This is a genomic window from Aquabacterium sp., from assembly GCF_049274795.1.
Lineage (GTDB): Bacteria > Pseudomonadota > Gammaproteobacteria > Burkholderiales > Burkholderiaceae_C > Aquabacterium.
Window position 1 is genome coordinate 1 of the sequence record NZ_JBASTH010000099.1, and the last position, 56,456, is coordinate 56,456.

General features: G+C 65.3%; 52 protein-coding genes and 1 tRNA gene (1 of these 53 running past the window's edge). 15 read left to right on the top strand and 38 right to left on the bottom strand.

Annotated features, from left to right (window positions below; genetic code table 11):
- On the top strand, positions 1-220 hold a 220-nt coding region (locus WAQ08_RS16485; protein WP_422193011.1), incomplete at its 5' end, for a transposase.
- A gap of 252 nt (positions 221-472) precedes the next feature.
- On the opposite strand, the gene WAQ08_RS16490 is transcribed toward WAQ08_RS16485, so the two are convergent.
- From WAQ08_RS16490 to tsaD, 22 genes are all read right to left on the bottom strand, one after another.
- Positions 473-1,087, bottom strand: a complete 615-nt coding sequence (locus WAQ08_RS16490; RefSeq protein WP_422193012.1) for an NUDIX domain-containing protein — start codon at positions 1,085-1,087, stop codon at positions 473-475.
- On the bottom strand, positions 1,084-1,398 hold the full coding sequence (locus WAQ08_RS16495; protein WP_422193014.1) for a DUF2818 family protein: 315 nt from the start codon (positions 1,396-1,398) through the stop codon (positions 1,084-1,086). Before WAQ08_RS16495 ends, WAQ08_RS16490 begins: the two co-directional genes overlap by 4 nt.
- A 27-nt stretch (positions 1,399-1,425) precedes the next feature.
- Positions 1,426-2,907 carry an NADH-quinone oxidoreductase subunit NuoN gene (gene nuoN / locus WAQ08_RS16500; RefSeq protein ID WP_422193015.1) on the bottom strand — a complete coding sequence of 494 codons (1,482 nt, stop codon included), beginning with the start codon at positions 2,905-2,907 and terminating at the stop codon, positions 1,426-1,428.
- A 19-nt stretch (positions 2,908-2,926) separates the two neighbouring features.
- Entirely contained in the window at positions 2,927-4,405 is a 1,479-nt protein-coding gene (locus tag WAQ08_RS16505) for an NADH-quinone oxidoreductase subunit M (protein WP_422193096.1), read from the bottom strand.
- A gap of 24 nt (positions 4,406-4,429) precedes the next feature.
- Entirely contained in the window at positions 4,430-6,454 is a 2,025-nt protein-coding gene (nuoL, locus tag WAQ08_RS16510) for an NADH-quinone oxidoreductase subunit L (protein WP_422193017.1), read from the bottom strand.
- 27 nt (positions 6,455-6,481) lie between these two features.
- On the bottom strand, positions 6,482-6,793 hold the full coding sequence (gene nuoK, locus WAQ08_RS16515; protein WP_125241785.1) for an NADH-quinone oxidoreductase subunit NuoK: 312 nt from the start codon (positions 6,791-6,793) through the stop codon (positions 6,482-6,484).
- Complete coding sequence (locus WAQ08_RS16520; protein WP_422193018.1) at positions 6,790-7,455, bottom strand: NADH-quinone oxidoreductase subunit J; 666 nt, start codon at positions 7,453-7,455, stop codon at positions 6,790-6,792. Before WAQ08_RS16520 ends, nuoK begins: the two co-directional genes overlap by 4 nt.
- A 12-nt stretch (positions 7,456-7,467) precedes the next feature.
- Entirely contained in the window at positions 7,468-7,968 is a 501-nt protein-coding gene (gene nuoI, locus WAQ08_RS16525; protein ID WP_422193020.1) for an NADH-quinone oxidoreductase subunit NuoI, read from the bottom strand.
- Between the two features lie 14 nt (positions 7,969-7,982).
- A complete protein-coding gene (gene nuoH, locus WAQ08_RS16530; protein WP_422193022.1) occupies positions 7,983-9,080 on the bottom strand; it encodes an NADH-quinone oxidoreductase subunit NuoH in 1,098 nt (365 codons plus the stop codon).
- Between the two features lie 19 nt (positions 9,081-9,099).
- Positions 9,100-11,424 carry an NADH-quinone oxidoreductase subunit NuoG gene (nuoG, locus tag WAQ08_RS16535; RefSeq protein ID WP_422193024.1) on the bottom strand — a complete coding sequence of 775 codons (2,325 nt, stop codon included), beginning with the start codon at positions 11,422-11,424 and terminating at the stop codon, positions 9,100-9,102.
- 90 nt (positions 11,425-11,514) lie between these two features.
- Positions 11,515-12,858: an NADH-quinone oxidoreductase subunit NuoF gene (gene nuoF, locus WAQ08_RS16540; RefSeq protein WP_422193025.1), complete on the bottom strand. Its 1,344-nt coding sequence runs from the start codon at positions 12,856-12,858 to the stop codon at positions 11,515-11,517.
- A 25-nt stretch (positions 12,859-12,883) separates the two neighbouring features.
- Entirely contained in the window at positions 12,884-13,369 is a 486-nt protein-coding gene (gene nuoE, locus WAQ08_RS16545) for an NADH-quinone oxidoreductase subunit NuoE (RefSeq protein WP_422193026.1), read from the bottom strand.
- A gap of 36 nt (positions 13,370-13,405) precedes the next feature.
- Entirely contained in the window at positions 13,406-14,659 is a 1,254-nt protein-coding gene (locus WAQ08_RS16550) for an NADH-quinone oxidoreductase subunit D (protein ID WP_422193028.1), read from the bottom strand.
- A gap of 2 nt (positions 14,660-14,661) precedes the next feature.
- Positions 14,662-15,273 carry an NADH-quinone oxidoreductase subunit C gene (locus WAQ08_RS16555; protein ID WP_422193030.1) on the bottom strand — a complete coding sequence of 204 codons (612 nt, stop codon included), beginning with the start codon at positions 15,271-15,273 and terminating at the stop codon, positions 14,662-14,664.
- A gap of 35 nt (positions 15,274-15,308) precedes the next feature.
- Entirely contained in the window at positions 15,309-15,785 is a 477-nt protein-coding gene (locus WAQ08_RS16560) for a NuoB/complex I 20 kDa subunit family protein (RefSeq protein ID WP_422193032.1), read from the bottom strand.
- Between the two features lie 53 nt (positions 15,786-15,838).
- Positions 15,839-16,201 (bottom strand): NADH-quinone oxidoreductase subunit A, encoded by a 363-nt coding sequence (locus WAQ08_RS16565; RefSeq protein WP_422193034.1) that lies wholly within the window; start codon positions 16,199-16,201, stop codon positions 15,839-15,841.
- 283 nt (positions 16,202-16,484) lie between these two features.
- Positions 16,485-16,569, bottom strand: a tRNA-Leu gene (locus WAQ08_RS16570).
- Between the two features lie 164 nt (positions 16,570-16,733).
- Positions 16,734-17,099, bottom strand: coding sequence for a preprotein translocase subunit SecG (secG, locus tag WAQ08_RS16575; protein ID WP_422193036.1), 366 nt, complete (start codon positions 17,097-17,099; stop codon positions 16,734-16,736).
- A gap of 35 nt (positions 17,100-17,134) precedes the next feature.
- A complete protein-coding gene (tpiA, locus tag WAQ08_RS16580) occupies positions 17,135-17,890 on the bottom strand; it encodes a triose-phosphate isomerase (RefSeq protein ID WP_422193037.1) in 756 nt (251 codons plus the stop codon).
- Entirely contained in the window at positions 17,890-20,178 is a 2,289-nt protein-coding gene (pnp, locus tag WAQ08_RS16585; RefSeq protein WP_422193039.1) for a polyribonucleotide nucleotidyltransferase, read from the bottom strand. The genes tpiA and pnp overlap by 1 nt, the downstream gene beginning before the upstream one ends.
- Before the next feature lie 190 nt (positions 20,179-20,368).
- Positions 20,369-20,638, bottom strand: coding sequence for a 30S ribosomal protein S15 (gene rpsO, locus WAQ08_RS16590; RefSeq protein ID WP_422193041.1), 270 nt, complete (start codon positions 20,636-20,638; stop codon positions 20,369-20,371).
- A gap of 905 nt (positions 20,639-21,543) precedes the next feature.
- Entirely contained in the window at positions 21,544-22,653 is a 1,110-nt protein-coding gene (gene tsaD, locus WAQ08_RS16595; protein ID WP_422193042.1) for a tRNA (adenosine(37)-N6)-threonylcarbamoyltransferase complex transferase subunit TsaD, read from the bottom strand.
- A gap of 55 nt (positions 22,654-22,708) precedes the next feature.
- Here tsaD and WAQ08_RS16600 point away from each other — a divergent pair, with 55 nt between their 5' ends.
- From WAQ08_RS16600 to WAQ08_RS16615, 4 genes are all read left to right on the top strand, one after another.
- Positions 22,709-23,338: an ANTAR domain-containing response regulator gene (locus WAQ08_RS16600; RefSeq protein WP_422193044.1), complete on the top strand. Its 630-nt coding sequence runs from the start codon at positions 22,709-22,711 to the stop codon at positions 23,336-23,338.
- A gap of 307 nt (positions 23,339-23,645) precedes the next feature.
- Complete coding sequence (locus tag WAQ08_RS16605) at positions 23,646-24,869, top strand: CmpA/NrtA family ABC transporter substrate-binding protein (protein WP_422193046.1); 1,224 nt, start codon at positions 23,646-23,648, stop codon at positions 24,867-24,869.
- Positions 24,870-25,094: 225 nt separating this feature from the next.
- The gene (gene ntrB / locus WAQ08_RS16610; protein ID WP_422193048.1) at positions 25,095-26,036 is read left to right on the top strand and encodes a nitrate ABC transporter permease; all 942 of its coding nucleotides are present in this window, start codon (positions 25,095-25,097) and stop codon (positions 26,034-26,036) included.
- Between the two features lie 23 nt (positions 26,037-26,059).
- Positions 26,060-26,860, top strand: coding sequence for an ABC transporter ATP-binding protein (locus tag WAQ08_RS16615; protein ID WP_422193049.1), 801 nt, complete (start codon positions 26,060-26,062; stop codon positions 26,858-26,860).
- Between the two features lie 180 nt (positions 26,861-27,040).
- Here WAQ08_RS16615 and lgt read toward each other — a convergent pair whose 3' ends face one another.
- Positions 27,041-27,874, bottom strand: coding sequence for a prolipoprotein diacylglyceryl transferase (gene lgt, locus WAQ08_RS16620; RefSeq protein ID WP_422193051.1), 834 nt, complete (start codon positions 27,872-27,874; stop codon positions 27,041-27,043).
- Positions 27,875-27,924: 50 nt separating this feature from the next.
- On the opposite strand from lgt, the gene WAQ08_RS16625 reads away from it, so the two are divergent.
- On the top strand, positions 27,925-29,193 hold the full coding sequence (locus WAQ08_RS16625; protein ID WP_422193053.1) for a putative Na+/H+ antiporter: 1,269 nt from the start codon (positions 27,925-27,927) through the stop codon (positions 29,191-29,193).
- Between the two features lie 149 nt (positions 29,194-29,342).
- Here the strand turns inward: WAQ08_RS16625 and WAQ08_RS16630 are convergent, their stop codons facing one another.
- Positions 29,343-29,852, bottom strand: coding sequence for a MarR family winged helix-turn-helix transcriptional regulator (locus WAQ08_RS16630; protein ID WP_422193054.1), 510 nt, complete (start codon positions 29,850-29,852; stop codon positions 29,343-29,345).
- A 62-nt stretch (positions 29,853-29,914) separates the two neighbouring features.
- Here WAQ08_RS16630 and WAQ08_RS16635 point away from each other — a divergent pair, with 62 nt between their 5' ends.
- Positions 29,915-31,348 (top strand): chloride channel protein, encoded by a 1,434-nt coding sequence (locus tag WAQ08_RS16635; protein WP_422193056.1) that lies wholly within the window; start codon positions 29,915-29,917, stop codon positions 31,346-31,348.
- Entirely contained in the window at positions 31,345-33,072 is a 1,728-nt protein-coding gene (gene ilvD, locus WAQ08_RS16640; protein ID WP_422193058.1) for a dihydroxy-acid dehydratase, read from the top strand. The genes WAQ08_RS16635 and ilvD overlap by 4 nt, the downstream gene beginning before the upstream one ends.
- Before the next feature lie 75 nt (positions 33,073-33,147).
- Here ilvD and WAQ08_RS16645 read toward each other — a convergent pair whose 3' ends face one another.
- Entirely contained in the window at positions 33,148-33,411 is a 264-nt protein-coding gene (locus tag WAQ08_RS16645) for a TIGR04438 family Trp-rich protein (RefSeq protein WP_422193060.1), read from the bottom strand.
- A 133-nt stretch (positions 33,412-33,544) separates the two neighbouring features.
- Here WAQ08_RS16645 and WAQ08_RS16650 point away from each other — a divergent pair, with 133 nt between their 5' ends.
- Positions 33,545-33,862 carry a c-type cytochrome gene (locus tag WAQ08_RS16650; protein WP_422193062.1) on the top strand — a complete coding sequence of 106 codons (318 nt, stop codon included), beginning with the start codon at positions 33,545-33,547 and terminating at the stop codon, positions 33,860-33,862.
- A 102-nt stretch (positions 33,863-33,964) separates the two neighbouring features.
- On the opposite strand, the gene WAQ08_RS16655 is transcribed toward WAQ08_RS16650, so the two are convergent.
- Positions 33,965-35,617, bottom strand: coding sequence for an MFS transporter (locus tag WAQ08_RS16655; protein WP_422193063.1), 1,653 nt, complete (start codon positions 35,615-35,617; stop codon positions 33,965-33,967).
- Between the two features lie 219 nt (positions 35,618-35,836).
- Positions 35,837-37,828 carry an acetate--CoA ligase gene (gene acs, locus WAQ08_RS16660; RefSeq protein ID WP_422193065.1) on the bottom strand — a complete coding sequence of 664 codons (1,992 nt, stop codon included), beginning with the start codon at positions 37,826-37,828 and terminating at the stop codon, positions 35,837-35,839.
- 150 nt (positions 37,829-37,978) lie between these two features.
- On the opposite strand from acs, the gene WAQ08_RS16665 reads away from it, so the two are divergent.
- The 4 genes from WAQ08_RS16665 to WAQ08_RS16680 all read left to right on the top strand — a co-directional run bounded on the left by WAQ08_RS16665 (position 37,979) and on the right by WAQ08_RS16680 (position 42,701).
- Complete coding sequence (locus WAQ08_RS16665) at positions 37,979-38,578, top strand: TIGR00645 family protein (protein WP_422193067.1); 600 nt, start codon at positions 37,979-37,981, stop codon at positions 38,576-38,578.
- A gap of 13 nt (positions 38,579-38,591) precedes the next feature.
- The gene (locus WAQ08_RS16670; RefSeq protein WP_422193068.1) at positions 38,592-39,110 is read left to right on the top strand and encodes a DUF2062 domain-containing protein; all 519 of its coding nucleotides are present in this window, start codon (positions 38,592-38,594) and stop codon (positions 39,108-39,110) included.
- A gap of 181 nt (positions 39,111-39,291) precedes the next feature.
- Positions 39,292-41,013: a GGDEF domain-containing protein gene (locus WAQ08_RS16675; protein WP_422193069.1), complete on the top strand. Its 1,722-nt coding sequence runs from the start codon at positions 39,292-39,294 to the stop codon at positions 41,011-41,013.
- A gap of 161 nt (positions 41,014-41,174) precedes the next feature.
- On the top strand, positions 41,175-42,701 hold the full coding sequence (locus WAQ08_RS16680) for a fumarate hydratase (RefSeq protein WP_422193070.1): 1,527 nt from the start codon (positions 41,175-41,177) through the stop codon (positions 42,699-42,701).
- Between the two features lie 82 nt (positions 42,702-42,783).
- On the opposite strand, the gene WAQ08_RS16685 is transcribed toward WAQ08_RS16680, so the two are convergent.
- Positions 42,784-43,203, bottom strand: coding sequence for a host attachment protein (locus WAQ08_RS16685; protein WP_422193071.1), 420 nt, complete (start codon positions 43,201-43,203; stop codon positions 42,784-42,786).
- A 98-nt stretch (positions 43,204-43,301) separates the two neighbouring features.
- Here WAQ08_RS16685 and WAQ08_RS16690 point away from each other — a divergent pair, with 98 nt between their 5' ends.
- Entirely contained in the window at positions 43,302-44,366 is a 1,065-nt protein-coding gene (locus tag WAQ08_RS16690) for an MBL fold metallo-hydrolase (protein ID WP_422193073.1), read from the top strand.
- A gap of 51 nt (positions 44,367-44,417) precedes the next feature.
- Here WAQ08_RS16690 and WAQ08_RS16695 read toward each other — a convergent pair whose 3' ends face one another.
- Positions 44,418-45,422, bottom strand: coding sequence for a PEP-CTERM sorting domain-containing protein (locus WAQ08_RS16695; RefSeq protein ID WP_422193075.1), 1,005 nt, complete (start codon positions 45,420-45,422; stop codon positions 44,418-44,420).
- Between the two features lie 373 nt (positions 45,423-45,795).
- Here WAQ08_RS16695 and WAQ08_RS16700 point away from each other — a divergent pair, with 373 nt between their 5' ends.
- Positions 45,796-46,140 carry a PEP-CTERM sorting domain-containing protein gene (locus WAQ08_RS16700; RefSeq protein ID WP_422193077.1) on the top strand — a complete coding sequence of 115 codons (345 nt, stop codon included), beginning with the start codon at positions 45,796-45,798 and terminating at the stop codon, positions 46,138-46,140.
- Between the two features lie 87 nt (positions 46,141-46,227).
- Here the strand turns inward: WAQ08_RS16700 and clpB are convergent, their stop codons facing one another.
- The 9 genes from clpB to WAQ08_RS16745 all read right to left on the bottom strand — a co-directional run.
- Positions 46,228-48,822: an ATP-dependent chaperone ClpB gene (clpB, locus tag WAQ08_RS16705; RefSeq protein WP_422193079.1), complete on the bottom strand. Its 2,595-nt coding sequence runs from the start codon at positions 48,820-48,822 to the stop codon at positions 46,228-46,230.
- A gap of 816 nt (positions 48,823-49,638) precedes the next feature.
- Positions 49,639-50,805 (bottom strand): GGDEF domain-containing protein, encoded by a 1,167-nt coding sequence (locus tag WAQ08_RS16710; protein ID WP_422193081.1) that lies wholly within the window; start codon positions 50,803-50,805, stop codon positions 49,639-49,641.
- Between the two features lie 134 nt (positions 50,806-50,939).
- Complete coding sequence (crcB, locus tag WAQ08_RS16715; RefSeq protein ID WP_422193083.1) at positions 50,940-51,320, bottom strand: fluoride efflux transporter CrcB; 381 nt, start codon at positions 51,318-51,320, stop codon at positions 50,940-50,942.
- A complete protein-coding gene (locus WAQ08_RS16720) occupies positions 51,317-51,940 on the bottom strand; it encodes a molybdenum cofactor biosynthesis protein MoaE (protein ID WP_422193085.1) in 624 nt (207 codons plus the stop codon). The genes crcB and WAQ08_RS16720 overlap by 4 nt, the downstream gene beginning before the upstream one ends.
- 2 nt (positions 51,941-51,942) lie before the next feature.
- The gene (locus WAQ08_RS16725) at positions 51,943-52,200 is read right to left on the bottom strand and encodes a MoaD/ThiS family protein (protein ID WP_422193087.1); all 258 of its coding nucleotides are present in this window, start codon (positions 52,198-52,200) and stop codon (positions 51,943-51,945) included.
- A 13-nt stretch (positions 52,201-52,213) separates the two neighbouring features.
- Positions 52,214-53,479 (bottom strand): gephyrin-like molybdotransferase Glp, encoded by a 1,266-nt coding sequence (gene glp / locus WAQ08_RS16730; protein ID WP_422193088.1) that lies wholly within the window; start codon positions 53,477-53,479, stop codon positions 52,214-52,216.
- 48 nt (positions 53,480-53,527) lie between these two features.
- Complete coding sequence (gene thrC, locus WAQ08_RS16735) at positions 53,528-54,949, bottom strand: threonine synthase (RefSeq protein ID WP_422193090.1); 1,422 nt, start codon at positions 54,947-54,949, stop codon at positions 53,528-53,530.
- A gap of 50 nt (positions 54,950-54,999) precedes the next feature.
- Positions 55,000-56,319, bottom strand: a complete 1,320-nt coding sequence (locus WAQ08_RS16740) for a homoserine dehydrogenase (protein ID WP_422193098.1) — start codon at positions 56,317-56,319, stop codon at positions 55,000-55,002.
- A 106-nt stretch (positions 56,320-56,425) separates the two neighbouring features.
- On the bottom strand, positions 56,426-56,456 hold the 3' end of the coding sequence (locus tag WAQ08_RS16745) for a pyridoxal phosphate-dependent aminotransferase (RefSeq protein WP_422193091.1). The gene runs 1,193 nt beyond the window's last position; the window shows 31 of its 1,224 coding nt (coding positions 1,194-1,224); its start codon lies beyond the right edge, outside the window; the stop codon is at positions 56,426-56,428.

Consider the following 56,456-nt stretch of genomic DNA (forward strand, 5'->3'; position numbering starts at 1 on the left):
GGTTGATCGGCGCAAAGAGGCCGACAACAAGCGACGTGATCCGAAGAAGAAGGCGCGCCGCTGGGTTGTCGAGGTTTGCCATAGTTGGTTCAATCGGTTCCGCAAACTCCTCGTGCGATACGAGAAGTTGGAACGCAGCTTCCTTGCGCTCAACCATCTGGCTGCTGCCATCATTGCGTTCCGCAAAGTACCACTACGCGCAAATATAATTTACGGATAGATTCCAAGAATTTCGGCAATCAAGGGCAAACTCACTGGGTGCCTGCGGCCGCCTGATTCCGGGCGACTGCTTGTCAACGTGTGATGCCCGGACGCTCACTGCGATGACGATCTGACCCAACGCGATCCGAGCGGATCAAGGTTGCCCACACCAGGCGCCATAAAGCCTGAGCCGCCCCTCAGATGCGGGGATCCTGGCAAGTTCGCGGGAACTTCGGGTGCACCAAGCCAACAAGGCCTTGGCAAAAAGACGTCAGCCGGGCACGTCCTGCCAGTCCAGCGGCCATGCACCTGCGCGCCACTGCCGCAGCCACATCATGCCGACGATGGTCTTGGCATCCGTCAGCTTGCCCTGCTGCATCCAGGCCTCGAGATCATCCTGCGTGGCCGCGAAGACGTCGAGGAACTCGCCATCGTCCAGGTGGCGTTCGGTCAGGGTCAGATCCTGGGCAAACCAGATCTCGATGAACTCGGTGGCGTAGCCGATCACCGGGTGCATCACACCGGCACGGGCCCAGAGGCGACCCACATAGCCCGTCTCTTCGAGCAGTTCGCGCTTCGCGCAGGCCAAGCTGCCTTCACCGGCGTCAAGCTTGCCGGCCGGGAACTCGATCATCGTCATGCCCACGGGGTAGCGGAACTGGCGCTCCATCACCAGGCGCCCATCGGGCAGGATGGGCACGACCATCACGGCGCCCGGGTGCACCACGTACTCGCGCGTGGCCTCGCGGCCATCGGGCAGTTGCACCCGATCACGGCGCCATTGCAGGAACTTGCCCTGCTCGAGCAGTTCGGCCTCCACCAGCGTCTCGCGCAGGTGGCGGTCGCCGTCGTTGGGCTCAGGGGGCTGTGAAGGCGCGCCGCTCATCGGCGAGCCCCTCGGCGCAGATAGCGCCACACGAAGCCCGGGAAGGCCAGCGTCAGGAAGACGCAGCCCCAGATGGCGTAGAACTCCCAGCGCTGCGGGGCTGCCTGGCCCACGTGCGCTTCCAGCACGCGCCCCAGCAGGGCCACCAGCACGGCGTAGACCAGCAGTTCCAGCACATGCCAGAAGGTGGGCTTGGGCTTGCGCGCCGGCCCCACCAGGAAAAGGCGCTGGTTCATGAACGGCAGGTTGGCGGCCACCAGGGCCACCACCAGCACACTGATCACCGCCCAGGCGGGCACCAGGCCGTTCATGCGGGTTTCTTTACTTCACCGCAGCGGTCAGCCCGCCAGCGATTGCGTGATCACGCGGGCGCACAGGGCCATCAGGCCACCGGGCAGGATGCCCAGCAGCAGCACGGCCGCTGCGTTGGCCGACAGCAGCGCACGGGCCTCACCACCCTGCACCACCGGGGTGGTGTCGGTGGGCTCGTCAAAGTACATGACCTTGACGACACGCAGGTAGTAGTAGGCACCGACCAGCGACAGCAGCACAGCGATGATGGACAGCTGGATCAGCCAGGTCGAGTTGGTCGTGATCAGCGACTGCAGCACGGCCAGCTTGGCGTAGAAGCCCACCGTCGGCGGGATGCCGGCCAGCGAGAACATGAACACCGCCATCACGGCGGCCAGCAGCGGGCTGCGCTTGGCCAGGCCGGCCAGGTCGGAGACCTGTTCGGATTCGAAGCCCGGGCGCGACAGCAACATCACCAGGCCGAAGGTGCCCAGCGTGGTCAGCACATAGGTGATCACGTAGAACAGCGACGAGCCATAGCCGTTGCCGGCGGACACGGTATTGCCGGCTACCACGCTGGGCACGAAGCCCAGCAGCATGAAGCCCAACTGCGCGATACCGGAGTAGGCCAGCAGGCGCTTGAGGTTGGTCTGCGCGATGGCGGCCAGGTTGCCCACCACCATCGAGCACACGGCCAGCACGGTCAGCATCTGCTGCCAGTCGGTGGCGGAGTTGATCAGGCCTTCGACCAGCAGGCGCACAGTGATGGCGAACGCAGCCAGCTTGGGCGCGCCGGCCACCATCAGCGTGACGGCCGTGGGGGCGCCCTGGTACACGTCGGGCACCCACATGTGGAAAGGCACCACACCCAGCTTGAAGGCCAGGCCAGCCACGATGAACACCAGGCCGAAGGTCAGCACCTGCTTGTTGATCTGGCCGGTCAGCGTGGCCTTGTAGACCTCGTTGATGTCCAGGGAGCCGGTGGCGCCGTACATCATCGACAGGCCATAGAGCAGGAAGCCCGAGGCCAGCGCGCCCAGCACGAAGTACTTCATGGCGGCTTCGGTCGATGCGGCATGGTCGCGGCGCAGCGCCACCAGGGCGTACAGCGACAGCGACATCAACTCCAGGCCCAGGTAGATGACCAGGAAGTTGTTGCCGGCGATCATGATCGAGATGCCCAGCAGCGAGAACAGGCTCAGGGTGAAGAGTTCACCCTTGAGGATGTCCCGGTCGCCGGCATAGACCTGCGCGTAGACCAGGCCGCCCATCACGGCCAGCGTGGCGCACAGGGCCAGCAGGTGGCCCATGGCGTCGATCACGAGCATGCCCTGCATGGCATAACCCGAGGTCGGGTTGTCCAGGTACCCGATGTGCAGGCCGGCCACGCAGGCCAGGGTCAGCATGGTCAGCAGGTAGGTCGGACGGCGGCGAGGGGATGTGACGAACAGATCCACCAGGGCGATGACGCAGGTCATCGCCAGCAGGAAGATCTCGGGCGCCACCGCGAGCCAGTTCATGTTGTTCATTTGGTGTGAACCTTCGTCGTCAATTCAGCTTGCTTTGCGACACGTGCTTGATCAGCTCGGTCACCGAGACGTGCATCACGTCCGTGAAGGGCTTGGGCTGGATGCCCATCCACAGCACGGCGGCCGCCAGGATGGCCATGATCAGGAACTCGCGCGCGTTGATGTCGGTCAGGCCGCGCACGTTGTCGTTGGTGACGTCACCGAAGTACACGCGCTTGTACATCCACAGCGTGTAGGCGGCGCCCAGGATCAGGGCGGTGGCCGCCAGCAGGCCGATGAAGAAGTTGTACTGCACGGCGCCCAGGATCACCATCCACTCGCCCACGAAGCCGGCGGTACCCGGCAAGCCGCAGTTGGCCATGGCGAAGAACAGCGCGAAGGCGGCGAACTTGGGCATGGTGTTGACCACACCGCCGTAGGCGGAGATCTCACGCGAGTGCACGCGGTCGTACAGCACGCCGATGGCCAGGAACATGGCGCCCGACACGAAGCCGTGGGCGATCATCTGCACCAGGCCGCCGGCGATGCCCAGCTCATTGAAGATGAAGAAGCCCAGGGTCACGAAACCCATGTGCGCGATGGACGAATACGCCACCAGCTTCTTCATGTCCTGCTGGACCATGGCCACCAGGCCAATGTAGATCACCGCGATCAGCGACAGCGTGATCACCGCCGGCGCGAACTGGTGGGCCGCATCAGGCACGATGGGCAGCACGAAGCGCAGGAAGCCGTAGCAGCCCAGCTTCAGCATGATCGCCGCCAGCACGACGGAACCACCGGTCGGCGCTTCCACGTGGGCATCGGGCAGCCAGGTGTGCACCGGCCACATCGGCACCTTCACGGCGAAGGCCGCGAAGAAGGCGCCGAACAGCAGGGCCTGCGGCGTGGCGGGCAGCGGCAGCTTGTGCCAGTCGGTGATCTGGAAGGAGCCGCCAGACTTGTAGTACAGGAAGATCAGCGCCACCAGCATCAGCAGCGAGCCGAGCAATGTGTACAGGAAGAACTTGAAGGCCGCGTACACGCGACGAGGGCCGCCCCACACACCGATGATGATGTACATCGGGATCAGCGTGGCCTCGAAGAACACGTAGAACAGCATGCCGTCCAGGGCGGAGAACACGCCGACCATCAGGCCCGACAGGATCAGGAAGGCACCGTAGTACTGGTGCGGGCGGTCTTCGATGACCTCCCAGCCGGCCAGCACCACGATGATCGTGATGAAGGCCGTGAGCGGCACGAACCACATGGAGATGCCGTCCACGCCCAGGTGGTAGAACACATTGAAGCGTTCAATCCAGGCGGCCTTCTCGACGAACTGCATCGCGGCAGTCGTCTCGTCGAAGCTGGTCATCAGGGGGATGGTGACCAGGAAGCCGGCGATGGCGCCGACCAAGGCGATCCAGCGAGTGGCCTTGGCGTTGTCCTGCCGGCCAGCGACCAGCAGCAGCAGGCCGAAGGCCACCGGCACCCAGATGGACAGGGAGAGGATGTAGTTCATTGTTTGCATGTGCGGGCCCCGTGCTCAGTGCTGCCAGAACACGAACCAGGTCATGAGGGCGAACACCCCCAGGATCATGACCAGCGCGTAGTGATAGAGGTAACCCGTCTGGAACAGGCGGACCAGCGAGGCGGTCAGGCCGACCAGCTTGGCCGAGCCGTTGACCAGCAGGCCATCGATCAGCGTCTGGTCACCCACCTTCCACAGGCCACGGCCGAGCAGGCGCGCACCACGGGCCAGCACGTTCTCGTTGAACCAGTCCAGGTAGTACTTGTTCTCGCCGATCACGATCAGCGGGCGCAGCACGCGGCCGAAGAACGCCGGGATCTGCGGGTACATCATGTAGAACACGTAGGCCGTGACGACACCGGCAAGCGCCAGCCAGAACGGCGCGGTCTGCACACCATGGGTCGCCATGGCAGTGGCACCGTGGAACATCTCGGCCAGTTCGGCCATGGCCGGGTGGCGTGCCGCGTCCACGAAGATCGCGTCCTTCAAGAAATCGCCGAACAGCATCGGCTGGATCGCCAGGAAGCCGATCACCACCGAGGGGATCGCCAGCAGCAGCAGCGGCGCCGTCACCACCCAGGGCGATTCGTGCGGCGTGTGCGCGTGGTGATCGTCGTGGCCGTGACCATGGTCGTCATGATCATCGTGGTGGTCATGCTCGCCCGGGAAGGGCTTGTGGTGGAAGTGTTCCTTGCCATGGAAGACCAGGAAGTACATCCGGAAGCTGTAGAACGCCGTGATGAACACACCGGCCAGCACCGCGAAGTTGGCAAAGCCAGCACCGGGCAGCGTGCTAGCGTGCACGGCCTCGATGATCGAGTCCTTGGAGTAGAAGCCCGAGAAGAACGGCGTGCCGATCAGGGCCAGCGAGCCCAGCAGCGACGTGATCCACGTGATCTTCATGTACTTCCACAGGCCGCCCATGTTGCGGATGTCCTGATCGTGGTGCATGCCGATGATCACCGAGCCCGCGCCGAGGAACAGCAGTGCCTTGAAGAAGGCGTGCGTCATCAGGTGGAACACGGCCACGTTGTAGGCCGACACGCCCAGGGCGACTGTCATGTAACCCAGCTGCGACAGCGTGGAGTAGGCCACCACGCGCTTGATGTCGTTCTGGATGATGCCCAAAAAGCCCATGAACAGCGCCGTGATCGAGCCGATCACCAGGATGAAGTTCAGCGCGGCGTCGGACAGCTCGAACAGCGGCGACATGCGCGTGACCATGAAAATGCCGGCCGTCACCATGGTGGCGGCGTGGATCAGCGCGGAGATGGGCGTCGGGCCTTCCATCGAATCGGGCAGCCACACGTGCAGCGGGAACTGCGCCGACTTGCCCATCGCGCCGATGAACAGGCACACGCAGATCACGGTGATCAGCGCCCAGTCGGTGGCCGGCAGGGTCTGCGTGGTCAGCGTGCCGGCCTTGGCGAACAGCTCGGTGTAGTTGAGCGTGCCGGTGTAGGCCAGCAGCAGGCCGATGCCCAGGATGAAGCCGAAGTCACCCACACGGTTGACCAGGAAGGCCTTCATGTTGGCGAAGGTGGCCGTGGGCTTCTTGAACCAGAAGCCGATCAGCAGGTAGGACACCAGGCCCACCGCTTCCCAGCCGAAGAACAGTTGCAGCAGGTTGTTGCTCATCACGAGCATCAACATCGAGAAGGTGAACAGCGAGATGTAGCTGAAAAAGCGCTGGTAGCCGTCGTCCTCTTCCATGTAGCCGATGGTGTAGATGTGCACCATCAGCGACACGAAGGTCACCACGCACATCATCATCGCCGTGAGGCCATCGACCATGAAGCCGACTTCCATCTTCAGCGTGCCCAGCGTCATCCACTCGTAGACGGTGGCGTTGAAGCGCGCGCCGCCCACCACGTCCTTGAGCACCATCACCGAGATGATGAAGGACACCAGCACCCCCAGGATGGTGATGACGTGCGCGCCGCGCCGGTCGATCACCTTGCCGAACAGACCGGCGGCGATGGCGCCGACCAGCGGGGCCAGGGGCACCGCCAGCAGCGAGTTGACAGAAAGTTCTGACATTGTTGTATCTCTCCTAGCGTCGGCCGGTCAGCCCTTGAGCGTGTCGAGTTCGTCCACGTTGATCGACGAGCGATTGCGGAACAGCACGACGAGGATGGCCAGACCGATGGCCGACTCGGCGGCCGCGACGGTCAGGATGAAGAACACGAAGACCTGCCCTGCCATGTCGCCCAGGTAGTGCGAGAAGGCCACGAAGTTCAGGTTGACGGCCAGCAGCATCAGCTCGATGGCCATCAGCAGCACGATCAGGTTCTTGCGGTTCAGGAAGATCCCAATCACCGACAGGGAGAACAGGATGGCGCCGAGCGACAGGTAATGTCCGAGGGTGATGCCGGTCATGCCTGGCCTCCTTGGGTGGGTGCCGTGGGAGCGGCGTCGGCAGCGGCGGGCGGTACCGAGGGCTGCTCGATCACAGGGGCCATCTTCACGATGCGCAGGCGGTCGGCCTTCTTGGCGCGAACCTGTTCGGACGGGTTCTGGCCCTTGGCATCCTTGCGGGCGCGGTGCGTCAGCGCGATGGCGGCGATGATGGCCACCAGCAGGATCACGGCTGCCACCTGTACCGGGAACAGGTAGTTGGTGTACAGGTCGATGCCCAGCGCCTTGGTGTTGGCCACCTTGGCCACTTCAGGCGCGAACGGGGCCGCTTCCTTGACATCGAAGCCGCGCACCAGCACGAAGGCCATCTCGACCGCGATGATCGCGCCGATGATGCCGGCTACCGGGAAGTGCTTCCAGAAGTTGCGCCGCAGCGAGTCCATGTTGATGTCGAGCATCATCACGACGAAGAGGAACAGCACCATCACCGCGCCCACGTAGACCAGCACCAGGGTGATGGCCAGGAACTCGGCTTGCAGCAGCATCCACACGCACGAGGCGTTGAAGAAGGCCAGCACCAGGTGCAGCGCCGCGCTCACGGGGCTCTTGGCGGTGATGACGCGGAAGGCCGCGTACACCAGCACCAGCGAGAAGATGTAGAAAAGCAGGGTCGTTGTTTGCATGGGGGTCTCGGATCAGCGGTATTTCGCGTCCGCCTCCTTCGTGGCAGCGATGTCCTTCTCGTAGCGATCACCCACCGCCAGGAGCATGTCCTTGGTGAAGTACAGATCACCGCGCTTTTCGCCGTGGTATTCGAAGATGTGCGTTTCGACGATGGAGTCGACGGGGCAGCTCTCTTCGCAGAAGCCACAGAAGATGCACTTGGTCAGGTCGATGTCGTAGCGCGTGGTGCGGCGGGTGCCGTCGTCACGCACGTCGGATTCGATCGTGATGGCCATGGCCGGGCAGACGGCTTCGCACAGCTTGCAGGCGATGCAGCGCTCTTCGCCGTTGTCATAGCGGCGCAGGGCATGCAGCCCGCGGAAACGCGGCGACAGCGGCGTCTTTTCGTCCGGGAACTGGATGGTGATGTTCTTGGACAGGAAGTGCTTGCCCGTCACGCCGAACCCCTTGAGGAAGTCGATCAGCAGGAAGCTCGAAAAGAAATCCTTGAAGGACGCCAATGCGGTTGTCATGGTGAGTCCCTTCCTTATTTCCAGATGTTCCAGGGCGACTGGATCCACAGGCCTACGACCACCAGCCACACCAGGGTGACGGGGATGAAGATCTTCCAGCCCAGACGCATGATCTGGTCATAGCGGAAGCGCGGGAACGAGGCGCGCACCCACAGGAACAGGGTCACGACCACAAACGTCTTGCCGAACAGCCACACCCAGTTCCAGAACCAGATCGTGCTTTCGATCCAGCCCGGCGTTTCCATGCCGAAGGCGCTGAAGGACACCGGCGCGGCCCAGCCGCCCAGGAACATCAGCACGGCCAGGGCCGACACCAGGATCATGTTCGCGTACTCGGCCAGGAAGAACATGGCGAAGGCCATGCCCGAGTACTCGACCATGTGGCCGGCCACGATTTCCGATTCGCCTTCGACCACGTCGAAGGGGTGGCGGTTGGTTTCGGCCAGGCCCGAGATGAAGTACACCACGGCGATCGGCAGCAGCGGCAGCCAGTTCCACGACAGGATGTTCACGCCCATGCTGGCGAACATGCCGGTGTTCTGGCTGACCACGATGTCGGTCATGTTCAGCGAGCCGACCGTCATCAGCACCACCACGAAGCAGAAGCCCATGGCGATTTCGTAGGACACCATCTGGGCCGATGCGCGCAGCGCACCCAGGAAGGCGTACTTCGAGTTGGAGGCCCAGCCGGCGATGATCACGCCATAGACCTCCAGCGAGGTGATGGCCATCAGGAACAGCAGGCCGGCGTTGACGTTGGCCAGCGCGGCATCCGGGCCCATGGGGATCACGGCCCAGGCGGCCAGGGCCGGCATGATCGTCATGATCGGGCCCAGGAAAAACAGGCCCTTGTGCGAGGCCGTCGGCACGATGATCTCCTTGAAGATCAGCTTGACGGCGTCGGCGATGGGCTGCAGCAGACCGGCGGGGCCCGTGCGGTTCGGGCCCGGGCGGATCTGCGACCAACCGATGGCCTTGCGCTCCCACAGGGTCAGGTAGGCCACGCAGCCCAGCAGGGGCAGCAGCAGCGCCACGATCTTGATCAGCGACCAGACCAGGGGCCAGGCAGCGCCCAGGTGGGCGGCGCCGGCGTTGTAGAGGGTGTCAATCATGGTGTCCTATCCCCCTGCTTCAGGCTTTGTCGACACGCACGGCGCCGAAAGCGGCGCCCAGCGAGGCGGTCAGCGGATGGCCGGCCGGCACGCGCACCACGTTGGCGGGCAGGCTGGCATCGAGCACGGCGTTCAGCACGGCGGAGCCTCCATCCTGCGAGACCTTGACCTGGGCGCCCTGAGCGCCTTCGGCCAAGCCCAGCTCGGCCCACAGGGCCTGCGGCAGGCTGGCCACCGGGGCGGCGGCATCAGCCGTGGCCTGCAGCGCGGGCGAGCGGCGCACCAGCGCGTCGGCGCTGTAGATGGGCAGTTCGGCGATGCGTTCCAGGCCGCCCGTGGAGGCGTTGACCGTGGCGGCAGCGCTGGTCTGGTTGGACAGGCGCGAGGGGATCGTGGACAGATCACCCAGCGCCTGGGCCTTGACCTGCTCGGACGTGTCGGCGTTGAAGCCCGGCAGGTCCAGCATCGTGCCCAGCACGCGCAGCACCTTCCAGCCCGGACGCGCATCGCCCAGGGGCTTGACCACACCGTGGAAGCTCTGCACGCGGCCTTCGGCGTTGACGAAGGTGCCCGAGGTTTCGGTGAACGGGGCGATGGGCAGCAGCACGTCGGCGAACTCGTTGGCGGCCGTCTTGAACGGCGACAGCGACACGACCATCTCGGCGTTGGCCAGCGCAGCGCGCGCGGCAGCCGGGTTGGCCATGTCGTACTGGGGCTCGACGCCCAGCAGCAGCACAGCCTTAAGGCCCTGCCCGCTCAGCATCTGGCCAGCGTTCAGACCGCCCTGGCCAGGCTGTGCGCCCACCAGTTGCGCGCCGACCGTGTTGGCCGATTCGCCCAGGAAGCCGAAGGAAGCGCCGGTCTGCGTGGCGATCCACTGCGCCAGGGCCTGCAGGCCGGAGGCGTTAGGATGCTGCGCGGCGGCATTGCCCAGCAGCACGGCCTTGTTGGCGCCGTCGATCAGCGATTGCGCGATGGCCTGTGCGGCTTGCGTGGCATTGCCTTGCGCAGGGGCGGACACGCCCTTGGCCTCGCCCACGGCGACGGCCACGTCGGCCAGGGCCTGGGCCCAGGCGCTGGGCGCCACGGTGACGCGTTGCGCCAGCGGGATCAGCCAGTCGTCCGTCGTCGCACCGATCGCGCTGATGGCGGCACCCTTGCGGGCAGCCTGGCGCAGACGCGAGGCGAACAGCGGGTGGTCCTTGCGCAGGAAGGAGCCGACCACCAGGGCAGCGTCCAGCGTGGACAGGCCAGCCACGGGCAGGCCCAGCCAGCGGGCGCCCGGCCCTGGCGTGAACTCGGCGTTGCGCAGACGGGTGTCAACGTTCTCACTGCCCAGACCGCGGACCAGTTGGCCCAGCAGGTACAGCTCTTCGATGGTGCTGTGCTCGGTGGCCAGCGCGCCGATGGCGGCGGCGCCGTGGTCGTTCTTCACGCCCTTGAGGCCATTGGCCACGTACTCCAGCGCGGTGGTCCAGTCGACCTCGCGCCACTGGCCGCCCTGCTTGAGCATGGGCTTGGTCAGGCGCTCTTCGCTGTTGACGGCCTCGTAGCTGAAACGGTCGCGGTCGGCGATCCAGCACTCGTTGACGTCTTCGTTCTCCAGCGGCAGCACGCGCAGCACCTTGCCGTTCTTGACCTGGACGACCAGGTTGGCGCCGGTGCTGTCGTGCGGGCTGACGCTCTTGCGGCGCGACAGCTCCCACGTGCGGGCGCTGTAACGGAAGGGCTTGCTGGTCAGCGCGCCGACGGGGCAGATGTCGATCATGTTGCCCGACAGTTCGGAATCGACGGTGTTGCCCACGAAGGTGGTGATCTCGGAATGCTCACCGCGGTGGATCATGCCGAGTTCCATCACGCCAGCCACTTCCTGGCCGAAGCGCACGCAGCGGGTGCACTGGATGCAGCGGCTCATCTCTTCCATCGAGATCAGCGGGCCCACATCTTTGCGGAACACCACGCGCTTTTCTTCTTGATAGCGCGAAGCGGAACCGCCGTAGCCCACGGCCAGATCCTGCAACTGGCATTCACCGCCCTGGTCGCAGATCGGGCAATCCAGCGGGTGGTTGATCAGCAGGAACTCCATCACGCCCTGCTGGGCCTTGATGGCTTTGTCGCTCTTGGTGCGCACGATCATGCCTTGCGTCACGGGCGTGGCGCAGGCGGGCATGGGCTTGGGCGCCTTCTCGATGTCCACCAGGCACATGCGGCAGTTGGCGGCGATCGAGAGCTTCTTGTGATAGCAGAAATGCGGGATGTAGGTGCCGGCCTGTTCGGCGGCATGCATCACCATGCTGCCTTCGCGGCACTGGACCTTCTGTCCGTCGAGTTCGATTTCAACCATAGCGTTTACTCACCTTTACGGACTGGCGCCGGGCCGTCCCAAGTCAGTCCAGCCCCCGCGGGGGGCAGCGACGAAGGAGCGTGGGGGCACTTAGTCATAGGTCGGGACCGTGCAGGTCTTGTGTTCGATGTGGTGCAGGAATTCATCGCGGTAGTGCTTGATGAATGCGCGCACCGGCATGGCGGCGGCATCGCCCAGGGCGCAGATGGTGCGCCCCTGGATGTTGTCGGCCACGGAGTTCAGCAGGTCGATGTCTTCGACGCGGCCGTGGCCCGTCTCGATGCGATCGACCATGCGCCACAGCCAGCCCGTGCCTTCGCGGCACGGCGTGCACTGGCCGCAGCTTTCGTGCATGTAGAAGTACGACAGGCGTTGCAGGCTCTTGACCATGCAGCGGGTCTCGTCCATCACGATCAGCGCGCCCGAGCCCAGCATGGAGCCGGCCTTGGCGATGGAGTCATAGTCCATCGTGCAGTCCATCATGATGTGGGCCGGCAGCACGGGCGACGACGATCCGCCAGGGATCACGGCCTTGAGCTTCTTGCCGCCACGCACGCCACCGCACAGATCCAGCAGCACCGAGAACGGCGTGCCCATCGGGATCTCGTAGTTGCCGGGGCGCTCCACGTCACCGCTGACGGAGTACAGCTTGGTGCCGCCGTTGTTGGGCTTGCCGGTGTCGAGGAAGGCCTGGCCGCCGTTGCGGATGATCCAGGGCACCGCGGCAAATGTCTCGGTGTTGTTGATCGTGGTGGGCTTGCCGTACAGGCCGAAGCTGGCCGGGAACGGCGGCTTGAAGCGGGGCTGGCCCTTCTTGCCTTCGAGCGATTCCAGCAGCGCGGTTTCTTCACCGCAGATGTAGGCGCCGAAACCATGGTGCGCGTGCAGCTGGAAGCTGAAGTTGCTGCCCTGGATGTTGTCACCCAGGAAGCCCGCGGCACGGGCCTCTTCCAGGGCGGCCTCGAAGCGCTTGTACACCTCGAAGATTTCGCCGTGGATGTAGTTGTAGCCCACGCTGATGCCCATCGCGTACGCGGCGATGGCCATGCCCTCGATCACGATGTGCGGGTTGTACATCAGGATCTCGCGGTCCTTGCACGTGCCCGGCTCACCTTCGTCGGAGTTGCACACCAGGTACTTCTGGCCCGGGAAGGCGCGGGGCATGAAGCTCCACTTCAGGCCCGTGGGGAAACCGGCGCCGCCACGGCCACGCAGGGCCGAGAGCTTCACGTCGGCGATCACCTGCTCGGGCGTCATGCCCTCGCCGCCGTCCAGGCCCAGGATCTTGCGCAAGGCCTGGTAGCCGCCGCGCGCCTGGTAATCCTGCAGGCCCCAATTGCTGCCGTTCAGGTCGGCGTAGATCTGGGGGGAGATGTGGCGACCGTGGAAGACGGTCTCCTTGCCGGTCGACTGGAATTTCGAGAGGTCAAGCATGTCGGTGTGTCCTTGGCCTGGTCGTTCAACGGGCCTGCGACTTGAGCGTATCGACCAGATCGTCGATCCGCTCTTCGCTCATGAAGCTCACCATCTGCTGGTCGTTCACTAGCATCACGGGCGCGTCGGCGCAGGCGCCCATGCACTCGCCGTACTGCACGGTGAACAAGCCATCGGCCGTGGTGCCGCCCGCCTCGATGCCCAGTTTGTGGCACAGGTGCTCCAGCGCCTTCTGGCCATCACGCAACTGGCACGGCAGGTTGGTGCAGACGTTGACCTTGAAACGGCCCACCGGCTGCTGGTTGTACATGTTGTAGAAGGTCGTGACCTCATGCACGGCGATGGCCGGCATGCCGATGTGGTCAGCAATCTCCTGCTCGCTCTCGGGCGAGACCCAGCCACGCTCTTCCTGGATGATGGTCAGGCAGGCCATCACGGCGGACTGGCGCTGGTCGGCCGGGTACTTGGCGATTTCGCGGTCGAAACGCGCTTTGGTTTGTTCGCTCAACATAGGGGAGTCTGTCTCGCTGGTTGATGCCAGGGTTGACTATCGATCGATCTCGCCGAACACGATGTCCATCGTGCCGATGATGGCCACGGCGTCTGCCAGCATGTGGCCACGCGACATTTCGTCGAGGGCGGCCAGGTGCGCGAAACCGGGGGCGCGGATCTTGAGGCGATAAGGCTTGTTGGCCCCGTCGCTGACCAGGTAGATGCCGAACTCACCCTTGGGGTGTTCGACGGCGGCGTAGGCCTCGCCTTCAGGCACGTGGAAGCCTTCGGTGAACAGCTTGAAATGGTGGATCAACTGTTCCATCGACGACTTCATCTCGACGCGCGAGGGCGGAGCGACCTTGTGGTTGTCGGTGATGACGGGGCCCGGGTTGGCCTTGAGCCAGTCCACGCACTGCTTGATGATGCGGTTGGACTGGCGCAGCTCTTCGACGCGCACCAGGTAACGGTCGTAGCAGTCACCGTTCTTGCCGATGGGGATGTCGAAGTCCAGGCGGTCGTAGACCTCGTAGGGCTGCGTCTTGCGCAGATCCCACGCGATGCCGGAGCCACGCAGCATGGCGCCCGTCAGGCCCATGTTCATGGCGCGCTCGGGCGTCATCACGCCGATGCCGACAGTGCGCTGCTTCCAGATGCGGTTGTCGGTCAGCAGGGTCTCGTACTCATCGACCAGGCGCGGGAAGCGCTGGGTGAAGTCGTCGACGAAATCCAGCAGCGTGCCTTGACGGTTCTTGTTCAGCTCGTTGATGGCGCGCTGGTTCTTGATCTTGTTGACCTTGTACTGCGGCATCGTGTCCGGCAGGTCGCGGTAGACACCGCCCGGACGGAAGTAGGCGGCGTGCATGCGCGCGCCCGACACGGCTTCGTACAGGTCGAACAGGTCTTCACGCTCACGGAAGCAGTAGATGAAGATGTTCATCGCGCCGCAGTCCAGACCGTGCGCGCCCAGCCACATCAAGTGGTTCAGGATGCGGGTAATCTCGGAGAACATCACGCGGATGTACTGCGCACGCAGCGGCACATCGATGCCCATCAGCTTCTCGATGGCCAGGCAGTAGGCGTGCTCGTTGGACATCATCGAGACGTAGTCCAGGCGGTCCATGTAGGGCAGCGACTGGATGAAGGTCTTCGATTCGGCCAGCTTCTCGGTGGCACGGTGCAGCAGGCCGATGTGCGGGTCAGCGCGCTGGATGACTTCGCCGTCCAGCTCGAGCACCAGGCGCAGCACGCCGTGCGCGGCCGGGTGCTGCGGGCCGAAGTTCAGGGTGTAGTTCTTGATGTCAGCCATGATTACTTGAGCCCGCCGTAGTTGTCTTCACGGATGATGCGCGGGGTGATCTCGCGCGGCTCGATGGTGACGGGCTGGTAGATCACGCGCTTTTGCTCTGCGTCGTAGCGCATCTCGACGTGGCCCGAGACCGGGAAGTCCTTGCGGAAGGGGTGGCCGATGAAGCCGTAGTCGGTCAGGATGCGGCGCAGGTCTTCGTGGCCTTCGAACACGATGCCGTACAGGTCGAAGGCCTCGCGCTCGAACCAGTTGGCGGCGTTCCAGATCGGGTTGACCGAGGCCACGATGGGCAACTCGTCATCGGGGGCGAACACGCGCACGCGCAGGCGCCAGTTCTTCTCGACCGACAGCAGGTGCAGCACGGCGGCGTAGCGCGGGCCTTCTGCGAACTGCGATTCGGCGCCATCCTTATAGGCCGAGTAATCCATGCCGCACAGGTCGATCAGGATCTCGAAACGCAGCTGGTCGTGATCGCGCAGCGTGGCGGCGGTCTGCAGGTAGTTGGCGGCCTTGACCGTGAGGGTGAGTTCACCGCGCTCGCGGTCCAGGCGCGCAACGGCGTCGCCCAGCACGCTCTGCAGCGTGGCTTCCAGGGTGTCGAGTTTCAGGCTCATGGTGGGGACTTAGGGCTTGAACGGGCGTTGCGGGCTCAGCGGGCGATGGTGTTTTCTCGTCGGACCTTGGCTTGCAGTTGCAAGATGCCGTAGAGAAGCGCCTCTGCCGTGGGCGGACAGCCCGGCACGTACACATCGACCGGGACGATGCGGTCGCAGCCACGCACGACCGAATAGCTGTAGTGGTAGTAGCCGCCGCCGTTGGCGCACGAGCCCATGGACAGCACCCAGCGGGGCTCGGCCATCTGGTCGTACACCTTGCGCAGGGCGGGTGCCATCTTGTTGCACAGCGTGCCGGCCACGATCATCAGGTCGGACTGGCGAGGGCTGGGGCGGAACAGCATGCCGAAGCGGTCGATGTCATAACGGGCCGCACCCGCATGCATCATCTCCACCGCGCAGCAGGCCAGACCGAAGGTCATGGGCCACATCGAACCGGTCTTGGACCAGTTGATGAGCGAATCGGCCGTGGTGGTGATGAAGCCTTCTTTGAAGACGCCTTCGATACCCATGTGGTGCTACCTTGAATGCTGATGCTCGACGACAACGGTTTCTGAACGGGAGATCACTCCCAGTCCAGCGCGCCCTTCTTCCATTCGTAGACAAAGCCGACCACCAGGATGCCCAGGAAGAGCATGACGGTCCAGAAGCCCACGGCGCCGATTTCCTTGAGCGCGACGGCCCAGGGGAACAGGAAGGCGATTTCGAGGTCGAACAGGATGAACAGGATGGCCACGAGGTAGTAGCGCACGTCGAACTTCATGCGCGCATCCTCGAAGGCCTCGAAGCCGCACTCGTAGGGAGAGTTCTTGGCCGGATCCGGTCGGCGCGGGCCCAGCAGGAAGCCCAGCAACTGTGGGGCAACGCCCACACCCACACCCACGAGGATGAACAGGATGACAGGAAGGTATTGCTCAAGGCTGAACATGGATCAGATCCCTTTGCCGCCCGGTGGTCATCGCCCGACGAGCAGCGCAACAAAAAAGCCCAACAAAAAAGCGCGCTGGGAGCCTAGCACCTGGCCACGTCAAACACGTGACCATCCTTGCCAAACCCTCAACGCGCCCGCTTGAGCCTCGCGTACCACCAACAACACTGCTGCAACACCACCACCAGACCGGAAGCGGACACTTGCCTGCCCTTGATCAACCTTGGTCATGCGAATGGGGCTGATCATTGTGTGTGAGGGCACGAAGACTCTATGAATTCTCTGGTGCCGACGGCGAGACTCGAACTCGCACAGCTTTCGCCACTACCCCCTCAAGATAGCGTGTCTACCAATTTCACCACGTCGGCAAAACAGGCCCTAAGGCCGGTTTCATCACAGCTTCGGCTTGCATGAGGGCTTGCTTTACCAAGGGTAAAAGCATCGCTCACCGAAGCCTCTCATTGTAACCCTTTTTCAGGTTATGCCCCAGAGGGGTGCCCAATTTGCTCAGGCATTGCCCCTCTGTTCACCCTCATTTGGTAGGGATGAGCGCCGCGCCCGAAGCCGGGGTGACGGGAGCGGACGGCACCACGGCCGCCGGGGTTGCTGCAGAGGCCGGCGCGCTGGCCGCCTGATCGAGCACACTACCCTGCGCCGCAGGGGCATCGCCCCGGCTGCCGATGTAGGCCAGCGCCAGGGTGCTCACGAAGAACACCGTGGCCGCCGCCGCCGTGGAGCGCGACAGGAAGTTGGCGCTGCCGGTGGCGCCGAACAGGCTGCCGGAGGAACCACCGCCAAACGAGGCACCCATGTCGGCGCCCTTGCCGTGCTGCACCAGCACCAGCACGATCATGGCGAACGCAGCCGCCAGCTGAACCAGAAGAAGTAACACTTGCATGAAAGAAAACTCCTAACCTTCGGAACGCAGGGCCGTCAGGCGGCCCGCGCGATGGCGGCGAAATCGGCCGCCTTCAGGGAGGCGCCACCGATCAGGCCACCGTCGATGTCGGCTTGCGAAAACAGTTCGGCGGCGTTGTCGGGCTTGACGCTGCCACCGTAGAGCAGCGGTACACGAGCGGCATCCGCCTGGGCGGCCGTCAGGCGCGCACGCAGGAAGGCGTGCACGGCCTGAGCCTGCTCGGGCGACGCGGTCTTGCCGGTGCCGATGGCCCACACGGGCTCATAGGCCACCACGACACGGACCAGATCGGCACCCAGGGTGTCGATCACGGCCTGAAGCTGGCGGCCGACGACGGCCTCGGTCTGGTCGGCTTCACGTTCAGCCAGTGTCTCACCCACACACACGATGGGCACCAGGCCGTGCGACAGGGCCGCGCGGGCCTTGTCTGCCACGAGCTGATCGCTCTCGGCGTGGTAGGTGCGGCGCTCGGAATGGCCGACGATGGTGTAACGCACGCCTAGCTCACGCAGCATGGGGCCGGCCACCTCGCCCGTGAAGGCGCCTTGCGCCTGCACGGACACGTCTTGCGAACCGACTGCGATGGCGCCGCCCTGCAGGGCGGCCACCGCATCGGCCAGGTAGACGAAGGGCGGACAGACCGCCACATCCGCGCGGGGCGCAGACGTGGACAGGTCGGCCGCCAGCAGGCCCTGCAGCAGTTCGGCGTTGACCGAACGGCTGCCGTGCATCTTCCAGTTACCAACAACCAGCTTCTTCATGGCCGCCATCACTGTTGCTGCTGTTGCTGCTGCTCGCCGGCATCACCGTTGTCGGCGGCCTGCTGCTCGGCGCGGGGGGCGCGTTCACGGCGCTCGCCACGGTCACCGCGGTCTCCGCGATCACCACGGTCGCCGCGATCGCTACGCTCACGGCGGGGGCGATCACCACGGTCACCGCGCTCTTCGCGCTCGGGCATGCCCTCAGGGCGCTCCAGCAGGGCCTTCATGGACAGCTTGATGCGGCCCTTCTCGTCGGTCTCCAGGACCTTGACCTTCACGACCTGGCCTTCCTTGAGGTAGTCGCCGACGTTCTCGACACGCTCGTGGGCGATCTGGCTGATGTGCAGCAGGCCGTCCTTGCCGGGCAACAGGTTCACCAGGGCACCGAAGTCGAACAGCTTGGTGACGGCGCCTTCGTAGACGGCACCGATCTCGACCTCGGCCGTGATCTCGCCGATGCGCTTGATGGCGATGTCGGCCTTGGCGGCGTCGGTGGAGGCCACGGTGACGGTGCCATCTTCGGAGATGTTGATCTGGCAGCCGGTCTCTTCGGTCAGGGCACGGATGGTGGCGCCACCCTTGCCGATCACGTCACGGATCTTCTCGGGATTGATCTTGATGGTGTACAGGCGGGGCGCGAACTCCGAGACTTCGGTGTTGGCCGTGCCCATGGCTTCGACCATCTTGCCCAGGATGTGCAGGCGGGCTTCCTTGGCTTGCGCCAGCGCCACCTGCATGATTTCCTTGGTGATGCCCTGGATCTTGATGTCCATCTGCAGGGCAGTGATGCCGCCGGTGGTACCGGCCACCTTGAAGTCCATGTCGCCCAGGTGATCTTCATCGCCCAGGATGTCGGTCAGCACGGCGAACTTGTTGCCGTCCTTGATCAGGCCCATGGCGATACCGGCCACGTGCGCCTTCATGGGCACGCCGGCGTCCATCAGCGCCAGGCAGCCGCCGCAGACGGAGGCCATCGACGACGAACCGTTGGATTCGGTGATCTCGGAGACCACGCGCACGGTGTAGGCGAACTCGTCCTTCGGGGGCAGCAGGGGCACCAGCGAGCGCTTGGCCAGGCGGCCGTGGCCGATTTCGCGGCGCTTGGGGCTGCCCACACGGCCCGTTTCGCCGGTGGCGAACGGAGGCATGTTGTAGTGGAACAGGAAGGTGTCGCGGAAGTCGCCGGTCAGGGCATCGATGCGCTGGGCGTCTTGTTCCGTGCCCAGCGTGGCGATGACCAGGGCCTGGGTTTCACCACGGGTGAACAGGGCCGAGCCGTGCACGCGCGGCAGCACGCCGGTGCGGATCTCGATGGGGCGCACGGTGCGGGTGTCGCGACCGTCGATGCGGGGCTCGCCGGCCAGGATCTGGCTGCGCACGATCTTGGCTTCGATGTCGAACAGCAGGCCCTCGACCTTGACGCCGTCGAACGCGATGCCTTCGGCCGTCAGGGCAGCCTTGACGTCAGCGTAGGCGGCGCGGGTGGCCTGCGTGCGCTGCTGCTTGGAGCGGATCTGGTAGGCGGCGCGCAGCTTCTCTTCGGCCAGGGCATTGACCTTGCCGATGAAGTCTTCGTCCTTGGCGGGAGCTTCCCACTGCCATTCGGGCTTGCCGGCTTCGCGCACCAGCTCATGGATGGCGTTGATGGCGATCTTGCCTTGCTCGTGGCCGTAGACCACGCCACCCAGCATCACGTCTTCCGACAGCTGGTCGGCTTCGGATTCGACCATCAGCACAGCGGATTCGGTGCCGGCGACGATCAGGTCCATCTTGGACTCAGCCACTTGGGCCGGGCCCGGGTTCAGCACGTACTCGCCGTTGATGTAGCCCACGCGGGCGGCACCGATGGGGCCGTTGAAGGGGATGCCGGAGATCGACAGCGCGGCGCTGGAGGCAATCATGGCGGCGATGTCAGCCGACACGTCGGGGTTCAGCGACACCACATGGATGACCAGCTGCACTTCGTTGAAGAAGCCTTCGGGGAACAGCGGGCGGATCGGGCGGTCGATCAGGCGCGAGGTGAGCGTTTCGTGCTCGCTGGGCTTGGCTTCGCGCTTGAAGAAGCTGCCGGGGATCTTGCCGGCGGCGTAGGTCTTCTCGATGTAGTCGACGGTCAGGGGGAAGAAATCCTGGCCGGGCTTGGCGTTCTTGGCGCACACCACGGTGGCAAGCACGACGGTGCCTTCGATGTCAACGACGACGGCGCCGGTGGACTGGCGGGCGATTTCGCCCGTTTCCATCACGACCGTGCGGTCGCCCCATTGGAAGGACTTGGTGACTTTGTTGAACAAGCTCATGGAAGTGTTCTCCGTTTTATGAGGTGCCGTTCACTCTGTCGCGATGCCATTCCAGCAGGGCCTGCGGGGGCCTTGGAGGCCGAGGGCCTGCTGGAATGACACAGCGGTCGCTTGATCGAGTGGTTGGCGTTGAAAAACAAAAAGCCTGTGCTGGGAAGAACCAGACAGGCTTTTTGTCGTCATGCGGTGCTTACTTGCGCAGGCCCAGCTTCTGGATCAGGGCCACGTAGCGGTCAGCATCCTTGGACTTGAGATAGTCGAGCAGCTTGCGACGACGGCTGACCATGCGCAGCAGACCGCGACGACCGTGGTGGTCCTTCTTGTGGGTCTTGAAGTGCGGGGTCAGTTCGTTGATGCGAGCGGTCAGCAGGGCCACTTGCACTTCGGGGGATCCGGTGTCGTTGGCGGCACGGGCGTTCGACTTGACGATCTCAGCCTTGTTGAGGTCTGCGACGGACATGGTGTGTTTCCTAAACAGCATGTGCAGAGCCTTGGCAACCCTGTCTGGCCATGAAAACGGCCGGGCGCTTCGGTTTCTGCGTTGAACTTGCGGCACCAGGTGAAACCGACCCGGGCCGTGCGAAATGCCGCACTTTGCGGTACGGCAAGCTCGCCAGTGTAGCAGAAACCCGCCCTTCTGCGAAATCAGGGGCGGCTGGGGTGGGGCTGGGCGGTCTTTCGCCCTGTAGGTGCTCTCTGAAGCTATGCCCTTCTTCATTCGAGGAGGCTGGCGCTTTTTCGGGGCAGCGCGGGGCGCGGGATGTGGGGGCCGCCGGCAGGGCTTCTTTGTTGGCGGTCACGCCAAGGGCGTGACTCCCCTGTGCTGCTCACGGCGAGGTGGGGCCGCATAACTCACTCCGCGGCCGAAGGCCGCTGCGTTCAAACAGATGCGGCCAGTCAGATGACGAAGCATGTGCTACGCACATGCCCACCTCGCCGCTCCGCTGCTCGGCGCCAACAAGGCGCCCTGCCGGCGGCCCCCACATCCCTGTTTCGCCCCGCTGGTGGCGTGCGCAGAAGGTCCGTGCGTATGACGGCCTGCGCGCCCAAGCCGCCGAGGACAACACCCTCCGCATGCGGAGAGCGGGGCACCAAAGGGCTGAGCCGGCATCCGGCCGGGCGCCTTGTTGGCGTCGCAGGCGCGCAGGCAGGGACAGGTCTGCCCCTGGCCTATGGCCAGGGGATGGCGAGCATGTTTGAGGCCCGCAGGGCCGAGTTGCGCAGCCACCCGTCCCGTACGAGCACCGGAGAGCAGTCCTGCCGCAGGCAGGACCGACAACATTGAAGCCCGGCCGGATGCCGGCTCAGACCCCGCCCCGCGCTGCCACCCGAAGCGCCCTGCCCCATGCAGGCAAAAAAACAAACTCAGGCAGCCGACAAATCCCACCGCGGCTTCACATCGAACACAGGCTCCCGCGTCGGCTCAGCCAACCCGGATTGCAGCCGCATCGCCGCCGCCAAAGCAATCATCGCCCCGTTGTCCGTGCACAAATGCATCTCCGGGTAGTGCACCCGGATGCCGCGCCGGGCACAAGCCTGGTCCAGTTGCTCGCGCAGCAACCGATTGGCCCCTACCCCGCCCGCCACCACCACCCGCTTCAAGCCCGTGGCCTTCAGCGCCGCCAGCGATTTCTTCACCAGCACCTCGACGATCGCCGATTGCGCCGACGCCGCCAGATCCGCCAGCACCACACGGTTTTCAGCCGCAGCCAGCCCCGCCACGTCGTCCAGCAGGTTCAGCCGCACCAGATGCGTGCGAACCGCCGTCTTCAAGCCCGCGAACGAGAAATCCAGGTTGCCGCTGTGCAGCATGGGTCTAGGCAGCTCGAAGGCATCGGCACGGCCCTCGGTGGCCAACTTCGACAGATGCGGCCCGCCGGGATACGGCAAGCCCATCAGCTTGGCAGATTTGTCGAACGCCTCACCGGCCGCATCGTCCACAGTCTCCCCCAGCAGCTCATAGCGGCCCACGCCATCGACGCGCATCAACTGGGTGTGCCCGCCCGACACCAGCAGCGCCACGAAGGGAAACTCGGGCGGATCGGCCGACAGGAACGGCGACAGCAGATGGCCTTCGAGGTGGTGCACGCCCAGCAGGGGCTTGCCCAGCGCCACGCCCATCGCACAGGCCACGCCTGCACCCACCAGCAGTGCCCCCGCCAGCCCCGGCCCCCGTGTGTAGGCGATCAGGTCTACATCAGGCAGCGCATGCCCCGATTCGGCCAGCACCTGCCGCGCCAGCGGCACAACACGGCGGATGTGATCGCGCGAGGCCAGCTCGGGCACCACGCCACCATAGGCCTGGTGCATGTCGATCTGGCTGTGCAGCGCGTGTGCGAGCAGGCGCGCGGGGCCTTGCGGCGGCAGCGCCACCAGCGCCACGCCGGTTTCGTCGCAAGAAGATTCGATGCCCAGCACGAGCTGATCGGCCGCATCGGCCCCCTGCCCCCCGGGAATGTGGGTAACAACTGACATCCCGCCAGTGTAGGCGGATGCGCCAACGGGCGTACTTGTTGCATGATGCCACCCCATGAGCATTGCGAAAGACCTGCGGCTGGTGATCGTCCTGCCCGTGCACTTGTCCTTCGAGCCCGACGACGACGAGGCGGCCGAGGTCGAGCGCTCGCGGATCCTGCGCATGGCTCTGCTGGAGGCCGGCTACAACGTGGTCGCCACCCTGCCCGGCGACCACTTCCTGCCCGACCGCATCGCGCAGATACAGCCCGACATGATCGTGGTGGATGCCGAGTCGCAAGGCCGCGACATTCTGGAGCACGTGGTGATGGCTACGCGCGACGAACGCCGCCCCATCGTGCTCTTCTCGGATGATGAAGACACCAGCCACGTGCGCCGCGCGATTGCGGCCGGCGTGTCGGCCTATGTGGCCTCGGGCGTGCCGTCTGAGCGCATCAAGCCGGTGATCGACGTGGCCATGGCCCGTTTCGAGCAAGAGGAAAAACTGCGCCGCGAACTGGCCGATGCCAAGAGCCAGCTGGAAGAGCGCAAGGTGGTCGATCGCGCCAAGGGCCTGCTGATGTCACGCCAAGGCCTGAGCGAGCAGGAGGCCTATGCCCGCCTGCGCAAGGCCGCGATGGACAAAGGCATCAAGCTGGCCGAAGTGGCCCAGCGCCTGATCGACGCTGCCGATCTGCTGGGCTGATCGACAACGGCGCACGGCTGATCAACAACGGATCGCCACCGCACGCCCAAGCGGCATCACCGCACCACATCGGCGCAAAAAAACCTGCGAGAGGCCCGCGAAAGGCTGGCACAGCGATTGCATAAATGCCTGCACGCAGGGTCAACGGCGACTCTGCCTCGCGTTGGGGCCCGATGTAGGGAAACCCAAGCTTCCGACAAAGGTGTCATCGATGGAGCAACCGTGCATGCACGGCGGATCCACCGAGACACCTTTTTTGTTTTTCGCAAACAGGAACGCTTGCCACATGAACTCGCAGGATCTGAAAATGACCCGCCGCACCGTCTTGAAAACCGCAGCCGCCGCCAGTGCCGTCGGCGCTGTGCCCGGACTCCAGTCCGCTGTCTGGGCCGCAGGCTCCGACAAGCCCGAGCTGGAAGAAGTCAAGATCGGTTTCATCCCGCTGACCGACTGCGCCTCCGTCGTGATGGCCTCGGTGCTGGGCTTCGACAAGAAGTACGGCGTCAAGATCATCCCGACCAAGGAAGCCTCCTGGGCCGGTGTGCGCGACAAGCTGGTGAACGGCGACCTGCACATGGCCCACGTGCTGTACGGCCTGATCTACGGCGTGCAGCTGGGCATCGGGGGCCCCAAGAAGGACATGGCCGTGCTGATGAGCCTGAACAACAACGGCCAGGCCATCACGCTCTCAAAAGCCCTGGCCGACAAGAAGGCCGTGGATGGCCCTTCGCTGGCCAAGCTGATGGCCACCGAAAAGCGCGAATACACCTTCGCGCAGACCTTCCCCACCGGCACGCACGCCATGTGGCTGTACTACTGGCTGGCCACCTACGGCATCAACCCGATGAAGGATGCCAAGGTCATCACCGTGCCCCCGCCGCAGATGGTGGCCAACATGCGCGTGGGCAACATGGACGGCTACTGCGTGGGCGAGCCCTGGGGCCACCGCGCCATCATGGACGGCATCGGCATCACCGCCGTCACCACCCAGGACATCTGGCAGGACCACCCCGAAAAGGTGCTGGGCGCCACGGACGAGTTCGTCAAGAAGTACCCTAACACCGCCCGCGCCGTGATCATGGCGATCCTGGAAGCCAGCAAGTGGATCGACGCCGGCCTGCAGAACAAGCTGAAGATGGCCGAGACGATCTCTGCCAAGTCCTATGTGAACACGGGTGTGGACGCCATCAACCAGCGCATCCTGGGCCGCTACCAGAACGGCCTGGGCAAGACCTGGGACGATCCCAACCACATGAAGTTCTTCAATGACGGCAAGGTCAACTTCCCGTACCTGAGCGATGGCATGTGGTTCCTGACCCAGCACAAGCGCTGGGGCCTGCTGAAAGACCACCCGGATTACCTGGGCGTGGCCAAGCAGGTCAACAAGGTCGATCTGTACAAGCAGGCGGCCAGCGCCATGGGCGTGCCCATCCCCAAGGATGTGATGCGCACCAGCAAGATGATCGACGGTACCGTATGGGACGGCAAGGATCCCAAGAAGTACGCCGACAGCTTCAAGATCAAGGCCTGATCGCGAAGCACCCCGCTTGTGCATCCTGCCCGATTCGACGTTTTCGCTTCAAAGACCTACTGAGTCCCGCTGAGACCCGGCCCCGGGGCGCCCACGAAGGCACCGGACACGATCCAGGTCATCCACACCGATGGATGGCCCCGATGGCCAACTATTTGCAGACATCGAATCGGGCAGGCCTTGCGCTTGGCCCGCCCGCCCCTTGACCCCTCACAGGAGTCCGCCATGGTCAGTGCCGTCTTCCACAGCCCCCTCGATGCCAGCGATGCCCACAAGGCTTCCCGCGCGCCCGCCACGACGTCTTCCAGCAGCCCCATGACATCCGCCGCCCTCGCCCCCACATCGGCCACCCCGGCAGCGCCTGCCGTCAAGCCCGCCGCGCCGCCCAAGGCCCCCATCGACTGGGGCGCGCTGGCGTTCAAGACCCTCTCGCCCGTGGCCGGCCTGGCCCTGCTCGTGGGCATCTGGGCGCTGCTGACGATGAACAGCACGACCTTCCCCACGCCGGCCGCCACCTGGCAGGCCGCCGTGGCGCTGTTCTCCGACCCGTTCTACAGCAACGGCCCCAATGACCAGGGCATCGGCTGGAACATCCTGTTCTCGCTCAAGCGCGTAGCCATGGGCTTCGGCCTGGCCGCGCTGGTGGGCATCCCGCTGGGCTTCATCATCGGGCGCTCCAAGGTGATCGGCAGCATGCTCAACCCGATCATCAGCCTGCTGCGCCCCGTGTCGCCGCTGGCCTGGCTGCCCATTGGCCTCTTGGTGTTCAAGTCGGCTGACCCGGCCGCGATCTGGACGATCTTCATCTGCTCGATCTGGCCGATGATCATCAACACCGCCGTGGGCGTGCAGCGCGTGCCGGACGACTACCTCAACGTTGCCAAGGTGCTGAACCTGAGCGAGTGGAAGGTCGTCACCAAGATCCTGTTCCCCTCCGTGCTGCCCTACATGCTGACCGGCGTGCGCCTGTCGGTGGGCACGGCCTGGCTGGTGATCGTGGCCGCCGAGATGCTGACCGGCGGCGTGGGCATCGGCTTCTGGGTCTGGGACGAGTGGAACAACCTGAACGTGTCCCACATCATCATCGCCATCTTCGTGATCGGTGTGGTGGGCCTGCTGCTGGAAACGGCCCTGGTGTCCATCGCCAAGCGCTTCAGCTTCGAGTAACCATCATCCTGAAGGAGTTCGTCATGACCCGATTCATCGACATCCAGAACGCCGAGATGGTGTTCAACACCAAGAAGGGCCAGTTCCACGCCCTGCGCGACATCAACCTGGGCATCGACAAGGGCGAGTTCGTCGCCTTGATCGGCCACTCGGGCTGCGGCAAATCGACCCTGCTGAACCTGATCGCGGGCCTCTTGATGCCCAGCAGCGGCGGCCTGATCTGCGACAACAAGGAGATCGCCGGCCCCGGCCCCGAGCGGGGCATGGTGTTCCAGAACCACTCGCTGCTGCCCTGGCTGACCTGTTACCAGAACGTCTACCTGGCGGTGGAGCGTGTGTTCGGCGGCAAGGAGAGCAAGGAGCAGCTCAAAAAGCGCACCAATGACGCGCTGGAGCTGGTCAACATGGCGCACGCCACGCACAAGCGGCCCAACGAGATCTCCGGCGGCATGAAGCAGCGCGTGGGCATCGCCCGGGCGCTGGCGATGGAGCCCAAGGTGCTGCTGATGGACGAGCCCTTCGGCGCGCTCGATGCCCTGACCCGCGCCCACCTGCAGGACGAACTGCTCAAGATCGTGGCCCGCACGCAGAGCACCGTGGTGATGGTGACCCACGACGTGGACGAGGCCGTGCTGCTGTCCGACCGCATCGTGATGATGACCAATGGCCCGGCCGCCACCATCGGCGAGATCCTGGACGTGCCACTGGCCCGCCCGCGCAACCGCGTCGAGCTGGCCGAAGACCCGACCTACATGCACTGCCGCAAGGCCGTGCTGGACTTTCTGTACACCCGCCACGGCGTGGGGCACAAGCAGGCGGCGTGACCGCTGGCGGCCGCCCCGGCCTCCCGTTGAAAGAAGCTGGCACAGCGCTTGCTTTTTAGACGTGGGCCCCCGATGTTCGCCAGACCGTCGGGGTCCTCCTCAGCGGGGGTCAGTGGGTCCGCGAAAACTCCACAGACCTCTTTACCGCCCTCGGGTTCACCCCCGAGGGCGTTTTTTTCGTCAGGACGGATGGCGGGCCGCGATGGCGTCGGACTGCCGCTGCCACACACCCTGGCGCGCCAGCACCAGGAAGAGCACGCCGGCACCAATCATGGGCACGCACAGCCACTGGCCCATGCTCATGTTCAGTGCCAGCAGCCCCAGGAAATCGTCCGGCTCTCGGAAGTACTCCGCGATGAAACGGAAGGCACCGTAGCCGATCAGGAACCATGCGGACACCGCCCCCAGCGCGCGCGGCCGGCGGCCATACCACCACAGGAAGGCGAACAGCAGCAGCCCCTCCATGCCGAACTGGTAAAGCTGCGAGGGGTGGCGGGGATCCGGGCCCGCGGCCGGAAACACCATGGCCCAAGGCAGGCTGGGATCGGCCAGTCGGCCCCACAGCTCGCCATTGATGAAGTTGCCGATGCGACCGGCAGCCAGGCCCACGGGCACACAGGGCGCCACGAGGTCAGCCACCTCGAAGAAATGCCGGCGCGTCTTCCAGGCGTACAGCGCCATGGCCGCGATCACGCCCAGCAGCCCACCGTGGAAGGACATGCCGCCCTGCCACACCGCGAAGATCTCGGCCGGATGGCTCAGAAAGTGGGCCGGCTTGTAGAACAGCACATAGCCCAGGCGCCCGCCCAGCACCACGCCCAGCACGCCGAAGAACAGCATGTCCTCGATCTGCTGGCGGTTCCAGCCGTTCTGCGCGAACGGCGCCTTGCGCGCCCGCCAGGTGGCCAGCAGGTAGAACGAGGCGAAGGCGACCAGGTAGGTCAGCCCGTACCAATGGATCTTGAGCGGGCCCAGTTCCAGGGCGATGGGATCGATGTGCGGGTGGATCAGCATGGGTGCGAACAATAACCGATGCCGCAAGGCCTGCTGATACGATCGCCCGGATGACCCCCACCACGATCCAGATCATTGGCGCCAGCTTGTTCGCCATCGCCTTGCTGCACACCTTCTCGACCAAGTTCTTCGACCGTCTGGCCGACAGCCGACCGGGCCACGCGGGCCTGTGGCACCTGCTGGCCGAAGTCGAGGTGGTGTTCGGCTTCTGGGCCATGGTGCTGGTGCTGGCCATGTTCGCGCTGGAAGGCAAGCCCGCCGCGGTCGAGTACCTGGAATCGCGCAACTTCACCGAGCCTTTGTTCGTCTTCGCCATCATGGTGGCGGCCGCGAGCAAGCCCATCCTGCAACTGGCCGGCTGGCTGGTGCGCGTGCTGGCAAAGCTGCTGCCCCTGCCCCCGGGCATCGCCTTCATGCTGGTGGTGCTGACGGTGGTGCCGCTGCTGGGCTCGTTCATCACCGAGCCCGCCGCGATGACCCTGGCGGCCCTGCTGCTGCGTGATCGCCTCTATGCCCACCCGGTGTCCGAGCGGCTCAAGTACGCCACGCTGGGCGTGCTGTTCGTCAACGTGTCGATCGGCGGCACGCTCACGCCCTATGCCGCACCGCCGGTGTTGATGGTCGCCGCGGCCTGGGGCTGGGATCTGCGCTTCATGTTCTTGAACTTCGGCGACAAGGCGGCCCTGGCCACCGTGATCAACGCCGTGGCGCTGGTGCTGATCTTCCGCCGTGAACTGCTGGCCCTGCCCGATCAGGTGCGCCTGGCGCAGACGGACAGCCAATCGCTGCCGCCCTGGCCTGTCACCGTGATCCACCTGCTGTTCCTGGTCGGGATCGTGGCCTTCGCCCACTACCCGGCCGTCTTCCTCGGCATCTTCCTGTTCTTCCTGGGCTTCACCGCCGCGTACGAGCGCTACCAGGATCGCCTGATCCTGCGCGAGGGCCTGCTCGTGGCCTTCTTCCTGGGCGGCCTGGTGGTACTGGGTGGCCAGCAGCGCTGGTGGCTGGAGCCCTTGCTGCTCAGCATGGACCACAACGCCGTGTTCTTCGGTGCCACGGCCCTCACGGCCATCACCGACAACGCGGCCCTGACCTACCTGGGCTCGCTGGTGCCCGGCCTGAGCGATGAGTTCAAGTACGCCCTGGTGGCCGGTGCCGTGACCGGTGGCGGCCTGACCATCATCGCCAATGCACCCAACCCCGCGGGCGCCTCGATCCTCAAGGGGCGCTTCAACGGCGAATCGATCAGCGTGGGTGGGCTGGCCCTGGCCGCGCTGCCGCCGACGCTGGTGGCCTTGCTGGCCTTCCGCCTGCTCTGAGCTGACCACTGATCGGCGTGGCCCAAAAAAGAACCCCGCACGCGGCGGGGTTCAGCAAGATCGCTTCCGGCTGCATGTCGCATCTTGCCCTGCGACAGCCCTCGCATTATATTTGACCAAATACAAGACCAGACAGCCCGTAGTGCCGATCAGAGCGGTGCCAGCGGCGTCTGCGCCGCTGCTGCATCGCCCCCCAGCACCTTGATGAGCCGTTCCAAATCGTTGTCGAGCCGTGCCAATGTGGCGTCGTCCAGCGCATTGAGCGCGTCGGGCAGCACCCCCGCGAACGGCGCGGGCGCCGCCGCCAGCACCGCCAGGCCCGCCTCGCTCACCGACAGGCACACGGCCCGCCGATCCTGGGCATCGCGGCTGGTGCTCAGCATCTGGCGCGACACCAACGCCTTGACCAGATTGCTGGCGGTGGACTGATGGATGTCCATGGCCTTGGCCAGCTCGCCCACCCCGATGCCGGGATTGGCCTGCACCACACTCAGCGCCCACACCTGGGCTCCGCCGATACCGGCCTGCTTCTCTACCTGTTGAAAATGGGTCTTGACCGCATTGAAGACCACCCGGAACTGCCGCAGCACCCGCGTGGCCGATGGTTTGATGGGCTCATGCGAGCCCGGTTCTGGCGAAGCGGCATCAAGGGGTGTCATGTGGGGACCTTCGTAGGTGGCGCGATTGTGCCGGATCTGCATGCGCCGTGGGAGGCTCTGACATGAGTGAACGCCCTATCCCGGAGGCCTTGCGCGAGGAACTGTCTGATTGGCGACGCTGGGCCGCCCGCGCTGTGGTGCTGGTGTTCGCGGCCCTGTCCGGCCTGAGCGTGGTGGCACTGACCTGGCTGGGCGAAGAAGCCCTGGAGTTGTTCTATGCCCTGCAGGAACGCGCGTGGTGGAGCCCTCTGCTGTGGACACCTCTGTGCACGGCCCTGGTGGTGTGGGCCGTTCGCCGGTGGTGCCCAGGCGCGGGCGGCTCCGGCATCCCGCAGGTGCTGGCCGCGATGGAGCCCGGCCAGTCGCCTCAGGAGCGGCGGCGCTTCGTGTCGCTGAGCATGTCGCTTGCCAAGATCCTGGGCACGGCAGGCTCGCTGGTGGCGGGCCTCACCGTCGGGCGGGAAGGCCCCTCGGTGCAAGTGGCAGCCGGGGTGATGCACCACGCCCGGCGCTGGCTGCCCGACCGCACCGCCATCAATGAGCATGGGCTGATGGTGGCCGGTGGCGCCGCCGGTGTCGCGGCTGCCTTCAACACCCCGCTGGGCGGCGTGATGTTCGCCATTGAAGAGCTCACGCGGCGCCCCGAGCAACGCTCCAGCGGCCTGCTGATGGCCGCCATCGTGCTGGCGGGCCTGATGGGCGTGTCGGTGTATGGCAACAACGCCTACTTCGGCGTGATCCAGGTGCCTTCGCTGTCGTGGTCATTGTTCCTGCCGGGGCTGCTGGTGGCCCTGCTCAGCGGGCTGGCGGGCGGCCTGTTCTCTCGCCTGCTGATCCGGTCGCTCACGGGTGTCAGCACCGACCGCTTCAGCCAATGGCGGCGACGCTTTCCGATCCGCTTCGCGGCCGGCTGCGGATTCTTCGTGGCCGTGATCGGCGTGGTCAGCCATGGCGCCACGCTGGGCAGCGGCTACCAACCCACGCGCCTGCTGCTGGAAGGGCACGACACCACCTCGGCGCTGTACGTGCCGCTGCGCTTCATCTCAAGCTGGCTGTCGGCCTGGAGCGGTGCGCCGGGTGGCATCTTCGCGCCTTGCCTGGCTATTGGCGCCGGCATCGGCAGCGATGTTGCCACCTGGACGGGCCACCCCGCCGCCACCGCCCTGATCGCCCTGGGCATGGTGGGCTTCCTGGCCGCGGCCACTCAGACGCCCATCACCGCCTTCATCATCGTGATGGAGATGGTCGACGGCCACACCATGGTGCTGAGCCTGATGGCCTGCGCGCTGCTCGCCAGCGGCGTGTCCCGCCTTCTGGGGCCTTCGCTCTATACCCAGCTGGCGGCGCACATGCTGGGCCTGCCCGGCGACGGGGCGGGCCACGGCGCGCCAACCACCTCAGGCTCTGGCCCATCCTCCGACCCAGCATCGGCCCAGCCCCCCGTGCCTGCGGCCGACCCGGTCAGCGACAAGGCATCCCCACCGGCGCCACAATGAGGGCCCGCCTGCCCGTGGCGCCACCCTTGAGCCAAACCATGAGCCTGAACCGCCGTTCCCGGAACATCACCGAAGGCGTGGCCCGCGCGCCCAACCGCTCCATGTACTACGGCATGGGCTACCAGCCGCAAGACTTCGCCAAACCCATGGTGGGCGTGGCCAACGGGCACTCCACCATCACGCCGTGCAACTCGGGCCTGCAGAAGCTGGCCGATGCCGCGGTGGAGGGTCTGAAGCAAGCCGGTGCGAACCCGCAGATCTTCGGCACGCCCACCATCTCCGATGGCATGGCCATGGGCACCGAGGGCATGAAGTACTCGCTGGTGTCCCGCGAAGTGATCGCCGATTGCGTCGAGACCTGCGTGGGCGGCCAGTGGATGGACGGCGTGCTGGTGATCGGCGGCTGCGACAAGAACATGCCCGGCGGCATGATGGGCATGCTGCGCGCCAACGTGCCGGCCATCTACGTGTACGGCGGCACCATCCTGCCCGGCCGCTACAAGGGACAGGATCTCAACATCGTGTCGGTGTTCGAGGCCGTGGGCCAGTTCTCGGCCGGCAAGATGTCGGAAGAAGATTTCTGCCAGATCGAGCGCCGCGCCATCCCGGGCAGCGGCTCATGCGGCGGCATGTACACGGCCAACACGATGTCATCGGCCTTCGAGGCCCTGGGGATGAGCCTGCCCTATTCATCCACCATGGCCAATGTGGAGGACGAGAAGGAGGCCAACACCCGCGAGAGCGCCCGCGTGCTGGTCGAGGCCATCCGCCGCGACCTCAAGCCGCGCGACATCGTCACCAAGGAAGCCATCGAGAACGCCGTGGCCGTGATCATGGCCACCGGCGGCTCCACCAACGCAGTGCTGCACTTCCTGGCCATCGCCCACGCCGCCGAAGTGGACTGGACCATCGACGATTTCGAGCGTGTACGCAAGAAGGTGCCGGTGATCTGCGATCTCAAGCCCTCCGGCCAGTACCTGGCCATCGACCTGCACCGCGCCGGCGGTATCCCGCAGGTGATGAAGGTGCTGCTCAAGGCCGGCCTGCTGCACGGCGACTGCATGACCATCACCGGCAAGACCGTGGCCGAGAACCTGGCCGACGTGCCAGACACCCCGCGCACCGACCAGGACGTGATCCACGACATCGGCCAGCCGCTGTACGACGAAGGCCACCTGGCCATCCTAAAGGGCAACCTGGCGCCCGAGGGCTGCGTGGCCAAGATCACGGGCCTGAAGAACCCGGTGATCACCGGCCCGGCCCGTGTGTTCGATGATGAGCAATCCGCCCTGGTGGCCATCATGGCCAATCAGATCAAGGCGGGCGATGTGATGGTGCTGCGCTATCTGGGCCCCAAGGGTGGCCCCGGCATGCCCGAAATGCTGGCGCCCACCGGCGCGCTGATCGGCCAGGGCCTGGGCGAGAGCGTGGGGCTGATCACCGATGGGCGGTTCTCAGGGGGCACCTGGGGCATGGTGGTCGGGCACGTGGCCCCGGAGGCTGCCGTGGGCGGCACGATCGCCTTGGTGCAGGAAGGGGACTCGATCACCATCGACGCCCACCAGCTGGTGCTGGCCCTGAACGTGCCAGATGATGAACTGGCCCGCCGTCGCGCCACCTGGAAGCCCCCCGCCCCCCGCTACACCCGGGGCGTGCTGGCCAAGTTCGCGTTCAACGCTTCCAGCGCCAGCTCGGGTGCCGTGCTGGACAGGATCGAGCGCTGACGCAGCCAAAAGCAAAAGGCTGCACCACGTGCAGCCTTTTTCACTGGGCGCCAGGCCGCCCCCTCAGCCCAGGCTTCAGCGCTTGGACTTTTTGGGGCCCATGCCCAGGGCGTCGAGTGCCTTGTCACGACGCGCATCCCGCTTGGCATCGACCTTCTCCATGGCCTTGCGCTGCGTCCAGCCGGACGTGTCAGCCCAGAACCACCACAAGATGGCCAAGCCGAACGGCAGCAGAAACTTCCAGAGATCGCCGTCCCACTTCCAGGTCCACTCCGCGACAGGACCGATCCCTGCGATGTTCATGACCATCAAGGCCACGCCAATCACGACAAACCACATAACACCACTCCCTCGAATAAGGGTTACCTGGGCTCCATTGGAACACCGTCTGTCAACCGTCACAGCCCAGATAAACGTTTATAAAGTCGGTCTGCATTCAATGCAGCCCCTAGAACTGAAAGGACGTCCCCCCATGAGACTGCTGCTGTCCCCGCTGTTGGTCGGCACTGCCCTGTTGTCCACCCTGAGCCTGCCCGCTCACGCCAACCAGCAACTGGCCCAGAGCAAGGCCTGCATGGCCTGCCACCAGGTCGACAAGAAGGTGGTTGGCCCTTCCTTCACGGACATTTCCAAGAAATACGCCGGCAAGAAGGGCGCCGATGCCCAGCTTGCCACCAAGGTGCTCAAGGGCGGCGGCGGGGTGTGGGGCACGATGCCCATGCCCGCCAACCCCCAGGTCTCCGAGGCTGAGGCCAAGCAACTGGTCAAGTGGATCCTGACCCTGAAGTGAGCCCCGGGCAGCTTTCCTGCCCTCTCATGAAAAAAGCCCCGCTCGTGCGGGGCTTTTTGTTGATGGCACCGACCTGCATGAGGCCGGTGCGCGTGGGCAGGATCAATCGTTGGCGTAGATGTCCACGTCCTTGGTGTCACGCACGAACAGCAGGCCAACCACGAAGGTGATCAGGGCCACGATGATCGGGTACCACAGGCCGTTGTAGATGTTGCCGGTCTGCGCCACGATCGCGAAGGCCGTGGTGGGCAGCAGGCCGCCGAACCAGCCGTTACCGATGTGGTACGGCAGGCTCATCGAGGTGTAGCGGATGCGGGTCGGGAACATCTCCACCAGCATGGCCGCGATCGGGCCGTACACCATGGTCACGTAGATCACCAGCAGCGTCAGGATCGCCACCACCACCGGCTTGTTCAGCTTGGCGGGGTCGGCCTTGGCGGGGTAGCCAGCTTCCTTGATGGCGGTGGTCACGGCCTTCTTGAACTCGGCGTCCTTGGCCTTGGCTTCGTCAGCAGGCAGGCCCTTGGAGTTGTAGGACTCGATGGCCTTCTCGCCCACCTTGATCTGGGCAATGCCGGCGCCCTCCACGTTCTCGTAGTTCACCGAGTTGCTGGCCAGCACCTGCTTGGCGATGTCGCACGAGCTGGTGAACTTGGCGGTGCCTGTCGGGTTGAACTGGAAAGAGCACTCCGACTGGTTGGCGATCAGTGTCACCGGGGCGTTGGCCTGGGCATGGGCCAGGTCAGGGTTGGCGGCTTCCGTCAGCGCCTTGAACAGCGGGAAGTAGGTGACGGCAGCGATCAGGCAACCTGCCAGGATGATGGGCTTGCGGCCAATCTTGTCCGACAGCGAGCCAAACACCACGAAGAACGGCGTGGCGATCAGCAGCGAGATGGCGACCAGGATGTTGGCGGTGGCACCGTCGACCTTCAGCGTCTGCGTCAGGAAGAACAGGGCATAGAACTGGCCCGTGTACCAGACCACGGCCTGGCCGGCGACCAGACCCACCAGGGCCAGGATCACGATCTTCAGGTTCTTCCACTGGCCGAACGATTCGGACAGCGGCGCCTTGGAGGTCTTGCCCTCGGCCTTCATCTTCTTGAAGGCGGGCGATTCATTCATCGACATCCGGATCCACACGCTGATGCCGAGCAGCAGCACGGAAACGATGAACGGAATGCGCCAGCCCCAGTCGGCAAAAGCCTCTTCACCGGTGATGGTGCGGGTGCCCAGGATCACCAGCAGCGACAGGAACAGGCCCAGCGTGGCGGTGGTCTGGATCCAGGCGGTGTAGGCACCGCGGCGGCCGTGCGGTGCGTGCTCGGCCACATAGGTGGCGGCACCACCGTACTCACCACCCAGGGCCAGGCCCTGCAGCATGCGCAGCACGATCAGCACCACGGGGGCGAGCACGCCGATCGAGTTGTAGTTGGGCAGCACGCCCACCAGGAAGGTAGAGGCACCCATCAGCAAGATGGTGACGAGGAAGGTGTATTTGCGCCCGATCATGTCGCCCAGGCGACCGAAGACCAGCGCGCCGAAAGGCCGCACGATGAAACCGGCCGCGAAGGCCAGCAGCGCGAAGATGAAGGCGGACGTGGGATCGAGCCCTGCGAAGAACTGTTTGGCGATGATCGCGGCGAGCGACCCGTACAGGTAGAAGTCATACCACTCGAAGACGGTACCGAGGCTGGAGGCGAAGATGACCTTCTTCTCCTCCGCCGTCATCGGCGTGTTGGTTGCTGCGTTAGCCATGTTGGAAGCTCCTCATCGTTGCAGGACGAAGGTTTTTGACCTTCTCAACCCCCAGGTTAGGGGGGTCTGTGAACAGATGTAATGAGGGGGAATGCGGATAGCCCCGGCAAAACCGCACAGATTTCCCTACGGGTATCCGCCGATTCAGACCATCACCCGAAAAATCGGGCCGGGTATCCACCAAGGCAGGCCATCCCTGCCCATCCCCCTCGCCGCGTGTCAGTTGGCCTGGGCCAGCTGCTCCAGGATGGCCGGGTTCTCCAGCGTGCTGGTGTCTTGGGTGACCGCGTCTCCCTTGGCGATCACGCGCAGCAATCGCCGCATGATCTTGCCGGAGCGCGTCTTGGGCAGGTTGTCGCCGAAACGGATGTCCTTGGGCTTGGCGATCGGGCCGATCTCCTGGGCCACGTGGTTGCGCAGTTCGGCGGCGAGCTTCTTGGCCTCTTCACCGCTGGGGCGAGGGCGCTTGAGCACCACGAAGGCGCAGATGGCCTCGCCAGTGAGGTCATCGGGGCGACCCACCACGGCAGCCTCGGCCACCAGCGGGTGCGACACCAGGGCGGATTCGATCTCCATCGTGCCCATGCGGTGCCCCGAGACGTTCAGCACGTCGTCGATGCGGCCGGTGATGGTGAAGTAGCCCGTCTCCGCATCGCGGATGGCGCCATCGCCCGCCAGGTAGTAGCTGCCGCCGAAATCGGCCGGGTAGTAGCTCTTCTTGAAGCGCTCCGGATCACCCCAGATGGTGCGGATCATCGCGGGCCAGGGCTTGCGCACGACCAGCACGCCGCCCTGCCCCCAGGGCACTTCCTTGCCGGTCTCGTCGACCACGGCGGCATCGATGCCAGGGAAGGGCAAGGTGCACGAACCGGGCGTGAGTGCATGGGCGCCGGGCAGCGGCGTGATCATGTGGCCGCCGGTCTCAGTCTGCCAGAAGGTGTCGACGATGGGGCAGCGACCGCCACCGATCTCGCGGTGGTACCACTCCCACGCAGCGGGGTTGATGGGCTCGCCCACCGTGCCCAGCAGACGCAGGCTTGTCAGGTTGAAGTTGCGCGGATGCACCTCGGGCGTGATCTCGGCCGCCTTGATCAGCGCGCGGATGGCGGTGGGCGCCGTGTAGAAGATCGTGACCTTGTGGTCCTGGATCATGCGCCAGAAGCGGGCAGCATCTGGGTAGGTGGGCACGCCTTCGAACACGATCTGCGTGCCGCCGTTGGCCAGCGGGCCGTAGGCCACGTAGGTGTGGCCGGTGACCCAGCCGATGTCGGCCGTGCACCAGAAGATGTCGTCGGGCTTGAGGTCGAACGTCCATTTGGTAGTGAGCGCCGCCTGCAGCAGGTAGCCGCCCGTGCAGTGCTGCACGCCCTTGGGCTTGCCGGTGGAGCCAGAGGTGTAGAGCAGGAACAGCGGGTGTTCCGCATCAACCCACTCGGGCTCGCAGGTGGTGGACTCAGCGGCCATCACGTCGTGCAGCCACACGTCGCGGCCGGCATTGAAGGCCACATGGCCGCCGGTGCGCTTGTAGACGATGACGCGGCGCACGCTGTCGCAGCCACCCAGGCTGATGGCCTCGTCGACGATGGCCTTGAGCGGCAGGCTCTTGCCGCCCCGCTGCTGTTCATCGGCGGTGATGATGAGCACGGCGCCGGCGTCTTCGACGCGATCGCGCAGGCTCTGGGCCGAGAAGCCGCCGAACACCACCGAGTGCGTGGCGCCAATGCGGGCGCAGGCCTGCATGGCGATCACGCCTTCGACCGACATGGGCAGGTAGATGACGACGCGGTCGCCTTTTTGCACGCCCTGCGCCTTGAGCGCATTGGCCAGTTGGGACACCTTTTCAAGCAGCTGCTTGTAGGTGTGGCGGGTCACGGTACCGTCATCGGCCTCGAAGATGATGGCGGTTTTGTCGCCCAGACCATTGTCGACGTGGCGGTCCAGGCAGTTGTACGACACGTTGAGCGTGCCGTCGGCGAACCAGCGGTAGAAGGGGGCGTTGCGCTCGTCGAGCACTTCGTTGAAGGGTTGTTTCCAGCTGACCAGATCGCGGGCCAGGTCAGCCCAGTAGCCTTCATAGTTAGCCTGCGCCTTGGCACACAGCGCGTCATACGCGGCACGGCTGCCGATGTGGGCATTGCGGGCGAAATCCGCGGGAACGGGAACGGTGTTGGCGTGGTGAGGGGTGTCGTGCTGGATGGTGCCGGTTGTCATCTGTTGGTCACTCCGAAGCTGCTGCAGCGCTTGTGGCGCTCTGGTCAAAAGACCGGGGTTGCGCGTCATGCATGCAAGCCCCGTTCAGCCGGAACTTTCCCGTAACTTTAGAATTTGCTGCTACGTAGTATCCCTGCACCAATCTGACACATGTCCAACCCACGCGCCAAACTCGGCCCCCTCCCCTCCATCATCTTCGCCAGCCGCTGGCTGCAACTTCCGCTCTACATCGGATTGATCCTGGCACAGGCGGTTTATGTGTACCACTTCTGGGTGGAGCTCGTTCACCTGATCGAAGCCGCGTTCGGCAACCAGCATGCGCTGGAAGCCATCATCGCGGCCACAGGCCAGAAGGCCTCCGAAGGGCCCAACCACCTTACTGAGACCACCATCATGCTGGTGGTGCTTGGCCTGATCGACGTGGTGATGATTTCCAACCTGCTGATCATGGTGATCGTGGGCGGCTATGAAACGTTCGTTTCACGCATGAACCTCGAAGACCACCCCGATCAGCCCGAGTGGCTCAGCCACGTCAATGCTTCGGTCTTGAAAGTCAAGCTGGCCACGGCCATCATTGGCATCTCGTCGATCCATCTCTTGAAAACCTTCATCAACGCCGGCAACTACACTGACCGGGTGCTGATCGCGCAGACGCTGATCCACGTGACCTTCCTGTTGTCGGCCCTGGCCATCGCCGCCACCGATCGACTGTTGCAGAACCCGCATCCGCAGCCTGAACCGAGCAACTGAACCACCGAGCCCCATGAGCCAACCGAAACGCCGTTGGATGCCTGAGAGAGACCAGATCCTGGCCTCTCGCTGGCTGCGGCCGGTGCGCCCCTACCTGAGCGACGACAGCCTGTGGGACCTGAACCGCGGCAGCGTGGCACGGGGTGTGGCGGTGGGCCTGTTCATCGGCCTGCTGCTGCCGGTGGCGCAGTTCCTGTTCGCCATCGCCGGGGCGGTGCTGCTGCGCGGCCATGTGCCGGTCAGTGCCGCGTGCACGCTGGTGACCAATCCGCTCACGGTCACGCCCATCTACTGGCTGGCCTACCAGATCGGCGGCTACTTGCTGCCCGCCCGAGCTGAAGCCATCGACACGCTGCAAAGCGCCACCACCTGGTTCGCGCAGGCGGTGCAATGGGCCGGGGCCATGGGCGCCCCGCTGCTCACGGGCCTGGCCGTGATGGCCAGCGTCACCGCTGTGCTGGGCTACGTGGTGGTGTGGCTGCTGTGGCCCCGGCCCACAGCCCCAGTCGTGCAGGATTGCGCGCGGGATTGAAACGGCTGTTTGCCCCTTGTCAAGCACAAGCCAGGCACCATAGCGGCCTGCGCCGTGCATAGTTGGCATCGGCGCCTGAAAACCTCGCATCGCCCCTGACGCGCAGGTCAGCCCCTTCACGGACAATGGCGCCATAAGGCTCCATTACGTACCTGGAGCCATCGAAACACCAGCCGTAACGATGGACAAGGCAGTCACGCCATCCGCCTCCAGCACCAACCAACGCCGCCATGTGGTGCGTGGTCTGCTGGCCCATGCCCTGGCGCATCACGGCGTGGTCTGGCTGCTGTTGGCCGCCGCGGCTAGCCAGCACCTCCTGCCCTGGGAGGCCTTGCTGGGTGTGATCGCGCTCACCGTGGCACTGGGCGCCATGCTGCCCATCATGGCCCGGCGGGGCTTTCCTCTGCATCGTTTTGACCCGGCGCTGTTCGGGCCGCTCAGCTTGATCAGCATCGCCTTGCTGGTAGGCGTGACCGCACTGGCGCGCGAGCAAGATCGCCTGTGGCTGGCCGTGTGCGTGCTGCCTGCGGCCTTGATGGCCTGCACGCACCTCAGAGGCCGTGGCTTGCGCCTCGGCGGCCTGATCGCCTCGGCCGTGGTGGGCGGCCTGCTGCTGGCGTGGGGGCTGCACCGGCCCATGGGCATCCCGCTGTTGATGGCCCTGGCCGCGCTGATACTGGCCTGCCTGCTGCCCGCCTGGGCCACCGGGCGCCTGCGCCTGCTGCGCTGGCGATCCGCCGTGCAATGGCTGCTGTCGGGGGATCCGGCCCAGCGCGTCTTCATCCTGCGCTTCCTGATCGCGTGCGTGTGCGCCCTGTCCGGCATCGCGGCGCTGGAGTACGGCGCCTCCCTGGGCCTGATCGATGCCGTGGCCGCGCGCTGGATGACTTGGCTGGCCACCGCCACCGTGCTCGGCTTCTACCTGATGACGCGCTCGGGCCTGAACATGAACATGCGCGACCGCACCATGACCGAGCCCAAGCTGCTGGTGTGCGTGGTGTTCCTGGCCTTTGGCTACTACCTGGGCGGCATCGGCCGCGGCCTGGCGCTCACGCTGCTGGTCACGCTGGAGATGTTCGGCATGTTCGTGATCACGCCTTCGCAGGTGGCGCGCATCAGCGCCTTTGCGGCCGTGGCGTTCTCCGTGTCGATGCTGGCCGTGGCCCGCACGGAGACCGATCCGGGCCAGCTCAAGCTGCAGGTAGTGACCTTCGGCGTGATGATCGTGGTGCTGACAGTGATGTCTTGGCTGGCACACCAACTGGGCCTGTTGCGCAACTCGCTGATGCGCCGCAAGAACGACCTGGCCGAAGCGCTGGAGCGCATCCAGATGCTGGCCACGCGCGACGAGCTGACCGGCCTGGTCAACCGCCGCCGCATGACGGAACTGCTCCATCAGCAGATCAAGCTGGGCGCACGCTCTGGATCGCCCGCCTGCATCGCCCTGATCGACCTGGACCATTTCAAGGCCATCAACGACACGCACGGACACGGCGTGGGCGACGAGGTGCTGCGCAACGTGGCGCAGGCGCTCAAGGCCGGGCTGCGCGACACCGATGTCGTGGCCCGCTGGGGCGGCGAGGAGTTCCTGATCCTGCTCAACGACAGCGACATGGAAGCGGCCGCCCTGGGGATCGAACGTGCAAGGCTGGAGATGGGCCGCACCACCATGTCGGCCAGCGTGCCCCGCCTGCGCGTGACTTTCTCGTGCGGGCTGGCCGCCTGCGACGATGGCCTGGCGCTGGAAAAGCTGGTGGACCAGGCCGACCAGCGCCTGTACGCCGCCAAGGCCCAGGGCCGCAACCGCACCTGCACCACCCTGGCGCCCATGGTGAGCATGGCCGGCCTGGGCCCGCAGAACCCGGCCACTGTGCGCGACACCGCCACCTTGCTGCCTGACTGATTTTCCGGGATGTGTCAGCCGGGCGCCGCCCCCGCTGAACCAGAGGCGACACACGGAACCCGAGCCCCCATGGCCAGACCATGCGCGGTAAAATGCCCGCCGTCACCCAACCACCCTGCCCCAAGGGTGCCCCCAGCCCAAGCCAAAAGCCCAAGCCCACCATGACGACCATCCGCCACGACGACCTCGTCGAATCCGTCGCTGCCGCCCTGCAGTACATCAGCTACTACCACCCGGCCGACTACATCGCCCACCTGGCCCGCGCCTACGAGCGCGAGGAATCGCCGGCCGCCAAGGACGCGATCGCGCAGATCCTGACCAACTCGCGCATGTGCGCCGAGGGCCGTCGCCCGATCTGCCAGGACACCGGCATCGTCAACGTCTTCCTGAAGATCGGGATGGGCGTGAAGTGGGAAGGCTTCGGCGCCCGCAGCATTCAAGATGCGGTGGACGAAGGCGTGCGCCGTGGCTACAACAACCCGGACAACAAGCTGCGCGCCTCGGTGCTGTCCGACCCCATCTTCGAACGCAAGAACACCAAGGACAACACGCCTGCCGTGGTCTTCATGGAACTGGTGCCCGGTGACACGGTCGATGTGACGGTCGCGGCCAAGGGCGGCGGCTCGGAGAACAAGTCCAAGGTCTACATGCTCAACCCGTCGGACAACATCGTCGACTGGGTGCTCAAGACCGTGCCGACCATGGGCGCCGGCTGGTGCCCGCCCGGCATGCTGGGCATCGGCGTGGGCGGCACCGCTGAAAAAGCGGCTTTGCTGGCCAAGGAATCGTTGATGGACGACATCGACATGTACGAACTGCTGGAGCGCGGCCCGCAAAACAAGCTCGAAGAGATGCGCATCGAGCTGTACGAGAAGGTCAACGCTCTGGGCATCGGCGCCCAAGGCCTGGGCGGCCTGACCACCGTGCTGGACGTGAAGATCAAGACCTACCCGACGCACGCGGCCTCCAAGCCCATCGCCATGATCCCGAACTGCGCGGCCACCCGCCACGCCCACTTCGTGATGGACGGCAGCGGCCCCGTCTACCTGGATCCGCCCAGCCTGGACCTGTGGCCCAACGTGCACTGGGCCCCTGACTACAACAAGTCCAAGCGCGTCGACCTGAACACGCTGACACCGGCCGAAGTGGCCAGCTGGAAGCCCGGCGACACCCTGCTGCTCAACGGCAAGATGCTGACGGGCCGCGATGCCGCGCACAAGCGCATCCAGGACATGCTGGCCAAGGGCGAGCAACTGCCGGTCGATTTCACCAACCGCGTCATCTACTACGTGGGCCCGGTTGATCCGGTGCGCGACGAGGTGGTCGGCCCTGCCGGCCCCACCACCGCCACCCGCATGGACAAGTTCACCGACATGATGCTGGAGAAGACTGGCCTGATCTCCATGGTGGGCAAGGCCGAACGCGGCCCCATCGCCATCGAGTCGATCAAGAAGCACAAGTCGGCCTACCTGATGGCCGTGGGTGGCAGCGCCTACCTGGTGTCCAAAGCCATCAAGGGCGCCAAGGTGGTGGGCTTCGCCGACCTGGGCATGGAAGCCATCTATGAGTTCGACGTGGTGGACATGCCTGTGACCGTGGCCGTGGACGCCGGCGGCACCAGCGCACACATCGAAGGGCCGAAGATCTGGCAGGCCAAGATCGGCAAGATCCCCGTGGCTGTGGCCTGACGCCCAGGCTGCTCACAGAAAAACCGGCCATCTCTGGCCGGTTTTTTATGCCCTGCGCTGCAACGGCCAGGGTTGCGGCTTATCAGGCGTGAGCCGGCAAAAAGCGCCTTTCGAGCTCATCGAGATCGGCCTTCAGCAGATCCTTGTCAAGCTCGTCATTGATCACTTCAGCCACCTGCGGGCTCCATGATTGCCGCAAGTAACCCAGGAAACGAGGCGCCGCCGCCACCTTCAGCGACGTGAAGCGACCCTGCTGATGATGCTGCGCCAGCCTTTGTGCCACCTGCTTGGCGAAGCGCTGCGCCTCTTGGTGAAGCTCTGCCTCGCCTGCCGAGGTGGTGGTGCTGTTGCCACGCCGCCCACGGGCATCGTGGCGCATCTCTGCCGCCTTGGCATGGGCATCAGGATCGGTCAATTCTTCGACTGGCTTGAGGATGCGGTCATCGACTTCCAGCACACGTGCGATGGCTTCGTCAGCCACCAGGATCCAGGTTTTTTTCATAGGGGTGCTCCATTCTTCGCCTCATGCGTGGCGAGGCCTTTGTCAGGCAACCCATGTGCCCGGCCCTGGGCACACCGCCGTTCGTTACGATGGGGCCCATGAAGAAGAATCCCTACTTCGACCCAACCAAGCCGCATCACCGCCCCGGAGGCTTCCAGAACAACTACCTGGAGTTTCGGGAAAAGCGCTGGCATGAGTTGCTGCGTTGGCGCTGGGAGGCCTGGCGCAAGGGCGAGCCCACGCCGCCCAAGGATCCCATCCCCGTGGTCGAGCCCGATCTGGCCTTCATCCACGCCAACGCCAAAGCGGGCAAAGCCATGGCACCCGCCATCACCTGGGTGGGGCATATCACCGTGCTGGCGCAGATCGGTGGCCTGAACTTTTTGACCGACCCGGTGTTTTCGGAGCGCTGCTTTCCGGTGCAGTGGGCCGGCCCGCGCCGCCACACGCCACCAGGCCTGCGCCTGGAGCAGTTGCCCCACATCGACGTGGTGCTGCTGTCTCACAACCACTATGACCACATGGACGAAGGCTCGCTGCTGGCATTGGCACGCCAGGCCGGCTGCCCGCCCCTGTTCATCACGCCCTTGGGCCACCAGGCCTGGTTTGCGCGCCATGGCATCCACGGCGTGGTCGAGCTCGATTGGTGGGATCGCCACCTGATCCAGGCCACCGGGCACCACCACCGCATTCCCGTGGTGCTGACGCCTGCGCAGCACTGGTCGGCCCGCACGGCCACGGATGCCTTGTGCAGCCTGTGGGGAGGCTTTGCCGTGCTCTCGCCCGATTGCCACCTGTTCTTTGCAGGGGACACCGCCTATTCCAAAGACTTCGCAGACATCCGCCAGCACTTCGCCATCGACCACGCACCGGGCCTTGGCGGAGGCTTCGACATGGCCCTGCTGCCCATCGGCGCCTATGAGCCACGCTGGTTCATGAAAGACCAGCACTGCAACCCGGCCGAATCCGTGCAGATCTTCAAGGACCTGGGTGCCAAGCAGGCGCTGGGGGTGCATTGGGGCACTTTCCAGCTGACCAATGAGGCATTGGATGAACCGCCGAAGGCCTTGAAAAAAGCGCTGGCCGCCAACAGGATTAACGAACAGCGCTTCTTCGTGATGCCCATCGGCGGTACACGGCGGATCACCCCCCGGTCGCGTTGAACGCCACCAGGCAGCGCCCGAGCCACTCACCGTGCCCGGGCATGAACTCGTTCAGATCGAACGGCGGCGGCGCATCAGGCCGACGATGATGCCCAGGCCAGCCAGGGTCATCAGCGAGCTGTCAGCCTCAGGCACGGCGGTGACCGAGCGATTGGCCAGCGCGCCTGCCACGACCAAGCCTGCAGCAGCCATGCCCAGTGCGCCGGCTTCCGGCACGGCAGCCGTGGTGGCATTGCCGTTCACGGACACCGACAGGCCCAGCGATGCAAACTGGGTGCTGCTGCTCATGTTCACGAACTTGCCGGTCAGCACGTCCGTCAGGCTCTTGACCTCGTCGGTGCCAGGGGTGGTCGTATAGACGTACTGGTAGCTGCCGTAGTACGGGTCGTACACCCAGTTGCCGGTGGTGTAACCAGTGGTCGCGGTCGCAGTGATGCTCTTGCTGATGGTCTGGTTGTAGGACACCGAAGCGCCATCACCCACGTAGTTGTAGGCCAGAGAGATGGAGCCCGTGGCCGTGGCCTGGTCAGAGACACCGCAGTAGTAGTAATAGGGGTTGCAGGTGGCATTGCTGGCTGCGGCCGACAGGCTCACGTCAGCTTTGATCAGCAGCGCGGTGTTGGCCGAGATCGAGATCGTCAGCGGACCGTTGCTGTAATACGAACTGATGCCACCCGTCGATGCGCCAGCATTGAACGACGTGCCCTGGCCATTGGCCACGCCTTGAGCACTCAATTGAGTGCTGCCTACCGTGGCGGTAGCGCTGGCGTTCGTCAACTCAGCCAGAAATTCTTTGCTGAACGAGAAGGTACCTGCACGGGTGCGCGATGCAGCTTCGGACTCACCAAGAACGGTATCACCCGCGCTCACCGACAGGGCCGTGCTGCCATTGCTCGTCAGGAAGCTGAGCGAGGGGGTGAGGTTGTCAAATGGGTCGAGATCGACCAGCGTGAACGACAGATTGCCGATCGTGGCCGAAGCCTGCGAGGCCGCCATGGCCGAAGAGTTAGCAAATGCGAAGACGCACGCGAGCGCCACCGTCGAGAAACGGATCATGGAAATCTCCCTGATGGATGAAAAGCGAAAGCCGGGGAATCCGGCCACACAATTTTCACAAACAGTCACAGCGAGTCACTGCGCATCATCCCCCTCGGGCACGGGTGTTGTCGCGCGCGAACGACTGACCACGCGGGGTGGTTCAGCCTCACGTCAACATGGCAAAGGGTTCATCCCGGTGACTTGCCTCAATGGCAGTGCTACCCCGTCGGATTCAACCAAGTACATCTTGATCGCACGCCCAAAGGCATCATGGCCTGCAACACCGCCTAGGCACTGCACAGAAGACAAGGGGTGGCGCCTCGTCCAGGCCGAACCACTTGAACTGCGTATACTTTACAAATAGTAAAAGCCCGCTTCAGGAAGGACATCCATGCGCACCATCATCGCCGCAGCACTGCTTGCGGCCTCTTTCGCAGCATCGGCTCAAAACGGATCGCTGGGATACTCAGGCTCGTTGATAGATGCCATTCAGCCCGCTGGTGGCAATGGCTCAGGGACTGGGAGCGCCAGCGCCTCGCCGTCCTACACCATCGTCAGCACCAGCATCGACATGAAGACCAAGACCCTGATGGCCACCCTGTCAGACGGCCGAATCCTCCCGCTGGACAGCCTGAAAAACCTGGCGCCAGTGAGCAGCGTGCCCGAACCGGGCACCATGGGCCTGATGGCACTGGGGATCGCGGCGCTGGCCTGGCACGCGCGCCGCAAGCGCTGAAACGCTATCGCCAAATACGAAGCCCCTGCCAGGCGAACCGGACAGGGGCTTTTTTCCAAGGCGGACACCGACCGCCCGCAGCCCGGCTCAGTGCACCGTTCGCCCGAACTCGAAGTTGCCTTCGCCATCGGCCACCACCGGGATCACGTCCTTCGGGCCGAACTTGCCCTGCAGGATCAGCTTGGCCACCGGGTTCTCGATGCGCTGCTGGATGGCTCGCTTGAGCGGCCGCGCACCGAACACCGGATCGAAGCCCGCCTTGGCCAACTCCACCAAGGCCTGCGGCGACACGTCCAGCTTCATCTCCATCTGCTCCAGGCGCTTTTCAAGGCCCTTGAGCTGGATCTTCGCGATGGATTCGATGTTGGCCTGGTCCAGCGCGTGGAACACCACCACCTCGTCGATGCGGTTGAGGAACTCGGGGCGGAAGTGCTGCTTCACCTCCACCCACACCGCGTCCTTGATGTCGGCTGAGGGCTGCCCCGCCATCTGCATGATCTGGTGCGAGCCCAGGTTGCTGGTCATCACGATCACGGTGTTCTTGAAGTCCACGGTGCGGCCCTGTCCGTCGGTCAGGCGGCCATCGTCCAGCACCTGCAGCAGCACGTTGAAGACATCGGGGTGGGCCTTCTCGACCTCGTCGAGCAGCACCACGCTGTAGGGCTTGCGGCGCACCGCTTCCGTCAGCGTGCCGCCTTCTTCATAGCCCACGTAGCCCGGGGGCGCGCCGATCAGGCGGCTCACCGAGTGCTTCTCCATGAACTCGCTCATGTCGATGCGGATCAGGTGCTCCTCGCTGTCGAACAGGAAGCCGGCCAGCGCCTTGCACAGCTCGGTCTTGCCCACGCCGGTCGGGCCCAGGAACAGGAAGGAGCCATACGGGCGGTTCGGATCCGACAGGCCTGCACGCGAGCGGCGGATAGCATCGGACACGGCCACGATGGCCTCGTGCTGGCCCACGACGCGCTCGTGCAGCTTGTCTTCCATCGTGAGCAGCTTGTCGCGCTCGCCCTGCATCAACTTGGACACGGGGATGCCGGTGGCGCGCGCCACCACCTCCGCGATCTCTTCGGCACCGACCTGGGTGCGCAGCAGCGTGGGCTTGCTCGCGTCCTTGCCCTTGGCGTTCTCCTTGTCCTGCGCTTCCTTCAGGCGCTTCTCCAGATCGGGCAGCTTGCCGTATTGCAGCTCGGCCACCTTGTTGAAATCGCCCTTGCGCTTGAACTCCTCGATCTGGAAGCGGATGCGGTCGATTTCTTCCTTCACGTGCGCGGAGCCCTGGGCCTGGGCCTTCTCTGCCTTCCAGATGTCCTCCAGATCGGAGACCTCGCGCTCGAGCTTCTTGATCTCGTCCTCGATCAGGCCCAGGCGCTTGATGGAGGCTTCGTCCTTCTCGCGCTTGACGGCCTCGCGCTCGATCTTGAGCTGGATGACGCGGCGGTCCAGCCGGTCCAGCGCCTCGGGCTTGGAGTCGATCTCGATCTTGATCTTGGCCGCGGCCTCGTCGATCAGGTCGATGGCCTTGTCAGGCAGGAAGCGGTCGGTGATGTAGCGGTTGGACAGCTCGGCCGCGGCCACGATGGCCGGGTCGGTGATCTCGACGCCATGGTGCACCTCGTACTTTTCCTGCAGGCCGCGCAGGATGGCGATGGTGGCCTCCACGGTGGGCTCGCCCACCAGGATCTTCTGGAAGCGGCGCTCCAGGGCGGCGTCCTTCTCGATGTACTTGCGGTATTCATCGAGCGTGGTCGCGCCGATGCAGTGCAGCTCGCCGCGCGCCAGGGCCGGCTTGAGCATGTTGCCCGCGTCCATCGCGCCATCGGCCTTGCCCGCACCGACCATGGTGTGGATCTCGTCGATGAACATGATGGTCTGGCCTTCGTCCTTGGCCACTTCTTTCAGCACGCCTTTCAGGCGCTCTTCGAAATCACCACGGTACTTGGCGCCGGCCAGCAGCAGGGCCATGTCCAGCACCAGCACGCGCTTGCTCTTGAGCGAATCGGGCACCTCGCCCGCGACGATGCGCTGCGCTAGGCCTTCGACGATGGCGGTCTTGCCCACACCGGGCTCGCCGATCAGCACGGGGTTGTTCTTGCTGCGGCGTTGCAGCACCTGGATGGCGCGGCGGATCTCTTCGTCACGGCCGATGACCGGGTCGAGCTTGCCCTGGCGGGCGCGCTCGGTCAGGTCCAGCGTGTACTTCTTGAGCGATTCGCGCTGGCCTTCGGCCTCGGGGTTGTCGACCTTCTGGTCGCCGCGCACGGCCTTGACGGCGGCTTCGAGCGCCTTGCGGGTCAGGCCGAAATCGCGGGCCAGTTCGCCGGTTTCGCCTTTGTGGTCGCTGAGCGCCAGCAGGAACATCTCGCTGGCGATGTACGGATCACCCTGCTTGTGGGCTTCCTTCTCGGCGCCCTGCAGCAGGCTGACGGTGTCGCGGCCGGCCTGCACCTGGTCGGCGCCCTGCACCTGAGGCAGCTTGTCGATCTGTTTGGTGAGGCCGGTGGCCAGTGCCTGCACCTTCACGCCGGCGCGTTCGAGCAGGGCCTTGGGGCCGTCGTCCTGCTGGAGCATGGCCAGCAGGATGTGGGCGGGTTCGATGTAGGGGTTGTCGCGGGTCACCGCCAGGCTTTGGGCCTCGGTGAGCGCTTCCTGGAATTTGGTGGTGAGCTTATCGAGTCGCATGAGGGCTCCTGAGGGCGGCCGGGGCTTGGCTTCAGGTTGGTGCCCAGGGGCCGCAAGAGATATTGAACTGTGTACTGAAATGGGCTCGGGGTGGGGGATTTCAAGTGGGGCGGGTTGTTGCGTTGAGTCAAGGTTTTGTTTTGGGTTGGGGGCGTTCGCGGGTGGTTGGCGCTCAGTGGGGGCGGAGGGTGTTTGGACTGAGCGGCAAGGTTCGGGGGCTCCGCGTGCAACAGGTTTTGCTCGGGTCGCCGAGTGGTGAGGCCTTCGCGTCGGGTTGGGGAGCTCGGGCGTTGCAGAGAAAAGGCCTGCGCGCAAAGCGAAAAGCCTTGCGGGCGGGGTTATGCGGCGCACGGCTGCGGCACCTGTACTTCGCGTGGCAAGCCTCAGAGCCTTGCGGCCAGGGCTCCGGGCCCGCCACCCCGAGTTCCGAGCTTGGCCGTTGCCCCAAAAAGCGTCGCGCCGCGAGGCCTCACCACTCGGCAACCCGAGTTCAGAAGGCGAAGCGCAAGGCAAAAAGCCTGGCGGACCAGCCTTTTGCTTCCCTCCCCGCCACCGCGGTGGTTGTCGTAGGGGCTGACGGGTGGCCCTGGGGGTGCGCCTGTGGGGTGCCGAGAAGCGCAGCGGCGAGGTGGACATGTGCGGAGCACATGCTTCGTTCATCTGACTGGCCACAGTTGTTTGAGCTACGCGGCCTCAGGCCGCGTAGCGAGTTCTGCGACCCCACCTTGCCGCGAGCATCGCAGGGAAGTCATCGCCAGGGGCGATGACCACCCCACTCGAAGCACCCCCGGGGCCACCCGTCAGCCCCGGAGCAACTCAAACCTCCGCAAACTCCACCCGATTGCGCCCATTGTTCTTGGCCGCATACAGCCGCCCATCCGCCTTCGCCAGATCCTCTTCCAGCGACGTCGTCGGGCTGTGGAAACTCACCCCGATGCTGATCGTGATCCGGATCGGCCCCACCTTGGTCTCGCACGGATTCATCTCGACCGCCTTGCGCAGCCGCTCCGCCACCCCATAGGCCTCCTGCGCGCTCTTGACCGGCAGCAGCACCGTGAACTCTTCCCCGCCGTACCGGGCCAGCAAGGCATCGTCACGCAAGCGGTCGCGGATCACCTGCGTCACGTGCCGCAGCACGTCATCCCCGATCAGGTGCCCGTAGCGGTCATTCACCGCCTTGAAATGGTCCAGGTCCATCATCAGCACCGCGATCTGGCTGGACTGGTACTGCTGCAGCGCCAGCATCCGCTCACCCAGTTCACGCAGCCCCCGCCTGGACAAGGCGCCCGTCAAATCATCGGACAACGCCCGCGCCCGCAACTGCTGGCTTAGCCGCGCATTGATCGTCGAGAACGCCAGCGCCGCCACGGCCAGCGGCAGCAGCGCCACGCCGATGCCGCTCACCGGCCGCAGCCACTCGGGCCCGTGCAGCCAGTCCGGCGGATAAGGCCCCGGCACCGTGAAGGCGTGGTACACAACCACCAGCCAGTGCAGCGCAAAAGCCAGTGCCACCACCATCAGGCTCAACTCGCTCACATGGCCCCGCACGTTGTGCACGATCAGCCAGCCCTGGTCCACCGCCATCGCCACGCTCACCACCGCGAAGATGACGGCCACGCAGCGCACGTAATCGGCCTCGGGCAGCAGCGCCGCCGCCCACAGCAATACGCCCACCACCAGGGTGATGCCAGCGCCCAGATAAGGATGCGTGCGGCGCCCGTTGAGCTGCCGGAAGGCCCAGGCCATCAGGCACACGCCCATGCCCGCGAAGCCGATCAGCGCCTTGGTCAGCGCCGGCACCTGCTCGTGCGGCGCGAACAGGATGATGGACATCACCGACACCGAGGCAAAGGCCCAGCGGTAGATGTTCAGGGTCTGCAGCAAGCGCGGCTGGTCGGTCTGGATGAAGCTCATCAGGCCCAGGCCCACCACGGCGCCGATGCCCGCCACCGCATAGCAAGTAAGGATGTCTACAACCAGCATGCCCGTCTTGTAAGGTTGCCGCCTGTCTGTCTTATCAGACCCGACTATGCCTCACATCTTGCAGGCTGGCGCCGCTGTGCGCCATGCGGATTTACCGCGAGATGAAACACGCAAAGCGTTGCGCCGCGTCCACCTCAGCCCAGCCAACTGCGCGCCAGCCGGGCGCCCAGCGCAGCACAGGCCAGCGCCCCCACCACGTGGACCAGGGTATGGGCCAGCGCCAACGGCCAGCGGCCCTTCTCCAACAGCGCCAGCGACTCCATCGAGAACGACGAGAAGGTGGTCAGCCCCCCCAAGAAGCCGGTCACCAGCAGCAGGCGCGCGGCCTCGTTGGGCTGACGCCCGAAGACCACGTAGGCGATGCCGACGAGGAAGCCACCCACCACGTTAACCAGCAGCGTGCCCAGCGGAAAACCCAGCCACAGCGGGTTGAGCCACACGGCAGCCATCCAGCGCGCCAGGGCCCCGACCACGGCACCGGCCGCCACATACACCGCAAACCACAGGGAAATCATGCGCCTTGTTCCTTCGCTGCCTGATGACGAGGGTCGGGGGCAGCCATGGAGGCCGTCGAACCTGCCTGCGCCATATTGGCCACGGCATCGGGCACCTCGCCCCAGCGCGCCAGGGCCGCGTCGTCCTGCTCGCGCGCGTCCACCCATTCACTGCCCTGCGCGGAAACCTCCTTCTTCCAGAAGGGGGCCTGGGTCTTGAGCCAATCCATCAGGAATTCGCAGCCCTCGAAGGCCGCGCGCCGGTGCGGGGCGCTCACGCAGACCAGCACGATCTGGTCGCCCAACGCGAGCGGGCCGACGCGGTGGATCACCCGGGCGCCACGCAGTTCGAAGCGCCGGATCGCCTCGTCGACCATGGCCTCGATGGTGCGTTCGGTCATGCCGGGGTAGTGCTCCAGCACAAGGCTGGGGCCCGTCGGAGCCTCAGTGTAAGGCTTGCCGTGATCGGCCGGCATGTGAGGCACGCCGCGCCATTCCCGCACCGTGCCTACGAAACTGGCCACGGCGCCGATGCCCATGTCGCCCTCGCGCAGGGCCGCAACTTCCGCCCCCAGGTCGAAATCGGCCTCCTGCACGGCCACGTGGCGGTGCGGTGCGGCGGGGCGGGTGTCACCGGCCATGTTCACCCTCCGGTGACGGGCGGGAAGAAGGCCACCTCGGCGCCGTCGCGCAGCGCCTCGTCGTCGTCGCACATCACCTGGTCGCAGGCGGCGCGCACGGCACGGTCGCCGTTGAGTGCGGCCTGGTGGCCGGGTGAGCGGCCGGCCAGCCAATCGCGCAAGGCACCCACGGTGACCGGCGCATCGGCGCCGAAAGCCAGGTCTTCGCCGGGGCCCAGGGCCTCGCGGATCCGGGCGAAGTAGCGGACGGTGATCTTCATGACGGCTTTCTCATCAACCCTGGCTCTGCGTGCCCGAGGGTTGCAGCCATTGTGCCAAGGGCACGAAAGGCACAGGGTCACCCGGGGCCACGGTCTGGCCGGGCTGCAGGTCGATCAGGCCGCCAGCCCACGCGGCCGAGGTCAGCACGCCCGAGCCCTGGTGCGGGAACAGGCTCAGCCCCCCCTGCTCGTTCAGGCGTGCGCGCAGGAACTCGCGGCGCTTGTCGGGCTTGGCCCAGCTGAAATCGGCACGCAACGGCAGCGCCTTGGGCAGCGTCCAGGCCTCGCCGGCCAGCACGCCCAGCACCGGGCGCACCAGCAGCAGGAAGGTCACGAAGCTGGCCACCGGGTTGCCTGGCAGACCCATGTACAGGGCCCGGCTGCCGTCATCGCGGTTCAGCCACCCCAGCACGAAGGGCTTGCCGGGCTTGATGGCCAGGGCCCAGAAGTCCAGCCCGCCCTCGGCCGCCACGGCGACACGCAGGTGGTCTTCTTCCCCCACGGACACGCCACCGCTGGTGATGACCAGATCGTGATGGCGCGCCGCCTCGCGCAGCGCGGCGCGGGTGGCGGCCAGGTCATCGGGCACCACGCCCAGATCGCTGCTCTGGGCGCCGGTGGCCTGCACCAGGCTACGCAGGGTGTGACGGTTGCTGTTGTAGATGGCGCCAGGGGGCAGAGGCTGGCCAGGCATCACCAACTCGCTGCCGGTGGTCAGCACGCCCACACGGGGGCGTTTGAACACGCTCAGGTACTCGGCACCCACTGAGGCGGCCACGCCCAGCGCGGCCGGGCCCAGGCGCAGGCCTGCCGACAGCACGGTCTGTCCAGCCGCGATGTCTTCACCACGGCAGCGAATGTTCTGGCCAGGCTCGACGGGTTGGCTGAAGCTGACCCGGCCATCGTCGCCCACCGTGGCCTGCTCCTGCATCACCACGGCATCAGCGCCCTCTGGCACCGGCGCACCGGTGAAGATGCGGGCACAGGCCCCCGGCGGCAGCGCGCCACCCACCTGCCCTGCGGCAATGCGCTGAGCTTGGGGCAAGGGCGCGCCGGCCTCGGCCGCACGCAGGGCGTAGCCGTCCATCGCGCTGTTGTCCAGCGGCGGCACGTCCACGGTAGAGGCGACATCCTGCGCCAACACACGGCCCAGCGCATCGAAGCTGGACACTGTCTCCCGCGGCAAGCCGGCATCACCGGCGGCCTTGACATGCTGCTCGGCCACCAGTTGCAGCCGCGACCAGGCCTCGTCCAGGGGCATCAGCGGTTTGAAAGCCATCTTCTCAGCTCACATGCGAAACCGGCGCCATAGGCGCCGGTGTGGGGATCAGTCGTTGCAGTGCTGGACGATGTAGTCCTTGACCACCTTGGCATCCGCCGGCACCACCGTGAAGCGCTTGGGCAGCGCTTCCAGCCCGTCCAGCCCGGCGATCCAGAACGGACGCGCCGGCTTCTGGCCCGTGGCCTCGACGATGGTCTCTTCGAACTTGGCCGGCAGCGCCGTCTCCAGCACGATCATGCGCACCGTCGGGTCCAGGTGATCGCGCGCCACCTTCAGGCCATCGGCCGTGTGCGTATCAATCATGGCGCCAAAGCGCTCAAAGGTGTCGCGGATCGTGGCCAGGCGGTCGGCGTGCGTGCTGGTGCCCGACACGAAGCCGTAGCCCGCCACCTTGGCGAACTCGTCGGCCGACACGGCGAACAGGCCGCGCTGCTCCACTTCGTCCTTGAACAGCGACTTGGTGCGTGCACCGTCACGGCCCAGCAGATCAAAGATGAAGCGTTCAAAGTTCGACGCCTTGGAGATGTCCATCGAGGGCGACGAGGTCTCGAACGTCTCGGCGCTGCCCCGCACGCGGTAGCTGCCGGTGCGGAAGAACTCGTCGAGCACGTTGTTCTCGTTGGTGGCCACCACCAGCTTGTCGATGGGCAAGCCCATCATGCGGGCCACGTGGCCGGCGCACACATTGCCGAAGTTGCCCGAAGGCACCGTGAAGCTGACCTTCTCGCCCTCGGACTTGGTCGCGTAGAAGTAGCCAGCGAAGTAGTACACCACCTGGGCCAGCAGGCGTGCCCAGTTGATCGAGTTCACCGTGCCGATCTTGTACTGGCGCTTGAAGGCCAGGTCGTTCGAGGCGGCCTTGACGATGTCCTGGCAATCGTCGAACACGCCTTCGACCGCCAGGTTGTGGATGTTCGGGTCCTGCAGGCTGAACATTTGCGCCTGCTGGAACGGGCTCATGCGGCCATGCGGGCTCAGCATGAACACGCGCACCCCCTTCTTGCCACGCATGGCGTACTCGGCCGCGCTGCCCGTGTCGCCCGAGGTGGCGCCCAGGATGTTCAGCGTCTCGCCACGGCGGCCCAGTTCGTACTCGAACAGGTTGCCCAGCAGCTGCATCGCCATGTCCTTGAAGGCCAGCGTCGGGCCGTTGGACAGCGCTTGCAGCGCCACGCCCGGCTCCAGCAGCTTCAACGGGGTGATCTCGTCGAAGCCGTAGGTGGCCTTGGTGTAGGTCTTGGCGGCGATGGCCTTCAGATCGGCAGCCGGGATGTCGTCGATGTACAGCGACAGGATCTCGTAAGCCAGCTCGGCATACGACAGCTTGCGCCATTTGGCCAGGGTGGCCGCATCGATCTGCGGATACTGCACCGGCAGGTACAGCCCGCCATCGGGCGCCAGGCCTTCCAGCAGGATCTCGGAGAAGCCGCGTTCGGTCTTGTCGCCGCGCGTGGAGATGTATTTCATGTCAGTTCCTCACAGGCGGGCATGCAGCAATGCGCGTACCCGCTGCGTGATCAGGCGAGTTCTTCTTTGCGGAGCTTGACGATGGGGGCCAGCACCGTGGGCAAAGCCTGCATCGCAGCCAGCGCCTGGTTCATGCTGCCTTCCTTGGTCTCGTGCGTCAGGATGATCAGGTCGGTCTGGTTGCCCTCGCCGCTCACCTCATCGGCCTCGCGCTGGATCACCGCGTCGATGCTGATGCCCTGCTCGGCCAGGATGCCCGTGAGCTTGGCCAGCACGCCGGCCTTGTCGGCCACACGCAGGCGCAGGTAGAACGAGGTGATCACCTCGTCCAGCGGCAGGATCGGCAAGGCCGACAGCGCATCCGGCTGGAAGGCCAGGTGCGGCACGCGCGCCTCGGGGGCGGCGTCCAGCAGGCGGGCAATGTCGACCAGGTCGGCCACCACAGCCGAGGCGGTCGGCTCGGAGCCGGCGCCCTTGCCGTAGTACATCGTCGTGCCCACGGCATCGCCCTGCACCAGCACGGCGTTCATCGCGCCTTCCACGTTGGCGATCAGGCGGCGCACCGGCACCAGTGTCGGGTGGGTGCGCAGCTCGATGCCCTTGTCACGGCGGCGGGCGATGCCCAGCAGCTTGATGCGGTAGCCCAGTTGCTCGGCGTACTTGATGTCGGTGGCCGACAGCTTCGTGATGCCTTCCACATGGGCCTTGTCGAACTGCACCGGGATGCCAAAGGCGATCGAACCCAGCAGCGTGGCCTTGTGAGCAGCGTCCACGCCTTCGATGTCGAAGGTGGGATCGGCCTCGGCATAGCCCAGGCGTTGCGCTTCCTTCAGCACCACGTCGAAGTCCAGGCCCTTGTCGCGCATCTCGGACAGGATGAAGTTGGTCGTGCCGTTGATGATGCCGGCCACCCACTGGATCTGGTTGGCCGTCAGGCCTTCGCGCAGCGACTTGATGATGGGGATGCCACCGGCCACAGCGGCCTCAAAAGCCACGATCACGCCCTTGGCGCGCGCAGCCGCGAAGATCTCGGTCCCGTGCACGGCCAGCAGGGCCTTGTTGGCCGTGACCACGTGCTTGCCGGCCGCGATGGCTTCCAGCACCAGGGCCTTGGCGATGCCGTAGCCGCCGATCAGCTCCACCACCACGTCGATGTCGGGGTTGGCGATCACCTGGCGGGCATCCGACACCACCTTGGCGGCGTCGCCCACCACCTTGGTGGCCAGCTCGGTGTTGAGGTCGGCCACCATGGCCACTTCGATGCCACGGCCTGCACGGCGGCGGATCTCTTCCTGGTTGCGCTTCAGCACGGTGAACGTGCCGCCGCCGACGGTTCCGATGCCCAGCAGGCCGACCCGCACGGGTCGCAGTTGTGGTTGGCTCATGCGTTTCTCTCTCGGGGTGCGCAGCCTTGTGGGCCGCGTCTCTTGGGTTCTAGAAATGGCTGGCCGGTCGAGCAACCGGCACTTGCAGGTGTCAGGCGTGGCGCTTGCGGTAGCCGTCCAGG

What these genes read in the sequence shown, in the direction of transcription:
- nuoF (WP_422193025.1), bottom strand. Translation starts at nt 12,858, where the DNA reads ATGCTTGACCTCTCGAAATTCCAGTCGACCGGCAAGGAGACCGTCTTC.
- lgt (WP_422193051.1), bottom strand. Translation starts at nt 27,874, where the DNA reads ATGCTGATCCACCCGCACATCGATCCCATCGCCCTGGAACTGGGCCCG.
- WAQ08_RS16650 (WP_422193062.1), top strand. Translation starts at nt 33,545, where the DNA reads ATGAGACTGCTGCTGTCCCCGCTGTTGGTCGGCACTGCCCTGTTGTCC.
- WAQ08_RS16720 (WP_422193085.1), bottom strand. Translation starts at nt 51,940, where the DNA reads ATGGCCGGTGACACCCGCCCCGCCGCACCGCACCGCCACGTGGCCGTG.
- WAQ08_RS16555 (WP_422193030.1), bottom strand. Translation starts at nt 15,273, where the DNA reads ATGAGCCTGAAACTCGACACCCTGGAAGCCACGCTGCAGAGCGTGCTG.
- WAQ08_RS16725 (WP_422193087.1), bottom strand. Translation starts at nt 52,200, where the DNA reads ATGAAGATCACCGTCCGCTACTTCGCCCGGATCCGCGAGGCCCTGGGC.
- WAQ08_RS16565 (WP_422193034.1), bottom strand. Translation starts at nt 16,201, where the DNA reads ATGTTCAGCCTTGAGCAATACCTTCCTGTCATCCTGTTCATCCTCGTG.
- nuoI (WP_422193020.1), bottom strand. Translation starts at nt 7,968, where the DNA reads ATGACAACCGCATTGGCGTCCTTCAAGGATTTCTTTTCGAGCTTCCTG.
- rpsO (WP_422193041.1), bottom strand. Translation starts at nt 20,638, where the DNA reads ATGTCCGTCGCAGACCTCAACAAGGCTGAGATCGTCAAGTCGAACGCC.
- WAQ08_RS16690 (WP_422193073.1), top strand. Translation starts at nt 43,302, where the DNA reads ATGAAGAAGAATCCCTACTTCGACCCAACCAAGCCGCATCACCGCCCC.
- WAQ08_RS16675 (WP_422193069.1), top strand. Translation starts at nt 39,292, where the DNA reads ATGGACAAGGCAGTCACGCCATCCGCCTCCAGCACCAACCAACGCCGC.
- WAQ08_RS16630 (WP_422193054.1), bottom strand. Translation starts at nt 29,852, where the DNA reads ATGACACCCCTTGATGCCGCTTCGCCAGAACCGGGCTCGCATGAGCCC.
- WAQ08_RS16615 (WP_422193049.1), top strand. Translation starts at nt 26,060, where the DNA reads ATGACCCGATTCATCGACATCCAGAACGCCGAGATGGTGTTCAACACC.
- nuoE (WP_422193026.1), bottom strand. Translation starts at nt 13,369, where the DNA reads ATGTTGAGCGAACAAACCAAAGCGCGTTTCGACCGCGAAATCGCCAAG.
- WAQ08_RS16680 (WP_422193070.1), top strand. Translation starts at nt 41,175, where the DNA reads ATGACGACCATCCGCCACGACGACCTCGTCGAATCCGTCGCTGCCGCC.
- nuoN (WP_422193015.1), bottom strand. Translation starts at nt 2,907, where the DNA reads ATGAACAACATGAACTGGCTCGCGGTGGCGCCCGAGATCTTCCTGCTG.
- acs (WP_422193065.1), bottom strand. Translation starts at nt 37,828, where the DNA reads ATGACAACCGGCACCATCCAGCACGACACCCCTCACCACGCCAACACC.
- WAQ08_RS16505 (WP_422193096.1), bottom strand. Translation starts at nt 4,405, where the DNA reads ATGAACTACATCCTCTCCCTGTCCATCTGGGTGCCGGTGGCCTTCGGC.
- WAQ08_RS16490 (WP_422193012.1), bottom strand. Translation starts at nt 1,087, where the DNA reads ATGAGCGGCGCGCCTTCACAGCCCCCTGAGCCCAACGACGGCGACCGC.
- WAQ08_RS16560 (WP_422193032.1), bottom strand. Translation starts at nt 15,785, where the DNA reads ATGGGTATCGAAGGCGTCTTCAAAGAAGGCTTCATCACCACCACGGCC.
- crcB (WP_422193083.1), bottom strand. Translation starts at nt 51,320, where the DNA reads ATGATTTCCCTGTGGTTTGCGGTGTATGTGGCGGCCGGTGCCGTGGTC.
- secG (WP_422193036.1), bottom strand. Translation starts at nt 17,099, where the DNA reads ATGCAAGTGTTACTTCTTCTGGTTCAGCTGGCGGCTGCGTTCGCCATG.
- clpB (WP_422193079.1), bottom strand. Translation starts at nt 48,822, where the DNA reads ATGCGACTCGATAAGCTCACCACCAAATTCCAGGAAGCGCTCACCGAG.
- WAQ08_RS16645 (WP_422193060.1), bottom strand. Translation starts at nt 33,411, where the DNA reads ATGTGGTTTGTCGTGATTGGCGTGGCCTTGATGGTCATGAACATCGCA.
- WAQ08_RS16520 (WP_422193018.1), bottom strand. Translation starts at nt 7,455, where the DNA reads ATGCAAACAACGACCCTGCTTTTCTACATCTTCTCGCTGGTGCTGGTG.
- WAQ08_RS16625 (WP_422193053.1), top strand. Translation starts at nt 27,925, where the DNA reads ATGACCCCCACCACGATCCAGATCATTGGCGCCAGCTTGTTCGCCATC.
- WAQ08_RS16655 (WP_422193063.1), bottom strand. Translation starts at nt 35,617, where the DNA reads ATGGCTAACGCAGCAACCAACACGCCGATGACGGCGGAGGAGAAGAAG.
- WAQ08_RS16670 (WP_422193068.1), top strand. Translation starts at nt 38,592, where the DNA reads ATGAGCCAACCGAAACGCCGTTGGATGCCTGAGAGAGACCAGATCCTG.
- WAQ08_RS16550 (WP_422193028.1), bottom strand. Translation starts at nt 14,659, where the DNA reads ATGGCTGACATCAAGAACTACACCCTGAACTTCGGCCCGCAGCACCCG.
- WAQ08_RS16685 (WP_422193071.1), bottom strand. Translation starts at nt 43,203, where the DNA reads ATGAAAAAAACCTGGATCCTGGTGGCTGACGAAGCCATCGCACGTGTG.
- WAQ08_RS16665 (WP_422193067.1), top strand. Translation starts at nt 37,979, where the DNA reads ATGTCCAACCCACGCGCCAAACTCGGCCCCCTCCCCTCCATCATCTTC.
- tsaD (WP_422193042.1), bottom strand. Translation starts at nt 22,653, where the DNA reads ATGTCAGTTGTTACCCACATTCCCGGGGGGCAGGGGGCCGATGCGGCC.
- tpiA (WP_422193037.1), bottom strand. Translation starts at nt 17,890, where the DNA reads ATGGCGGCCATGAAGAAGCTGGTTGTTGGTAACTGGAAGATGCACGGC.
- glp (WP_422193088.1), bottom strand. Translation starts at nt 53,479, where the DNA reads ATGGCTTTCAAACCGCTGATGCCCCTGGACGAGGCCTGGTCGCGGCTG.
- WAQ08_RS16635 (WP_422193056.1), top strand. Translation starts at nt 29,915, where the DNA reads ATGAGTGAACGCCCTATCCCGGAGGCCTTGCGCGAGGAACTGTCTGAT.
- WAQ08_RS16600 (WP_422193044.1), top strand. Translation starts at nt 22,709, where the DNA reads ATGAGCATTGCGAAAGACCTGCGGCTGGTGATCGTCCTGCCCGTGCAC.
- WAQ08_RS16695 (WP_422193075.1), bottom strand. Translation starts at nt 45,422, where the DNA reads ATGATCCGTTTCTCGACGGTGGCGCTCGCGTGCGTCTTCGCATTTGCT.
- pnp (WP_422193039.1), bottom strand. Translation starts at nt 20,178, where the DNA reads ATGAGCTTGTTCAACAAAGTCACCAAGTCCTTCCAATGGGGCGACCGC.
- nuoG (WP_422193024.1), bottom strand. Translation starts at nt 11,424, where the DNA reads ATGGTTGAAATCGAACTCGACGGACAGAAGGTCCAGTGCCGCGAAGGC.
- ilvD (WP_422193058.1), top strand. Translation starts at nt 31,345, where the DNA reads ATGAGGGCCCGCCTGCCCGTGGCGCCACCCTTGAGCCAAACCATGAGC.
- WAQ08_RS16495 (WP_422193014.1), bottom strand. Translation starts at nt 1,398, where the DNA reads ATGAACGGCCTGGTGCCCGCCTGGGCGGTGATCAGTGTGCTGGTGGTG.
- WAQ08_RS16605 (WP_422193046.1), top strand. Translation starts at nt 23,646, where the DNA reads ATGACCCGCCGCACCGTCTTGAAAACCGCAGCCGCCGCCAGTGCCGTC.
- nuoL (WP_422193017.1), bottom strand. Translation starts at nt 6,454, where the DNA reads ATGTCAGAACTTTCTGTCAACTCGCTGCTGGCGGTGCCCCTGGCCCCG.
- WAQ08_RS16700 (WP_422193077.1), top strand. Translation starts at nt 45,796, where the DNA reads ATGCGCACCATCATCGCCGCAGCACTGCTTGCGGCCTCTTTCGCAGCA.
- ntrB (WP_422193048.1), top strand. Translation starts at nt 25,095, where the DNA reads ATGGTCAGTGCCGTCTTCCACAGCCCCCTCGATGCCAGCGATGCCCAC.
- nuoH (WP_422193022.1), bottom strand. Translation starts at nt 9,080, where the DNA reads ATGATTGACACCCTCTACAACGCCGGCGCCGCCCACCTGGGCGCTGCC.
- thrC (WP_422193090.1), bottom strand. Translation starts at nt 54,949, where the DNA reads ATGAAATACATCTCCACGCGCGGCGACAAGACCGAACGCGGCTTCTCC.
- nuoK (WP_125241785.1), bottom strand. Translation starts at nt 6,793, where the DNA reads ATGACCGGCATCACCCTCGGACATTACCTGTCGCTCGGCGCCATCCTG.
- WAQ08_RS16710 (WP_422193081.1), bottom strand. Translation starts at nt 50,805, where the DNA reads ATGCTGGTTGTAGACATCCTTACTTGCTATGCGGTGGCGGGCATCGGC.